The 55,216-nt window shown below is 72.3% G+C and carries 54 protein-coding genes and 1 pseudogene (2 of these 55 only partly in view); 35 read left to right on the top strand and 20 right to left on the bottom strand.

Annotation, left to right across the window (positions count from 1 at the left end):
• From FPV26_RS06225 to FPV26_RS06215, 3 genes are all read right to left on the bottom strand, one after another.
• Positions 1-2,324: the 5' portion of a sensor domain-containing diguanylate cyclase gene (locus FPV26_RS06225; protein ID WP_147652848.1), read on the bottom strand. Its footprint begins 577 nt before the window's first position; only the first 2,324 of its 2,901 coding nucleotides appear in the window; the start codon lies at positions 2,322-2,324; its stop codon lies off the left edge, out of view.
• A gap of 80 nt (positions 2,325-2,404) precedes the next feature.
• Positions 2,405-4,204, bottom strand: a complete 1,800-nt coding sequence (locus FPV26_RS06220) for a DUF885 domain-containing protein (RefSeq protein WP_147652847.1) — start codon at positions 4,202-4,204, stop codon at positions 2,405-2,407.
• A gap of 98 nt (positions 4,205-4,302) precedes the next feature.
• Complete coding sequence (locus FPV26_RS06215) at positions 4,303-4,596, bottom strand: hypothetical protein (RefSeq protein ID WP_147652846.1); 294 nt, start codon at positions 4,594-4,596, stop codon at positions 4,303-4,305.
• A 245-nt stretch (positions 4,597-4,841) separates the two neighbouring features.
• On the opposite strand from FPV26_RS06215, the gene FPV26_RS06210 reads away from it, so the two are divergent.
• The 3 genes from FPV26_RS06210 (at position 4,842) to FPV26_RS06200 (ending at position 10,177) form a co-directional block, all read left to right on the top strand.
• A complete protein-coding gene (locus FPV26_RS06210) occupies positions 4,842-6,872 on the top strand; it encodes a tetratricopeptide repeat-containing sulfotransferase family protein (RefSeq protein ID WP_147652845.1) in 2,031 nt (676 codons plus the stop codon).
• Positions 6,873-6,888: 16 nt separating this feature from the next.
• Positions 6,889-9,351 (top strand): TonB-dependent receptor, encoded by a 2,463-nt coding sequence (locus FPV26_RS06205; protein WP_246109224.1) that lies wholly within the window; start codon positions 6,889-6,891, stop codon positions 9,349-9,351.
• 118 nt (positions 9,352-9,469) lie between these two features.
• The gene (locus FPV26_RS06200) at positions 9,470-10,177 is read left to right on the top strand and encodes a VTT domain-containing protein (RefSeq protein WP_220429072.1); all 708 of its coding nucleotides are present in this window, start codon (positions 9,470-9,472) and stop codon (positions 10,175-10,177) included.
• A gap of 81 nt (positions 10,178-10,258) precedes the next feature.
• On the opposite strand, the gene FPV26_RS06195 is transcribed toward FPV26_RS06200, so the two are convergent.
• Together FPV26_RS06195 and FPV26_RS12910 are read right to left on the bottom strand one after the other, a co-directional pair.
• On the bottom strand, positions 10,259-10,669 hold the full coding sequence (locus FPV26_RS06195) for a type II toxin-antitoxin system HicB family antitoxin (RefSeq protein ID WP_147652844.1): 411 nt from the start codon (positions 10,667-10,669) through the stop codon (positions 10,259-10,261).
• A 53-nt stretch (positions 10,670-10,722) separates the two neighbouring features.
• Positions 10,723-10,860: pseudogene (locus FPV26_RS12910) on the bottom strand (type II toxin-antitoxin system HicA family toxin); the annotation flags it as partial.
• A 219-nt stretch (positions 10,861-11,079) separates the two neighbouring features.
• On the opposite strand from FPV26_RS12910, the gene FPV26_RS06185 reads away from it, so the two are divergent.
• Positions 11,080-11,538 (top strand): GNAT family N-acetyltransferase, encoded by a 459-nt coding sequence (locus FPV26_RS06185; protein WP_147652843.1) that lies wholly within the window; start codon positions 11,080-11,082, stop codon positions 11,536-11,538.
• Positions 11,539-11,586: 48 nt separating this feature from the next.
• On the opposite strand, the gene FPV26_RS06180 is transcribed toward FPV26_RS06185, so the two are convergent.
• Positions 11,587-12,411, bottom strand: a complete 825-nt coding sequence (locus tag FPV26_RS06180; protein WP_246109228.1) for a peptidylprolyl isomerase — start codon at positions 12,409-12,411, stop codon at positions 11,587-11,589.
• A gap of 151 nt (positions 12,412-12,562) precedes the next feature.
• Positions 12,563-13,165 carry a class I SAM-dependent DNA methyltransferase gene (locus tag FPV26_RS06175; protein WP_147652841.1) on the bottom strand — a complete coding sequence of 201 codons (603 nt, stop codon included), beginning with the start codon at positions 13,163-13,165 and terminating at the stop codon, positions 12,563-12,565.
• Positions 13,166-13,204: 39 nt separating this feature from the next.
• Here FPV26_RS06175 and FPV26_RS06170 point away from each other — a divergent pair, with 39 nt between their 5' ends.
• A complete protein-coding gene (locus tag FPV26_RS06170; protein WP_147652840.1) occupies positions 13,205-13,657 on the top strand; it encodes a CopD family protein in 453 nt (150 codons plus the stop codon).
• On the opposite strand, the gene FPV26_RS06165 is transcribed toward FPV26_RS06170, so the two are convergent.
• The gene (locus tag FPV26_RS06165; protein ID WP_147652839.1) at positions 13,658-15,286 is read right to left on the bottom strand and encodes an alkaline phosphatase; all 1,629 of its coding nucleotides are present in this window, start codon (positions 15,284-15,286) and stop codon (positions 13,658-13,660) included.
• Between the two features lie 132 nt (positions 15,287-15,418).
• On the opposite strand from FPV26_RS06165, the gene FPV26_RS06160 reads away from it, so the two are divergent.
• Positions 15,419-16,765 (top strand): dicarboxylate/amino acid:cation symporter, encoded by a 1,347-nt coding sequence (locus FPV26_RS06160; RefSeq protein WP_147652838.1) that lies wholly within the window; start codon positions 15,419-15,421, stop codon positions 16,763-16,765.
• Positions 16,766-16,778: 13 nt separating this feature from the next.
• On the opposite strand, the gene FPV26_RS06155 is transcribed toward FPV26_RS06160, so the two are convergent.
• The 3 genes from FPV26_RS06155 to FPV26_RS06145 form a co-directional block, all read right to left on the bottom strand.
• Positions 16,779-17,177 (bottom strand): hypothetical protein, encoded by a 399-nt coding sequence (locus FPV26_RS06155; protein WP_147652837.1) that lies wholly within the window; start codon positions 17,175-17,177, stop codon positions 16,779-16,781.
• Positions 17,178-17,316: 139 nt separating this feature from the next.
• Positions 17,317-17,916 carry a C40 family peptidase gene (locus tag FPV26_RS12825; RefSeq protein WP_425473063.1) on the bottom strand — a complete coding sequence of 200 codons (600 nt, stop codon included), beginning with the start codon at positions 17,914-17,916 and terminating at the stop codon, positions 17,317-17,319.
• Positions 17,917-18,194: 278 nt separating this feature from the next.
• The gene (locus tag FPV26_RS06145; protein ID WP_181952569.1) at positions 18,195-18,731 is read right to left on the bottom strand and encodes a C40 family peptidase; all 537 of its coding nucleotides are present in this window, start codon (positions 18,729-18,731) and stop codon (positions 18,195-18,197) included.
• 82 nt (positions 18,732-18,813) lie between these two features.
• Here FPV26_RS06145 and FPV26_RS06140 point away from each other — a divergent pair, with 82 nt between their 5' ends.
• The 4 genes from FPV26_RS06140 to hutG all read left to right on the top strand — a co-directional run bounded on the left by FPV26_RS06140 (position 18,814) and on the right by hutG (position 22,953).
• Positions 18,814-19,293 carry an FKBP-type peptidyl-prolyl cis-trans isomerase gene (locus FPV26_RS06140; protein ID WP_147652835.1) on the top strand — a complete coding sequence of 160 codons (480 nt, stop codon included), beginning with the start codon at positions 18,814-18,816 and terminating at the stop codon, positions 19,291-19,293.
• Positions 19,294-19,378: 85 nt separating this feature from the next.
• On the top strand, positions 19,379-20,659 hold the full coding sequence (locus FPV26_RS06135; protein WP_147652872.1) for a DUF418 domain-containing protein: 1,281 nt from the start codon (positions 19,379-19,381) through the stop codon (positions 20,657-20,659).
• A gap of 60 nt (positions 20,660-20,719) precedes the next feature.
• Positions 20,720-21,979 (top strand): NAD(P)/FAD-dependent oxidoreductase, encoded by a 1,260-nt coding sequence (locus FPV26_RS06130; protein WP_147652834.1) that lies wholly within the window; start codon positions 20,720-20,722, stop codon positions 21,977-21,979.
• Positions 21,980-22,170: 191 nt separating this feature from the next.
• Positions 22,171-22,953, top strand: a complete 783-nt coding sequence (gene hutG / locus FPV26_RS06125) for an N-formylglutamate deformylase (RefSeq protein ID WP_147652833.1) — start codon at positions 22,171-22,173, stop codon at positions 22,951-22,953.
• A 19-nt stretch (positions 22,954-22,972) separates the two neighbouring features.
• Here hutG and parE read toward each other — a convergent pair whose 3' ends face one another.
• Positions 22,973-24,862, bottom strand: coding sequence for a DNA topoisomerase IV subunit B (gene parE / locus FPV26_RS06120; protein ID WP_147652832.1), 1,890 nt, complete (start codon positions 24,860-24,862; stop codon positions 22,973-22,975).
• A 10-nt stretch (positions 24,863-24,872) separates the two neighbouring features.
• A complete protein-coding gene (locus FPV26_RS06115; protein ID WP_181952568.1) occupies positions 24,873-25,559 on the bottom strand; it encodes a hypothetical protein in 687 nt (228 codons plus the stop codon).
• A gap of 265 nt (positions 25,560-25,824) precedes the next feature.
• On the opposite strand from FPV26_RS06115, the gene FPV26_RS06110 reads away from it, so the two are divergent.
• The 9 genes from FPV26_RS06110 to FPV26_RS06070 all read left to right on the top strand — a co-directional run bounded on the left by FPV26_RS06110 (position 25,825) and on the right by FPV26_RS06070 (position 33,700).
• On the top strand, positions 25,825-26,478 hold the full coding sequence (locus tag FPV26_RS06110) for a hypothetical protein (RefSeq protein ID WP_147652830.1): 654 nt from the start codon (positions 25,825-25,827) through the stop codon (positions 26,476-26,478).
• 140 nt (positions 26,479-26,618) lie between these two features.
• Positions 26,619-28,304 carry a CTP synthase gene (locus FPV26_RS06105; RefSeq protein WP_147652829.1) on the top strand — a complete coding sequence of 562 codons (1,686 nt, stop codon included), beginning with the start codon at positions 26,619-26,621 and terminating at the stop codon, positions 28,302-28,304.
• Complete coding sequence (gene kdsA, locus FPV26_RS06100) at positions 28,301-29,134, top strand: 3-deoxy-8-phosphooctulonate synthase (protein ID WP_147652828.1); 834 nt, start codon at positions 28,301-28,303, stop codon at positions 29,132-29,134. The genes FPV26_RS06105 and kdsA overlap by 4 nt, the downstream gene beginning before the upstream one ends.
• A gap of 215 nt (positions 29,135-29,349) precedes the next feature.
• The gene (gene eno / locus FPV26_RS06095) at positions 29,350-30,636 is read left to right on the top strand and encodes a phosphopyruvate hydratase (protein WP_147652827.1); all 1,287 of its coding nucleotides are present in this window, start codon (positions 29,350-29,352) and stop codon (positions 30,634-30,636) included.
• A gap of 12 nt (positions 30,637-30,648) precedes the next feature.
• On the top strand, positions 30,649-30,972 hold the full coding sequence (gene ftsB / locus FPV26_RS06090) for a cell division protein FtsB (RefSeq protein ID WP_147652826.1): 324 nt from the start codon (positions 30,649-30,651) through the stop codon (positions 30,970-30,972).
• Entirely contained in the window at positions 30,969-31,697 is a 729-nt protein-coding gene (gene ispD, locus FPV26_RS06085) for a 2-C-methyl-D-erythritol 4-phosphate cytidylyltransferase (protein ID WP_147652825.1), read from the top strand. Before ftsB ends, ispD begins: the two co-directional genes overlap by 4 nt.
• Positions 31,698-31,819: 122 nt before the next feature.
• On the top strand, positions 31,820-32,299 hold the full coding sequence (gene ispF, locus FPV26_RS06080) for a 2-C-methyl-D-erythritol 2,4-cyclodiphosphate synthase (protein ID WP_147652824.1): 480 nt from the start codon (positions 31,820-31,822) through the stop codon (positions 32,297-32,299).
• Between the two features lie 4 nt (positions 32,300-32,303).
• Positions 32,304-33,344: a tRNA pseudouridine(13) synthase TruD gene (gene truD, locus FPV26_RS06075; protein ID WP_147652823.1), complete on the top strand. Its 1,041-nt coding sequence runs from the start codon at positions 32,304-32,306 to the stop codon at positions 33,342-33,344.
• Positions 33,345-33,463: 119 nt separating this feature from the next.
• Positions 33,464-33,700: a hypothetical protein gene (locus FPV26_RS06070; protein ID WP_147652822.1), complete on the top strand. Its 237-nt coding sequence runs from the start codon at positions 33,464-33,466 to the stop codon at positions 33,698-33,700.
• Here the strand turns inward: FPV26_RS06070 and FPV26_RS06065 are convergent, their stop codons facing one another.
• Entirely contained in the window at positions 33,701-34,264 is a 564-nt protein-coding gene (locus tag FPV26_RS06065) for a Smr/MutS family protein (protein WP_147652821.1), read from the bottom strand. It lies immediately after the preceding gene.
• Positions 34,265-34,388: 124 nt separating this feature from the next.
• Between FPV26_RS06065 and surE the strand changes: the two genes are divergently transcribed.
• Genes surE through FPV26_RS06045 form a run of 4 tightly spaced genes read left to right on the top strand, consistent with a single transcriptional unit; the run spans position 34,389 to position 37,226 of the window.
• Complete coding sequence (gene surE, locus FPV26_RS06060) at positions 34,389-35,177, top strand: 5'/3'-nucleotidase SurE (protein WP_147652820.1); 789 nt, start codon at positions 34,389-34,391, stop codon at positions 35,175-35,177.
• Positions 35,174-35,875: a protein-L-isoaspartate(D-aspartate) O-methyltransferase gene (locus FPV26_RS06055; RefSeq protein ID WP_147652819.1), complete on the top strand. Its 702-nt coding sequence runs from the start codon at positions 35,174-35,176 to the stop codon at positions 35,873-35,875. Before surE ends, FPV26_RS06055 begins: the two co-directional genes overlap by 4 nt.
• A complete protein-coding gene (locus FPV26_RS06050; RefSeq protein WP_147652818.1) occupies positions 35,872-36,486 on the top strand; it encodes a YqaA family protein in 615 nt (204 codons plus the stop codon). The genes FPV26_RS06055 and FPV26_RS06050 overlap by 4 nt, the downstream gene beginning before the upstream one ends.
• 8 nt (positions 36,487-36,494) lie before the next feature.
• Complete coding sequence (locus tag FPV26_RS06045; RefSeq protein WP_246109222.1) at positions 36,495-37,226, top strand: peptidoglycan DD-metalloendopeptidase family protein; 732 nt, start codon at positions 36,495-36,497, stop codon at positions 37,224-37,226.
• A gap of 7 nt (positions 37,227-37,233) precedes the next feature.
• On the opposite strand, the gene FPV26_RS06040 is transcribed toward FPV26_RS06045, so the two are convergent.
• Both FPV26_RS06040 and yhbY read right to left on the bottom strand, forming a co-directional pair.
• Positions 37,234-37,614, bottom strand: coding sequence for an MTH938/NDUFAF3 family protein (locus FPV26_RS06040; RefSeq protein WP_147652816.1), 381 nt, complete (start codon positions 37,612-37,614; stop codon positions 37,234-37,236).
• A 15-nt stretch (positions 37,615-37,629) separates the two neighbouring features.
• On the bottom strand, positions 37,630-37,935 hold the full coding sequence (gene yhbY / locus FPV26_RS06035; RefSeq protein WP_147652815.1) for a ribosome assembly RNA-binding protein YhbY: 306 nt from the start codon (positions 37,933-37,935) through the stop codon (positions 37,630-37,632).
• Between the two features lie 63 nt (positions 37,936-37,998).
• On the opposite strand from yhbY, the gene rlmE reads away from it, so the two are divergent.
• The 11 genes from rlmE to FPV26_RS05980 all read left to right on the top strand — a co-directional run bounded on the left by rlmE (position 37,999) and on the right by FPV26_RS05980 (position 49,761).
• Positions 37,999-38,631: a 23S rRNA (uridine(2552)-2'-O)-methyltransferase RlmE gene (gene rlmE, locus FPV26_RS06030; RefSeq protein WP_147652871.1), complete on the top strand. Its 633-nt coding sequence runs from the start codon at positions 37,999-38,001 to the stop codon at positions 38,629-38,631.
• Positions 38,632-38,642: 11 nt separating this feature from the next.
• Positions 38,643-40,550: an ATP-dependent zinc metalloprotease FtsH gene (gene ftsH, locus FPV26_RS06025; protein WP_147652814.1), complete on the top strand. Its 1,908-nt coding sequence runs from the start codon at positions 38,643-38,645 to the stop codon at positions 40,548-40,550.
• A 3-nt stretch (positions 40,551-40,553) separates the two neighbouring features.
• Positions 40,554-41,453, top strand: a complete 900-nt coding sequence (folP, locus tag FPV26_RS06020) for a dihydropteroate synthase (RefSeq protein ID WP_147652813.1) — start codon at positions 40,554-40,556, stop codon at positions 41,451-41,453.
• Positions 41,454-41,649: 196 nt separating this feature from the next.
• Positions 41,650-43,143 carry a sodium/proline symporter PutP gene (putP, locus tag FPV26_RS06015; protein ID WP_147652812.1) on the top strand — a complete coding sequence of 498 codons (1,494 nt, stop codon included), beginning with the start codon at positions 41,650-41,652 and terminating at the stop codon, positions 43,141-43,143.
• Positions 43,140-44,141, top strand: coding sequence for a tRNA (adenosine(37)-N6)-dimethylallyltransferase MiaA (gene miaA, locus FPV26_RS06010; RefSeq protein ID WP_147652811.1), 1,002 nt, complete (start codon positions 43,140-43,142; stop codon positions 44,139-44,141). The genes putP and miaA overlap by 4 nt, the downstream gene beginning before the upstream one ends.
• Positions 44,142-44,275: 134 nt before the next feature.
• Entirely contained in the window at positions 44,276-44,569 is a 294-nt protein-coding gene (hfq, locus tag FPV26_RS06005; RefSeq protein ID WP_147652810.1) for an RNA chaperone Hfq, read from the top strand.
• A 174-nt stretch (positions 44,570-44,743) separates the two neighbouring features.
• Positions 44,744-46,051 carry a ribosome rescue GTPase HflX gene (gene hflX / locus FPV26_RS06000; protein WP_147652809.1) on the top strand — a complete coding sequence of 436 codons (1,308 nt, stop codon included), beginning with the start codon at positions 44,744-44,746 and terminating at the stop codon, positions 46,049-46,051.
• Between the two features lie 50 nt (positions 46,052-46,101).
• Entirely contained in the window at positions 46,102-47,184 is a 1,083-nt protein-coding gene (hflK, locus tag FPV26_RS05995) for an FtsH protease activity modulator HflK (protein WP_147652808.1), read from the top strand.
• Positions 47,181-48,044: a protease modulator HflC gene (gene hflC, locus FPV26_RS05990; protein ID WP_147652807.1), complete on the top strand. Its 864-nt coding sequence runs from the start codon at positions 47,181-47,183 to the stop codon at positions 48,042-48,044. Before hflK ends, hflC begins: the two co-directional genes overlap by 4 nt.
• A gap of 94 nt (positions 48,045-48,138) precedes the next feature.
• On the top strand, positions 48,139-48,327 hold the full coding sequence (locus FPV26_RS05985; RefSeq protein WP_147652806.1) for a DUF2065 domain-containing protein: 189 nt from the start codon (positions 48,139-48,141) through the stop codon (positions 48,325-48,327).
• 141 nt (positions 48,328-48,468) lie between these two features.
• Positions 48,469-49,761 carry an adenylosuccinate synthase gene (locus tag FPV26_RS05980; RefSeq protein ID WP_147652805.1) on the top strand — a complete coding sequence of 431 codons (1,293 nt, stop codon included), beginning with the start codon at positions 48,469-48,471 and terminating at the stop codon, positions 49,759-49,761.
• 35 nt (positions 49,762-49,796) lie between these two features.
• Here the strand turns inward: FPV26_RS05980 and FPV26_RS05975 are convergent, their stop codons facing one another.
• The 3 genes from FPV26_RS05975 to FPV26_RS05965 form a co-directional block, all read right to left on the bottom strand.
• Positions 49,797-50,735, bottom strand: a complete 939-nt coding sequence (locus tag FPV26_RS05975) for a GGDEF domain-containing protein (RefSeq protein ID WP_147652804.1) — start codon at positions 50,733-50,735, stop codon at positions 49,797-49,799.
• 159 nt (positions 50,736-50,894) lie between these two features.
• Positions 50,895-53,432: an ABC transporter permease gene (locus FPV26_RS05970; RefSeq protein ID WP_147652803.1), complete on the bottom strand. Its 2,538-nt coding sequence runs from the start codon at positions 53,430-53,432 to the stop codon at positions 50,895-50,897.
• A complete protein-coding gene (locus FPV26_RS05965; protein ID WP_147652802.1) occupies positions 53,429-54,166 on the bottom strand; it encodes an ABC transporter ATP-binding protein in 738 nt (245 codons plus the stop codon). Before FPV26_RS05965 ends, FPV26_RS05970 begins: the two co-directional genes overlap by 4 nt.
• An 84-nt stretch (positions 54,167-54,250) precedes the next feature.
• Here FPV26_RS05965 and FPV26_RS05960 point away from each other — a divergent pair, with 84 nt between their 5' ends.
• Positions 54,251-54,955 (top strand): arylesterase, encoded by a 705-nt coding sequence (locus FPV26_RS05960; protein WP_147652801.1) that lies wholly within the window; start codon positions 54,251-54,253, stop codon positions 54,953-54,955.
• Here the strand turns inward: FPV26_RS05960 and FPV26_RS05955 are convergent.
• On the bottom strand, positions 54,883-55,216 hold the 3' end of the coding sequence (locus FPV26_RS05955) for a dioxygenase family protein (RefSeq protein ID WP_147652800.1). 497 nt of this gene lie beyond the right edge of the window; only the last 334 of its 831 coding nucleotides appear in the window; the start codon falls outside the window, past its right edge; it ends in the stop codon at positions 54,883-54,885. The genes FPV26_RS05960 and FPV26_RS05955 overlap by 73 nt on opposite strands.

The following is a 55,216-nucleotide window of genomic DNA, read 5'->3' as shown; positions in this document are numbered from 1 at the left end:
GCGGTGGCCAGGAACTCGCCCGGCGCCAGCAGCCCGCGCCGCGGGTGCCGCCAGCGCAGCAGCGCCTCGTAGCCGACCACGGCGCCGTCCTCCAGCCGCACCAGCGGCTGGAAGTAGGGCAGGAATTCGTCGTGCGTGATCGCCCTGCGCAGGTCCTGCTCCAGCTCGAGCACGTTCATCGCCGCCTGGTGCAGCTGCTCGTCGAACAGCACCAGCCGGTTGCGGCCGGTGGTCTTGGCCCGGTACAGGGCGGTGTCGGCATCGCGCAGCACGTCGTCCACGGTCGCGTAGCGATGGTCGCCCATCGCCATGCCGATGCTGGCCCCCACCTGGATGGTCTGCCCGACCACTTCCATGGGCTTGGCCATGGCCTGGATCACGCGCTGCGCGACCTTGGTGGCCGTCTCCGGGATCTGCACGTGCTCGAGCAGGATCGCGAACTCGTCGCCGGACAGCCGCGCGACCACGTCGGGTTCGCGCACGGAACGGCTGAGCCGGCGTGCGACCTCCTGCAGCACCTGGTCGCCGGCCAGGTGGCCGAGGGTGTCGTTGACCAGCTTGAACCGGTCCACGTCGAGGTACAGCACACCGAAACGATAGTTGCGGTCGCGGCGCACCGCGGCCAGCGCGCGCTCGATCCGTTCGCGCATGTACACCCGGTTGGGCAGGCCGGTGAGCGGGTCGTGCAGGACCTGGTGCTTGAGCATGGCCTCGACCTGCTGCCGCACCTCGATCTCGGCGCGCAGCTCGCGGGTGCGCTCCTCGACCCGCCGCTCCAGCTCCGCGTTCGCCCGGACCAGCAGTTCGGCCGCGCGGCGGCGCTGCAGGCTGCTGGCGATCTGGTAGGAGACGAAGCGCAGCAGCTCGGCGTCGCGCTCGTCGTAGCGCACGTCCGGCGAATATGTCTGCACGGCGACCACGCCGATCACCTCGTCCTCGCCGAACAGCGGGGCACCGAGCCACATCAGCGACGGCTCGCCGACGATGTAGTCGTCGATCTCGCCGGCCTGGGCCAGCTGCGCGGCGCGGGCCATGTCCACCAGTTGCGGGGTGCCGCAGCGGACCACGTACTCGGTCAGGCCGCGGCCGAACGGGCGCGATTCCCACTGCGCCCCGTGTTCGTCCACCACGTAGGGGAAATGAACCTGGGAGCGGTCGTCCGAGAGCAGGGCGATGTAGAAGTTGCGGGCGTTGATCAGCTCGCCGACGATCGAGTGCACGTGGCGGTAGAAGCGTTCGGTGCTCTCGTCGGTGCTGGCCAGGGCCGCGATCCGGTACAGCGCCGCCTGCAGCTGTTCGCCGCGCTCGCGCTCGGCCACCTCGCGGCGCAGCTCGGTGATGGCCAGGTCGAGCTGGGCGGTGCGCTCGCGCACGCGCTGTTCCAGATCGGCGTGGCGCTGCTTGCGTTCCAGCGCGGTGAGCACGTGCTCGGCGACGAAGGACAGCAGGGCCATCTCAGCGCGGGTGTAGCGCATGCCCGGGATGTAGGTCTGCACCACCATCACGCCGTGCACCCGCCCGTTGCGCATCAGCGGCACGCCCAGCCAGTCGTAGCTGTCCGCGCCGTGCAGTTGCAGCGGACCTGAGACCTGCCGCCGCAGTTCCTCGGTGGTGCCCATCAGCGGCTTGGCGTCGCGGATCACGTACCAGGACAGGGAATGCTCGAACCGCGACAGCGGGAACTCCTCGTCCTGCGCCGGCGGCTCGGGGTCCACGGTGTCCACGAAGTACAGGAAACGCACGCTGTCGCGTTCGCGGTCGTACAGCGCCAGGAAGAAGTTCTCCGCATACATCAGGTCCGAGACGATGCGGTGCAGCTCGCGCAGCATCGCCGGCATGTCGAGGTCGGAGCCGGCCAGGTCGGCGATCGCGTAGAGCGCGCGCTGCAGCTTCTCGGACTGCTCCAGGCGCGCCACGGTGTCGTGCAGTTGCTGCATGGCCAGGGTCTCGGCCATGCGCATGCCGGCCGCGGCGATCGTCGCCGGGTCGGGCTGCCCGCCGGCGCAATGCAGCAGGGCGGCCACGTGCTCGCCGTCGTCGCTCAGCACGTGCAGGTCGGCGGGAGGGGCGTGGCGCGTGCGGTGCGCGGCGATGGCGCCGCAGGCGGCGTCGAACAGGGCCGATGTGGCGCGGGCGGGGGGATGGGCGCGGATGTCCCCGGGCCAGGCCGCGGACCACAGGACCGTGCCCTCGATGCCCTGCTCGGCCAGGCGGGCGCACAGCACCTCGGCCACGGCCTCCGGGGTGGCAGCCTGGAGCAGGCGGACGGCCAGCGCCTCGGGCGCCGTCGTGCGCGAGCCAGCCTCCGCTCCGGACTGCTGCATGGACGCCTCCCTCGGCGTTCCCCCCCCCTGACTTTAGCCTGCCGCCGCTCCGGCGGTCGAGCCGGGAGCGGCGTCGCAGTTCATTCGATCGGCTGGTCGAGCATGAGCTGGCGCACGAACCGCACCGGCGGCGCGCCGTAGGACAGCACCGCGTCGTGGAAGCGCTTCTCGTCGAAGTCCTTGCCGAGCTTCTGCTCCATCGCCCGGCGCAGGTCGTAGTGCTCCTGGACGCCGACGAAGTAGGTCGGCAGCTGCGCCGAGGTCAGCTGGGCGCGGACCCACTTGCCGGCGGCCTCGCGCTCCTGCTGGAAGGTCTGCCGGGTCATCAGGTCCATCGCCTGCTCGCGGGTCCAGCCGTCCACGTGCACGCCCTGGTCGAGGATCGCGTTGGCCACCGCGCGCAGGTAGAACTTGTAGCGGACCAGGCGGAACAGCGGGTCGTTGTCCAGGTACCCAGCGTTCATCATCACGTCCTCGGTGTACACCGCCCAGCCCTCGGCGAACAGGCCCGAGCGCAGCACCGCGCGCAGGGTGGAGGGGTGCCGCGCCGAGTGCGCGCCCTCCAGGTAGTGGCCCGGCATCGCCTCGTGGATCGAGAGCAGGTGGATCATGCGCGTGTTGTATTCGCGCAGGAACGAGTCGGCCTGTTCGTCGGTCCAGTCGTCGGGGATCGGCGAGATCGCGTAGTAGGTCTCCAGGCCCTTGTCGAGCGGGCCGGGCGAGTCGCAGTAGGCGACCGCGACGCCACGCTGGAACTCCGGCATCAGGATGATCTTCACCGGGTCGTCGGGCACGCTGACCAGGTTCTTGGCGCGCACGAACTCGGTGGCCTGGGCCAGGGTCTGCCGGGCGGTCTCCACCACCGCGTCGCGCGTCGGCCGCTCGGCGTAGGCCAGCTCGAGTGCAGCCTCGATCGCGGCCTGCTGCTGTTCCGGCGTGGGCGCGTCGGGCAGCGGCGGGGCGTTCGGGCGGTCCTTCAGCACCTGCCGCGCGACCTTGTACATCTCGCCGCGCACGCGGCTCAGCTCGGCCTCGGCGCGGCGCCTGATCTCCTCGCGCGAGAGCGCCGAGTTGAGGGCGAAGCGCAGCTTCTGGTCGTACAGCGCGCGGCCGAGGCGGAAGTCGCCCTTCGCGTTCGGCACCAGGGTGCCGTCGAGCCAGGCCTGGTGCTCGGCCACCGCCTTGCGCACGGTCTCGATCGCCGCGTCCAGGCGCTTGCGGTCCTCGCCCTGCAACTGGTCGGCGTTCGGCAGCACCAGTTCGTCGATCAGGCTCAGCACGCCCGCGTTCTGCTTCGCCACGGTCTCGGCGTGGACCTTCGGCACCCGCGCCGGGTCGAGGTTCTCGCGCGCCTGCGCCAGCAGGGCCGGCAGCTTCTCCATGCGCGCGGTCGCGGCCTTCAGGCGCTCGGGCATGGGCGCGAACTCGCGCGCCATCAGGGTGTAGATCGCCCCGCCGGCGAGCTGGCTGTACACCTGCGGGTCCCAGGCCCAGGACTGCAGCGTCTCGATGTTCCAGATGTCGCTCTGCAGCTGGTTGCGCAGGATCAGCGCGTCCACCTGGTTCTCGCGCGAGAGCCTGCTGCGGTCGAGCGCGTCGAGCTCGGCCAGCAGCCGCTTGCTGAAGTCCACCAGCGCCTGCCGCCCGGCGGCGCCGAGGTCGTCCACCTCGGTGTCGAAGCGGTGGTCGCCGATCTGGGTCGCGGCGACCGGGTTGAGCCGCATCCAGCCGTCGAGCCACCGGCGCGAGATCCCGGCGAAGGCGGCGTCGGCCTGCGAGGCGGCGGCCGTGGCCTGGTGGGCGGCGGGGACGGCCGGCGCCTGCGCCTGGCAGGCGGTGAGGGCGGCGGTCAGGGCGGCAGCGAGGAGGGCGTAGCGCATGGGGGGCGAGGGCTGGGGGACGGGAGGGCAAGCATAGGCCGTCCCGCACCGGGCGGGCATGAGCCCCTACCGTTGCGATCCCCGGCAGCGCGCGCCCTTCACTCCTCGTCTTCCTCGAACTCGGCCAGCACGTCCAGATCGAAGGCCAGCATCTCGACTGCCTCGCGCACCTTGCGCGCGGTGGAGGGGTTGGGCGCCTCGATCTCGATCTCGTGCACGTCCGGTCCGCCGATGTCGCTCAGGCCCGCCGAGCTGGAATCCGCGTCGTCCAGGTGCGGCATCAGGTCGCCGACCTCCTCGACGTGCTCGATGCCGTCCAGGCTCTGCAGCAGGTTGGTGATCGCGCGCACGCGGTCGTCGCTGCCGGTGAGGCGGATGCGCAGCATGGGCATGGGGCACCTCCGGGACGGATCGGACGGGGGCGGCGGAGCCAGTCTACGCCGGTGCCGTGACGGCGTCGGCTGGCGTGGGCGCGCGGGCCCGGTTTAGATTGCAACGACGCCCGTGGGGGCGACCGGTCGGGGAGCGCCGTTGCGTTCGGCCGGTGGCGCGCGGAGGCGGTTGGGGTGACGGGGAGGCGCATGATCGGAATCGGGCCTGGCGGAGATGCTGGCGACTCCTGCGCGGGAGTGGCCGGGTGAGCGCGCCCGCGCCGACCGCCTCGCCCGAGGTCGCGCTCGCGCACGCCGCGCGTCTGCTCGGCACCGACCCGGCGCTGGCCGGCGAACAGGCGCAGGAAATCCTGCGCGTGCTGCCCGGCCACCCGCCCGCGCAGCTGATCCTGGCCGCGTCGCACACCGCCTGCGGCGCGCCGGAGCGTGCGCTGGCGCTGCTCGAACCGCTGGTTCACGCCCACCCGCACTGGCCGCAGGCGCAGTTCGAGCTGGGCCTGGCCTTGGGCCGGGCCGGGCAGGGCGATGCCGCGGTGGCCGCGCTGCGGCGCGCGGTGGCGCTCAAGCCCGATCTGCCGCGCGCCTGGCTGGCGCTGGCCGACCACCTCGCCGCGATCGGCGACGAGGCCGGCGCCGACGCCGCGCGGACCCAATACGTCCGCCACTCGGTGCGCGACCCGCAGCTGCTGCGGGCCGCCGACGCCCTGGCCGGCAACCGACTGCCCGAGGCCGAGGCGCTGCTGCGCGCGCACCTGCGCCAGGCGCCCACCGACGTGGCCGCGATCCGGATGCTGGCCGAGGTGGCCGCACGCCTGGGCCGGGTGGAGGACGCCGAGGCACTGCTCGAGCGCTGCCTGGAGCTGGCCCCCGGCTTCCACGCCGCGCGCCAGAACTATGCCCAGGTGCTGCACCGGGCCAACAAGCCGCAGGAGGCCCTGGCCCAGGTCGAGCGGCTGCTCGCGCACGACCCGGCCAACGCCAGCTACCGCAACCTCAAGGCGGTGATCCTGTGCCGCACCGGCGACTACGCGCCGGCGCTGGCGCTGTACGACGGCATCCTGGCCGAGTATCCGGGCCATCCGCGCATCTGGCTCAGCTACGGCCACGCGCTCAAGACCGCCGGCGAGACCGCGCGCGCGATCGCCGCCTACCGCCGCGCGATCGCGCTCGATCCGGCCTTCGGCGAGGCCTGGTGGAGCCTGGCCAACCTCAAGACCTTCCGCTTCGAGCCCGCCGACCTGGAGGCGATGCGCGCGGCGCTGGCACGCGGCGACCTGCCCGACGAGCACCGCCTGCACCTGGAGTTCGCGCTCGGCAAGGCGCTGGAGGACGCGGCCGAATACGCCGCCTCGTTCGAGCACTACGCGCGCGGCAACGCCCTGCGCCGCCGGCGGGTGCCCTACGACGCCGACGAGACCGCCGCGCGCGTGCAGCGGGCACGCACGCTGTACACGCGCGAATTCTTCGCCGCGCGCGCCGGCTGGGGTGCGCCGGATCCGGACCCGATCTTCGTGGTCGGCCTGCCGCGCGCGGGTTCGACCCTGGTCGAGCAGATCCTGTCCAGCCACCCGCAGGTCGAGGGCACGATGGAGCTGCCCGAGGTGATCTCGATCACCCGCGAGCTGCGCCGCCGCGCCGCGCCGGGGCAGACCTACCACGACGTGCTGGCCACGCTCGGCGCCGACGCGCTGCGCGCGCTCGGCGAGCGCTACCTGGCCCGCACCCGCGTGCACCGCAAGCGCGGCGCGCCGCTGTTCGTGGACAAGATGCCGAACAACTTCGCCCACGTCGGCCTGATCCGGCTGATGCTGCCGAACGCCAAGATCGTGGACGCGCGCCGGCATCCGCTCGCCTGCTGCTTCTCGGCGTTCAAGCAGCACTTCGCCCGTGGCCAGGACTTCAGCTACTCGCTCGAGGATCTCGGCCGCTACTACCGCGACTACGTGGCGCTGATGGCGCACTTCGACGCGGTGCTGCCCGGGCACGTGCACCGGGTGATCTACGAGCGCATGGTCGAGGACACCGAGGCCGAGGTGCGGCGCCTGCTCGACTACTGCGGGCTGCCGTTCGACCCGCGCTGCCTGCGCTTCTTCGAGAACGACCGCCCGGTGCGCACCGCCAGCTCCGAGCAGGTGCGGCGGCCGATCTACCGCGAGGGGCTGGACCACTGGCGGCATTACGAACCCTGGCTCGGCCCGCTGAAGGCGGCGCTGGGCCGCGTGCTGGACACCTATCCCGACGTGCCGGACGAGTCGTCCGGGACGTCACCTGCCTGATGCACCCAACGGGGAGATGAAGACGATGCAACGCAGCAAGTCGGGAGTTCCCAGGCGCGCCCGGTTCAGGCGCCTGCCGCTGTCGGTGGCGGTCTGCCTGGCGATGGGCCAGGCGGCCTTCGCCCAGGAGGCCGAGCAGCCGGCCGCTCCGCAGGAGCAGGAGGCGCGCACCCTGGAGACGGTGGTGGTGACCGCGCAGAAGCGCGCGGAGAACCTGCAGAAGGTGCCGATCAGCATCCAGGCGATCGGCACCGAGCAGCTCGAGCAGCAGTTCGTCGCCGACTTCGACGACTACGCCAAGATGATCCCGAGCCTGTCCTACGGCACCGCCGGCGGCGGCGTGTTCTCGGGCCCCGGCTTCGTCCAGGTGTACATGCGCGGCGTCGCCAGCGGCGGCGACGGCAACCACTCCGGCTCGCAGCCGAGCGTGGGCATGTACCTCGACGAGCAGCCGATCACCACCATCCAGGGCTCGCTCGACATCCACATGTACGACATCGAGCGGGTCGAGGCCCTGGCCGGCCCGCAGGGCACGCTGTACGGCGCCAGCTCCCAGGCCGGCACGGTGCGCATCATCACCCGCAAGCCGGATCCGTCCGGGTTCTCCTCGGCCTACAGCATCGAGGCCAGCGCGATCGACGGCGGCGACATCGGCCATGTGGCCGAGGCCTTCGTCAACGCCCCGATCCGCGACAACATGGCGGTCCGCCTGGTCGGCTGGGAGAAGCGCGAGGCCGGCTACGTGGACAACGTCGCCGGCAGCCGCACCTTCCCGACCTCGGGCATCACGGTGGACAACAGCCCGGGTTGCGTGGCCTCGCCCACCCGCGTGTGCGCCGGCCGCGCCGAGGACGACTACAACGAGGCCGACGTCTACGGCGCGCGCGCCGCGCTGCGCATCGACCTCAACGAAAACTGGACGGTGACGCCGCAGGTGATGGGGCAGAAGATGCGCGCCTACGGCAGCCGCGGCTACGACCCGAGCGTGGGCGACCTCGCGGTGACGCACTTCTACCCGGAATCGTCCGACGACCGCTGGGTGCAGGCCGCGCTCACGGTGGAAGGCCGGATCGGCAACTTCGACCTCACCTACGCCTTCTCGCACCTCAAGCGCGACGTGGACTCGGAGTCGGACTACAACGACTACGCGTTCTGGTACGACACCCTGGCCGGGTACGGCGCGTACTTCTACGACAACGACGGCGCGCTGATCAATCCGTCGCAGTACATCCAGGCGGTGGACGGCTACAGGAAGCGCAGCCACGAACTGCGCATCGCCTCGCCCGCGGACCGGCGCGTGCGCTTCGTCGCCGGCCTGTTCTGGCAGCAGCAGGAGCACGACATCCTGCAGCGCTACCGCATCGACAACCTGGCCGACAGCCTGGAGGTCGGCGGCTGGCCCGACACCATCTGGCTGACCGCGCAGGAACGGCGCGACCGCGACCAGGCGATCTTCGGCGAGGTCTCGTTCGACCTGACCGACCGGCTCACCCTGACCGCCGGCATGCGCTGGTTCGAGGCCGACAACAGCCTCAAGGGCTTCTTCGGCTTCGGCTCGGGCTTCAGCGGCTCCACCGGCGAGGCGGCGTGCTTCTCGCCCGAGCGCTTCCACGGCGCGCCCTGCACCAACCTCGACAAGCGGGTGGAGGAGGACGACTCGATCGGGCGCCTGAACCTGACCTGGAACATCAGCGACACCAAGCTGGTGTACGCCACCTGGTCGGAGGGCTACCGCCCCGGCGGCATCAACCGCCGCGGCACGATCCCGCCGTACAGCTCCGACTTCCTCACCAACTACGAGCTCGGCTGGAAGACCACCTGGGCCGACAACCGGCTCTCGCTCAACGGCGCCGTGTTCCGCCAGGACTGGGAGGACTTCCAGTTCTCCTACCTCGGCCAGCAGGGCCTGACCGAGATCCGCAACGCGGCGCAGGCGCAGATCGACGGCCTGGAGCTGGAGCTGAACTGGGCCGCGACGTACAACTTCACCTTGACCGGCGGCTTCGCCTGGTACGACGCGCGCCTGACCGAGAACTACTGCGGCACGCTCGACGCCAACAACCGGCCGGTGACCGAATGCTCGGACCCCGACTGGGAGTTCGACCGCGCCTTCGCCGGCTCGCGGCTGCCGATCACGCCGCGGTTCAAGGGCGCGCTGACCGGGCGTTACGTCTGGGACGTGGCCGACGGCGAGGCGTACTTCCAGACCTCGCTGTTCCACCAGGGCGACCGCACCACCGACCTGCGTGAGGTCGAACGCCAGCTGCTCGGCGACCTCGATGCGTACACGCTGGTGGACCTCTCGGCGGGCTTCCGGCGCAACAACTGGAAGGTGGACGTGTTCCTCAACAACGCCTTCGACGAACGCGCCGAGCTGGCCCGCTTCTCGCAATGCGCGGCGGCGACCTGCGGCTTCCAGCCGTACACCGTGGTGGCGCAGCCGCGCACGTTGGGGGTGCGCTTCTCGCAGGAGTTCTGACCGCTTGCGGTTCCCGTCCGGCACCGTCCCGTCTCCGCGTCGCGGAGGCGGGCGGTGCCGGCGGCGTTCCTGGACGGCGCGGGCGGGCTGGCCGCCGGCGGCGGCGCATGCCACCCTGATGCCGTCTCCCCTCGCTTCCCACGGCATGCGCCTGCTCGCCGCGCTCGATTCCCGCCTGACCCACGGCTGGCGCCGTGCGGCCGCAGTGGCGCTGGTGTTCGTGGCGGTGGCGCTGCTGTTGGCCTCGGACACCGCCTTCGGGCTGCTGCAGCACGCGCTGGACGCGGCCGAGCCGGTGATCGCGGCGCGGCCGGTCGCGGGCGCGGTGCTGTTCGTGCTGCTGGCGGCGGCCTCGGCGTTGCTGGCGTTCTTCTCCAGCGCGCTGCTGGTGCCGGTGGGCGTGCACGCCTGGGGCGTGCCGGTCACCATCGCCCTGCTCTGGCTCGGCTGGCTGCTCGGCGGCATGTGCACGTTCGCGATCGGGCGCTGGCTGCGCAAGCCGCTGCTGCGCGGGCACGGGGTGATGCAGCGGATCGCCTTCTACGCCGAGCGCATGCCGCGCGGGGCGCGCTTTCCGCTCGTGCTGCTGCTGCAGCTGGCGCTGCCGTCGGAGATCCCGGGCTATCTGTGCGGGCTGGTGGGCGTGCGCTTCTCCACCTATGCCGCGGCGCTGGCGCTGGCCGAACTGCCGTACGCCGTGGGCGCGGTGCTGGCCGGCGAGAGCGTGGTCCAGCGCCAGGGCGGCTGGCTGATCGCGCTCGGCGTGGCCGGCGCCGTGCTCAGCCTCGGCGCCGCCTGGGCCCTGCGCCGGCGGTTGCGGAGTTGAGCGTGGGCGCTGCCCGGCTTCCTCGTGCAAGCGGAGGCTTGCCTTGGCGGGGCGCTCGCCGCCGATGGTGGCGGTTCCGGTTCACGCCGCACGATTTTCGCCGGCCATGGCGCGTTGGGCGGCTTCGACCAGGAATCCGGATCGGCTCAGGCCGTGACGCTGCGCGTAGTCGTCTATGCGTCGCAGGGTGGCGGCCGGAACGGTGATGTTGATCTTCTGCGCGGGGCCGAAGTAGCGCTCGATCGGCACGTCCACGATCGCCCAGATGGCGCCTGCCAGATCCGGGTTGGCTTGATGCTCAGCCAGTGGACGCGGTGCCGGGAGGTCGCCGCCGCGTTCGGCCAGCAGCTCGCAGTGACCATCAATCGCTTCGGTCGCCTGCTCGATCGCTTCGTCAATGGAATCACCGGCGGAGAAGCACCCGGGCAGATCGGGCACGGTGACGCCGTAATGGCGGCCATCGTCAGTGTGCAGGGCGAGGGCGAATCGCATGGGTTACCTCCAGGGCCAGCCGGCCTGCCGATAGATGCTGCGCAGGTGGGCAGCGGGATCTCGCGTTTGGGATGCGGGACGGTGACCAGGCCGGGCTTCTGCGGGTGGTCGAAGTGGTGATGGGATCCCTTCACGCGCTTCAGCCGCCAGCCGTCGGCTTCCAGCATCCGTATCACATCCGCGCTCCTCATGGTGGTTGCGATACCCACCAACATCTGCCAGTGTCAACACCATACCTACCGATGAGGTCGTGGATCGGATCGGCTGCGCGTGGGGGCTAGAGGGTTGTCTTGCACCCGGGCAGCAGCGCCTTGGAAGGGAATGCTCCGGGGGGGGGGGGGCCGGAAACGTGTCGTAGTGCGATGATTCCAGCGCGATTCCTCTTCGTCCTTTCCGTGCTGCTGGTCTGCATGCCGATCCGTCCCGCCGACGTCGCCGATCACGCCTTCATCTTCGACCTGGTGTCTCGTTTCACCGAATTTCCCCTGCCGGCAACCCGCACCCGGGGGATGGTCGATGCCGGGATCCGGCGCGACCTCGAGCGGTTGCTGCGCGAGCGGCCGCCGACCTCGTTCCCGTACGTGCTCGAGGAGGAGGACGGCGGCCGCGCGGGCTTCCTGCATCTGCAATTGCTGGAGGACTTCTTTACCGGCGGCCGCAACTGCCACGTGTCCGACCTGGCGGTGGCGCCCGGCCACGAAGGCCGCGGACATGGGCGAGGCATGCTCGCCTTCGCCGAGGCTTTCGCGAGGGAGCGGGGGTGCGAACGGCTCACGCTGTCGGTGTTTCCCGGCAACGCGCGGGCGCGCGCGCTGTACGAGTCCGAGGGCTGGGAGTACGAATTGCTGCGCATGGCCAAGGCGCTGTGACTGGCAGCCGCGGAACCGGCGTGCCGCGCGCGTCCGGCGAATGGCCGGCTACCGCGCGGGCGCCTCGCGTGCGGGCAGCGGCACGTTGCACAGGTCGATGTGGCCGGCGGGCACCTTGTACCAGTCGTCGCGGCGGTTGCGGCGCGCTTCGACGAGTTCGTCGAACAGCGGCGTGTCGGTGCGCAGCAGCTCGAGCCGGCTGCGTTCGGCCTCGGGCACCTCGCTGGCCAGGCGGATCGCGCGGATCGGCACGCGCTGCTCCGGCTTCTCGTAGAACCCGAGCGGGCCGGTGCCGCGCGGCAGCGCGCTGAGCCGCTCGATGCCGTGGATCACGCGGCCGACCACGGTGATGTTGCGGTCGAGCTGGCGCGGGGACTGGCCGATGACCACGTACAGCTCGCTGCCGTTGCTGGAATCGGCGGCGACGTCGCGGCCGGCGCCGACCATGCCGTAGCAGTGCGCCAGCCACGCGGTCTTGGTCGCCGGGTCGCGCGCGGCGGGAAAGCCGTGGCTGAAGCCGACCTCGGGCGCCCAGCCGTCGGCGTCGGGCAGGCGGTGGAAGGGCAGGCCCTCGCTGCCGCGGGTGAATTCGGCCGGCAGCTTCGCCTGCGCCGCGCCGAGCGGTTTGCGCGTGACTGCCTCCTCGGCCGGGTCGCCCCACTGCACGACGAAGTTGTCCTGCACCCGGTTGATGCTCAGGCCGTTCCAGTAGCCTGCCTTCGCCAGCGCGCGGATGTTGGCCACGTGCGCGGGCGCGAAGTCCGGGGCGAGTTCGATCACCACGCGGCCGGCGTCCAGTTCCAGGTACAGCGTGTTCTCGGGATCCGGCGTGCGCCAGTGCGCGGGCGTGGAGGCGTCCAGGATCTCCTGCATCGTGCGCGGCCTGGGCGGCGGCTCGGCGGCGAACGCGACGGCGGCGCAGGCGGACAGCAGCGCGAGGGCGAGCGGACGGGGCAGGGACATGGACGGGCTCCTGGAAGGCGTGGGCCGATTGTGGTGAAGCGGCGCCGGCGCCGCCACCGGCTCAGGCCGGGGTGGGCGCGATCTCCAGTGCGGTCGCGGTGCCGCGCAGCGCGGGCGAGAGCCAGCAGTGCGAACCGAGCTGGGCGAAGCCGAGCGCCTCCAGGCGCCGGCGGTAGAACGCGGCCGGGCGCTGGCGGAAGTCGTGTTCGTCGCCCTCGGTCTCGTCCTCGCGGGTGAAGGTTTCGAGGAAGGCCACCCCGCCGCACAGCGCCGCCAGGCCCGGCAGGCCGCGGTCGAGTTCGCGCGCGTCGAGGTAGTGCAGCACGTCGGCGCACACCAGCAGGTCCGCGGGCGGGCAGGGGCGCAGGTGGGCGAAGTCGCCGAAGCGGGCGTGATGCAGGTTGCGGCGGCGGCCGTAGCGGGCGACCGCGTATTCGCTGCCATCGAAGCCGAGATAGCGCAGCTTCGGCCGCAACCGCAGCAGCGGCGCGCGCCAGGCGCCCTCGCCGCAGCCGATGTCGAGCACGCTGCGGATCGGGCGTTCGAGGTGGTATTCGGCGACCGCCACGGCCAGGGCGACCTTGCGCGCGAGCCGGCGCGCGTCGCCGAGGCCGCGCCGGCGGTACCAGGTGTCGAAGTAGTCGCGGTCGTAGCGCTTGCCCATCGTGGCATCCTAACGCGAGCCTTGTCCGGAGCCGATGCGATGCAAGCCTATCTGTGGATCAAGACCGCGCACCTGGTGTTCGTGATGGCCTGGGTGGCCGGCGCGTTCTACCTGCCGCGGATCCTGATCAACCTGGTCGAGGCGGGCGACGTCCCCGCGGTGCGCGAGCGGCTGCTGCTGATGGGGCGGCGGCTGTACCGCTTCGGGCACACGATGTTCGGCCTGGCGGTCGTGCTCGGGCTGGTGCTATGGCTCGGCTACCGGGCGCTGCCGGCGTTCCCGACCATGGTCGCGGCCGGCAGCGGCTGGCTGCACGCCAAGCTGGCGCTGGTGGCGCTGCTGCTGGCGCATTACGTGGTCGCCGGGCGCTGGCTGAAGGGCGCCGCCGCCGGACGCGCGCTGCCGTCGGCGCGCACGCTGCGCTGGTTCAACGAGGTGCCGGTGCTGCTGCTGGTCGGCGTGGTGTACCTGGTGCTGGCCAAGCCGTTCTGATCAGCGCCCGAAGTCCTGCGGCCGGGGCAGCGTCACCGGCACGCCGTCGCGGTTGCAGGTGCGGGCGGCGCACAGGCGCGCGCGCAGCTTCGGCGTGGCCTGCACCAGGAGGTGGTACAGCACGTTCTGCTCGAGCGTGCCGCGCACCGCCGCGGCGCCGGGGCCGCGTGCCCACACGCCGACGTCGTCGCCGCCGTGGGTTTCGGCAGCGAGCGGCACCAACGCCTCTTGGCGGTAGTCGAGCGCCTCGGTGTCCACCTCGCTCAGGTCCGGCCGGCCGGCGCGCGTGCGTGCGGGCGGCACGAAGCCGGGGCCATTGGCGTAGCCGAGCGTGGTATAGGGCAGGCCGAGCGCGTCGCGGGCATAGTCGCCGTCGCCGCCGCCCTCGCCGCTCAGGCCGCGCACCTTGCCCAGGATCGGGTTGCCGCGCTGCGGGTAGCCGGCGATGTGCAGGGTGTGCGAGTGGTCGGCGGTGACCAGGATCAGGGTGTCGTCCTCCGAGGTCAGTTCGGCCGCCGCGCGCACCGCGTCGGAGAAGGCGATGGTGTCCTCGAGCGCGCGGCGGGCATTGCCGTCGTGGTGGGCGTGGTCGATGCGGCCGCCTTCGACCAGCAGCACATAGCCCGTGCCCCGGCGCTGCAGGGTGCGGATCGCGGCGGCGGTCATCTCGGCAAGGCTCGGTTCGCCGGCCTGGTCGCGCGCGCGGTCGGCCTCGTACTGCATGTGCGAGGGCTCGAACAGGCCGAGCAGGCGCGGGGCGCCGCGCGCCTCGGCCAGCTGCCGCGCGTTCCAGACGTAGCGGCCGTCGGGATGGCGGGCCTGCCATTCGGCGATCAGGTTGCGGCCGTCGCGGCGGCGCCCGGCGCGGTTCGGGTACTCGGGGTCGGCCGCGGTCGCCGGCAGGAACCGCTCGCGGCCGCCGCCGAGCACCACTTCCGGACCGTCGCCATGGGCTTGGTCGAGCAGCTGTGCGGCGATGTCGCGGCAGCCGTGCACGCGCGCCTCCTGCGGCAGGTCGGCGTCGGCCTCCCAGTTGCGGTCCGGCACGTGCGCGTACACCGCCGCCGGGGTGGCGTGGGTGATGCGCGCGGTGGTGACGATGCCGGTGGCCAGGCCGGCGCTCTCGGCCAGGTGCAGGAAGGACAGCAGCCTGTGCCCGGCGGCGCCGGCGCAGCGCTTCGGCGTCGCGCCGGGGCCCAGGCCGATCACGCCCAGCCGGGTCTTCACCCCGCTGGCGATCGCGGTCATGGTCCCGGCCGAATCCGGGGTCTGGTAGTCGGTGTTGTAGGTCTTGCTCAGCGCCGTGTGCGGGAAGCGCTCGAACGCGAGCAGGTTCTCCTCGCCCGGGGCGCCGCGGCGCTGGCCTTCCAGGATGCGTGCGGCGGTCACCGTCGGCAGGCTCATGCCGTCGCCGAGGAACACGATCACGTTGCGTGCCCGGCCCGCCATCGCGCCGTTGGCGGCGGCGCGGGCGGCGCCGGCGCGGTACCACCAGGCGGCGTCCTCCCCTTGCGGATGCGCGATGACGGGCACCGCGATCCGGCCCGGCGTGCGGTCCGTGCGCGCGATCGGCGCGGCGGCACAGCCGGCGGCGAAGGCCAGGATGAGGCAGAGCGCGAGGCGAGGCATGGCGGTTTCGACGAAGGAAGGGCCCGGATTATGCCGGCAATGCCATGACGGCATACGAGTGTTCCATCCGCGTGCTCGCACACCGGCGGAGGCTCGGCTATCGTCCCGGCTTCGCTCCCGCGAGGTGCCCCGATGACGCTCGCCGCCGCCTGGTTCCGGATCCCGTTCTGGCAGCGCGTGCTGGCCGGCTTCGTGCTCGGCGCGCTGGCCGGATGGCTGCTCGGGCCGACGGCCGAGACCTGGTTCAAGCCGCTCGGCGACCTGTACGTCACCCTGATCAAGATGATCGCGGTGCCGCTGGTGTTCTTCGCCGTGATCAACGCGGTGGCCTCGCTGCACGGCCAGCGCTCGATCGCCGCGCTCGGCGGGCGCACCTTCCTGTGGTTCGCGATCACCGCGGTGCTGGCAGTGTGCGTGGGGCTCGCGGTGGGTACGGTGCTGCAGCCGGGCACCGGCGTGACCTCGCTGCAGGTGGATCCGAACTTCGTCCCGCGCCAGGTGCCCAGCCCGGTGCAGGTGCTGCTGGACGTGGTGCCGGCCAATCCCTTCCACGCCCTGACCGGCATCGGCACGACGAAGAACGCGGCCGGCGAGACCGTGCTCGCCGCGGGCAAGGGCTCGATCCTGCCGGTGATCTTCTTCGCCGCGCTGGTCGGCTTCGCCATGGTCAAGCTCGGCGAGAAGGTGGCGCTGGCGCGCAAGCTCGCCGGCGAGGCCAGCGAGATCGCGATCCAGATCACCCGTTTCGTGCTCGAGGTGACCCCGCTCGGCACCTTCGGCCTGATCGCGGCCCTGGTCGGCGCCTACGGCTTCGAGAAACTGCTGCCGCTGGGCAGTTTCGTGCTGGCGCTGTACGTGGCGTGCGCGCTGCACATCGTGGTGGTGTACGGCGGCCTGCTGCTCGCGCACGGGCTCAACCCGCTGAAGTTCTTCCGCGGCGCCGCGCCGGGCATGGAGGTGGCGTTCGTGGCCTCCTCCAGCTTCGCCGCGCTGCCGGCCTCGCTGCGCTCGGTCACCCACAACCTGGGCGTGAACCGCGACTACGCCGCGTTCGCGGTGCCGCTCGGGGCCAGCATCAAGATGGACGGCTGCGGCGCGATCTACCCGGCGCTGTGCGCGGTGTTCATCTCCCAGTACACCGGCGTGCCGCTCACCCCGGAGCAGTACCTGGTGGTGCTGGTCGCCTCGGTGCTGGGCAGCTTCGGCACCGCCGGCGTGCCGGGCACGGCGGTGGTGATGGCGACCGTGGTGCTGAGCGCGGCCGGGTTGCCGCTGGAGACCATCGGCTACCTGTACGCGATCGACCGCGTGCTCGACATGATGCGCACGATGACCAACGTCACCGGGCAGATGCTGGTGCCGGTGCTGGTGGCGCGCGAGACCGGGTTGCTCGACAAGGCCACCTACGACGCGGCCTCGAGCAACGTCGGCGTGGCCGCCGGCGAGGCGGCCGAGATCAAGCTCGACCGCCCCTCCTGAGGCCGGCGCGGCCTCAGGCGCCGCGCGGCCGGGTGGTGGCGAGCAGGGCGGCGGGCACCGGCAGCAGCACGCCCAGCACCACCATCCAGGTCGGGTGCGGGATCATCATCGTGTTGGCGACCACGCCCGCCAGCACCAGCAGGCCGACCGCGATCGCGGCGGGCCGGGGGTGCTTTTCGGAGATCCACGCTGCAGTCCAGCCCCCGGCGAACGCCCCGAGCGCCCAGCTCGCCAGCACCAGCGCCATCGCCGCCTTCGGCGCCGAGGCCACGTAGGCCGCGAGTTGCTGCGTGTCGCCCAGGTCCAGCCCGGGCGGAAGCGGGTACAGCCGCGCACTGGCGAACTGGCACAGCATGATCACCAGCCAGGCCACCACGGCCCCGGCCAGCACTCCCAGGATCGTGCGTCCCATGTCGTCCCCTCCTCCCGGATCGGGGAGGGAGCATCGCCCGCGCCGCCCGTCCTGGCAAATCCGGCGGTCGGCCCGCGCCGCATGCACGAAAAAGCCGCCCGGAGGCGGCGTTGGCGGCGGCGTGTATTCGGGGCGGGCGCTACATCGCCACCCGGCGGGCAAGGGTGAAGTGCCGGCTCCAGTAGCCGTCGTCCAGGCTCGAGACGGTCACGTCGCGGCCACGGCGCGGCGCGTGCAGGAACCGGCCCCCGCCGACGTAGATGCCGACGTGGTCGATGCGCTGGCCGCGCAGCTTGAAGAACACCAGGTCGCCGGGGATCAGCGCGGCGCGATCCACCGGCATGCCGGCCCGGGCCATCTCGCGCGAGACGCGCGGCAGCTCGATGCCGAGCGCGGTGCGGAACACGTAGCCGACCAGCCCGCTGCAGTCGAAGCCGCGCTCGGGCGAGGTGCCGCCCCAGCGGTACGGCGTGCCGAGCAGGGTCATGGCCTGGGACAAGATCCCCTGGATCCGGCCGTTCAGGTCGGACGCCTCGTCGGGCACGGCGGCGAACAGGCCGGCCAGGCCGCCGCCAAACAGGCCTTTGCGCTCGGGCAGCGGCGAGGGATCGGTGGCCGGGGTGGCCAGGGCGGTCGTGGTGGCCGGGGTGGTCGTGGCGGCAGGGGCCTCGACGACGGCGTCCGGGGCGGCCAGCGCCGGCTGCGCGGCGGCGGCCAGCACCAGGCTGGCGAACAGCAGACGGAAGGACGGGCGACGGGTGCGGGTGGCGGCGGGCAGGCCGGAGGGCAGCTGTGCGGACGTCACTCGGGGCTCACCGGTCGGATCGGAGGCGCCGATGATGCCCGGGCTGGGGGGCGCAATGGTTCAGATTTCGTTAGGGAGCCGCTGGCCAGCGGCGTGTCCGCCATTCCGGCGCGAGCCGGAATCCATCGAAAACAGCAACTTGGATCCCGGCTTGCGCCGGGATGATGGCAGTCCGCCCCCGGGAGCGCCCACCCCGGCCGGGGTGGACGGGCTCAGCGCAGCACCCGCCGGGCTCCGCTGTAATGCTCGCGCCAGTACGGGCCGTCCAGCCGGTCCAGCCGCACCGTGCCGCCGGTGCTGGGGGCATGCACGAACCGGCCCTCGCCGACGTAGATGCCGACGTGGGTGACCTCCCCGCCGCGGCCGAAGAACACCAGGTCGCCGGCCGCCAGGCGCGCGGGTTCGATCCGGGGGCCCTGGTAGGCGGCCAGCTCGCGCGAGGTGCGCGGCAGGCGCAGGTCGAGCATGTCGCGGAACACGTAGGCGACCAGGCCGCTGCAGTCGAACCCGCCCTCGGGGGTGTTGCCGCCGTAGCGGTAGGGAGTGCCGACCAGGCTGATCGCGCGCAGCACCACCGCGTTCGCGGCCGCGGGGTCGGCCGGGGCCACCACCGGCCAGTCGCGTGCGGCCGGCGGAGCGCGCCGCAGCGGTTCCGGACCGCCGCAGGCGGCGAGCTGCACGGCCAGCGCGAGCACGGCCAGGCATGGCGCCGCCGGGGCCGAGCCGGGATAATGCGTGCCCTTCCTCATCGCGGCGCAGTGTGGCCGCAGCGCCCCGGCGCGACAAGCGCCTTCGTCCCTCCGGCCCCGTGCCGTCTCCGCTGGATTCCCCATGAAGATCGAGAAAGACCGCGTCGTCCGCTTCCACTACACCGTCAGCGAGGTCGGCCAGCCGCCGCTGGAGTCCTCGAAGGAGAGCGAGCCGCTCGCGATCCTGATCGGCCACGGCAACATCATCCCGGGGCTGGAGAAGGCGATGGAAGGCCGCGGTGCCGGCGAGAGCTTCTCGGTGGACGTGCCGGCGGCCGAGGCCTACGGCGAGCGTCGCGAGGGCCTGATCCAGCGCGTGCCCAAGAAGCACTTCGGCGACCGGCGCCTGGTGCCCGGCATGCAGGTCGTGCTCAACACCAACTTCGGCCCGCGCGCGGTGACCATCGAGAAGGTGGGCATGAGCGTGGTGGACGTGGACCTGAACCACCCGATGGCCGGCAAGGACCTGCACTTCGACATCGAGATCGTGGACGTGCGCGAGGCCAGCCCCGAGGAGATCGAGCACGGCCACGTGCACGGCGAGGGCGGTCACCACCACTGACCGCCGCCGCGGCCGCGGGCATTGCCCCGCGGCCCGGGCCGCGGCACCCTGCAGGGATCCTGGGGAGGAGACCTGCATGCAGACCATGACCGATCCGGCGCCGCTCGCGCCGGTGTCCGCGCGCGAGCGGATCGAGGCGCTCGACGTCGTGCGCGGCTTCGCCCTGCTCGGCATCCTGCTGATGAACATCGAGGCCTTCGCCGGCCCGATGATGGAAGCGCTCAGCGGCGTGAACCCGCGCTTCTCCGGCGCGGACCGCTGGGCGGACGCGGCGGTCTACGTGCTGGTGCAGGGCAAGTTCTTCACCCTGTTCTCGCTGCTGTTCGGCATGGGCTTCGCGATCATGCTGCAGCGGGCCGAGGCTGCCGGCCGCAGCGGGGCACGGCTGTATGCGCGGCGGCTGCTGGCGCTGCTCGGGATCGGCCTGGCGCACGCGCTGCTGGTGTGGTCGGGCGACATCCTGCTGACCTACGCGCTGCTGGGCTTCGTGCTGCTGGCGGGCTTCCGCCGCACGCCGGTGTCGCGGCTGCCGAAATGGACCGTGGTGCTGTACCTGCTGCCGCTGCTGCTGACCTGGCTGTGGGCGCTCGGGGTCGAGGCGGCGAAATTCGATCCGCAGGCCGCGGCCGCGATGCAGCGCGACATGGCCGGACAGGCGCGCGAGTTCGAGGCCCTGGCCCAGGCCCAGCGCGAGGCCTACGGTGCGGGCGGCTATCTGGACGCGGTCGCCCAGCGGGCGCAGGACACCGCACTGATGCTCGGCTTCCTGGCCTTCGGCGGGCCGATCGTGCTGGCGATGTTCGTGCTCGGCAGCTGGTTCGTGCGCAGCGGGGTGATGGCCGACCCGGGCGCGCACCTGCCGCTGCTGCGCCGGCTGCGCAATGCCGGCTTCGCGCTCGGCCTGCCGCTGATGCTGTGGTCGGTCTGGCGCATGCCGACGATGGACCTTGCGCGCATGGACTTCGGCATCGCCCTGGCGCAGAGCGCCGCGCTCGTGGCCAACCTGCTGCTGTGCCTGGCCTACTTCGCGAGCCTGGTGCTGGCGCTGCAGTCGCCGGCGTGGCGGGTGCGGCTGGCGTGGCTGGCGCCGGCCGGGCGCATGGCGCTGAGCAACTACCTGCTGCAGTCGGTGGTGTGCACGCTGGTGTTCTACGGCTACGGCCTCGGCCTGTTCGAGCGCCTGCCGCGGCTGTGGCAGGTGCCGTTCGCGCTGGCGCTGTTCGGCGCGCAGGTGCTGCTCAGCCGCTGGTGGCTGTCGCGCTACCGCTTCGGGCCGGCGGAATGGCTGTGGCGCTGGCTCACCTACGGCCGGCGGCCGCCGATGCGGGCCGCGCCGGGCGCGGCGTTCGCGCTGCAGGCCGACTGAAGCGCGGGATCGAAGCGGATTACACTCTGGCGCCCGTTCGCGAGCGCGCCCCGAGCCACCGTGTCTGCCCAGTCCGATGACGTGCTGATCGTGGGGGGCGGCGTGATCGGCCTGGCCTGCGCGCTGGCGCTGCTGGAAAGCGGGCGCGGGGTGCGCGTGCTCGAGGCCGGCCGCGTCGGCGGCGGGGCCTCGCACGGCAACTGCGGCACCATCACGCCCAGCCACGCGCCGCCGCTGGCCGCGCCGGGCACGGTGCTGCGCGCGCTGCGCTGGATGCTCACGCCCGACGCGCCGCTGTACATCCGGCCGCGCTTGGATCCGCTGCTGTGGCAGTGGCTGCTGCGCTTCGCGCTGCGCTGCAACCGGCGCGACTGGGCCGCGAGCGCGCGCGCCAAGGGGGCGCTGCTCAACGATTCGCGCGCGCGCCTGGCGGAGTGGATCGGCCGCCACGGCCTGGAGTGCGAGTTCGTGGAATCGGGCGAGGACTACGTGTTCCGCGATCGGCAGGCGTTCGCGCACGGACAGCGGGAGATCCCGCTGCTGCGCGAGCTGGGCGTGGCGGTGGAGGTGATCGCCGGGCCCGAGTACGAGGGGCAGGAGCCGGCGGTGAAGCCGGGCGTGGCGGGGGCGCTGCGCTTTGCCGGCGATGCGGCGCTGCGGCCGGACCGCTACGTGGCCGAGCTGGCGCGGGTGGTGCGGGCGCGGGGCGGGGAGATCGTCGAGGACTGCGCGCTGACGGCGCTGGCGGAGGAGTCCGGCGGGATGCGCGCGGCGTCGGCGCGGGGGACGTGGCGGGCGCGCGAGGTCGTGGTCGCGGCCGGGGCCTGGTCGCCGCGGCTGGCGCGGGCGCTGGATCTGCCGTGGTTGCGGCGGGCGATCCAGCCGGGCAAGGGCTACTCGATCACCTATGCGCCGCCGGCGCTGGTGCCGCGGCGGCCGTTGGTGCTGCGGGAGCGGTCGGTGTGCGTGACGGCGTGGGGCAGCGGGTTCCGGCTCGGCAGCACGATGGAGTTCTCGGGGTTCGACGATGCGCTCAATGCGCGGCGGCTGGGGGCGCTGGAGCGGGGGGCGCGGGAGTATCTGCGCGCGCCGGTGGGGCGTGAGGTGCGGGAGCGTTGGTGCGGGTGGCGGCCGATGTGCGTGGACGATGTGCCGTTGATCGGGCGGGTGCCGGGGCGGGCGCGGCTGTGGCTGGCGACGGGGCACGGGATGATGGGGGTGGGCATGAGCGCGGGCACGGGGCAGTTGCTCGCGGACCTGATGACGGGACGCGCGCCGGCGCTGGATCCCGCGCCGTATGCGCCGGCGCGGTTCGGGTGAGCCTGGCGCGTGCCGCCTGATGCCTCCCTTCTGCTTCGTGGTTTCTCCGATGGCTTCCGGACAGCCGGCGGGGCTTGCCGGGACACGCCGTGAATACATCCCTGTAGTCTTGTCGGCGGCATCCATGCCGCCGACAGTCCCGGCAAGCCCCGCCGGCTGTCCGGAAGCCTTCCGCCTGCCTGCATGACTTCATGAACGACGTCTTCACCCTCCATCGCGGCACCGCGCCGTTGCTGGTGAGCCTGCCGCACGACGGCAGCGCCATTCCGGATGCGATCGCCGCGCGCATGACCGGGAGTGCGCGGCATGCGCCGGACACCGACTGGCATGTGTCGCGGCTGTACGGGTTCGCGCGCGAGCTGGGGGCGTCGGTGCTCGTGCCGCGCTGGTCGCGTTACGTGGTGGATCTGAACCGGCCGCCGGACGATGCCTCGCTGTATCCGGGGCAGAACACGACGGGGCTGTGCCCGGTGGTGCAGTTCTCCGGCGAGCCGGTGTACCGCGACGGGCAGGAGCCGGACGCGGACGAGATCGCGGCGCGGGTGGAGCGTTACTGGCGGCCGTACCACGCGGCGCTGGAGGAGGAGCTGGCGCGGTTGCGCGCGGCGCACGGGCGGGTGGTGCTGTGGGAGGGCCATTCGATCCGCGGCGAGCTGCCGTTCCTGTTCGACGGCCGCCTGCCCGACCTCAACCTGGGCACCGCCGGCGGGGCGAGCTGCGAGCCGGCGCTGCAGGGGCGGCTGGAGCGGGTGCTGGAAGGGCAACGGCACTACGACTACGTGATCAACGGCCGTTTCAAGGGCGGCTACATCACGCGGCACTACGGCCAGCCCGCGCGCGGGGTCAGCGCGGTGCAGCTCGAGATCAGTCAGCGCATCTACATGGACGAGGCCACGTTCGCCTACGACGAGGCGCGCGCCGCCGGGGCGCAGGCGGTCATCCGCGCCCTGCTGGAGGCGGCGCTGGCGGTCTAGCGGCGGCCGAGCCGCGCTTTCAGACCTCCAGCGTCGCCAGGTCGCCCTTGGCTTCGAGCCAGCTCTTGCGGTCGGCGGCGCGTTTCTTGGCCAGCAGCATGTCCATCAGCGCCTCGGTCTCGCGGGCGTCGTCCACGGTGAGCTGGACCAGGCGGCGGGTGTCGGGGTGGATGGTGGACTCGCGCAGCTGCTGCGGGTTCATCTCGCCCAGGCCCTTGAAGCGGGTGACGTGCACCGCGCCCTTGATCCTCTCGCGCTCGATGCGCTCGAGCAGCAGGCGCTTCTCCTCCTCGTCGAGGGCGTAGAACACCTGCTTGCCCACGTCCACGCGGAACAGCGGCGGCATCGCCACGAACACGTGGCCGGCGCGCACCAGCGCGGGGAAGTGCCTGAGGAACAGCGCCGAGAGCAGGGTGGCGATGTGCAGGCCGTCGGAGTCGGCGTCGGCGAGGATGATGATCTTGCCGTAGCGCAGGCCGGACAGGTCGTCCTTGCCGGGGTCGCAACCGATCGCCACGGCGAGGTCGTGCACCTCCTGCGAGGCGAGCACGCTGCCGGGCGAGACTTCCCAGGTGTTCAGGATCTTGCCGCGCAGCGGCAGGATCGCCTGGAATTCCTTGTCGCGCGCCTGCTTGGCGCTGCCGCCCGCGGAGTCGCCCTCGACCAGGAACAGCTCGGTGCGGGAGAGGTCCTGCGAGATGCAATCGGCGAGCTTGCCGGGCAGCGCCGGGCCCTGGGTCACCTTCTTGCGGACGATCTGCTTCTCGGTCTTCAGCCGCGCCGCGGCGCGCTCGATGGCGAGCTGTGCGATCTTCTCGCCCAGCTCCACGTGCTGGTTGAGCCACAGCGAGAACGCGTCGTGCGCGGCGCCCTCGACGAAGCCCGCAGCCTGGCGCGAGGACAGCCGCTCCTTGGTCTGGCCGGAGAACTGCGGGTCGGTCATCTTCAGCGACAGCACGAACGAGACCCGGTCCCACACGTCCTCGGGCGCGAGCTTGACCCCGCGCGGCAGCAGGTTGCGGAAGTCGCAGAACTCGCGCAGGGCGTCGGTGAAGCCGGTGCGCAGGCCGTTGACGTGGGTGCCGTGCTGCGAGGTCGGGATCAGGTTGACGTAGCTCTCCTGCACCAGTTCGCCCTCCGGCACCCAGGCCGCGGCCCAGTCCGCCACCTCGGTCTCCTTGGCCAGGTGGCCGACGAACAGCTCGGGCGGCAGCAGCTCGCGCCCGGCCAGTTCGCCACGCAGGTAGTCGCGCAGGCCGTCCTGGTAGTGCCAGGTGTCGCGCTCGCCGGTGGCGGCGTCGTGCAGGGTGACGGTCAGGCCCGGGCACAGCACCGCCTTGGCGCGCAGCAGGTGCCTGAGCGCGCGCACGTTGAACTTCGGGCTGTCGAAGTACTTCGGGTCGGGCCAGAAGCGCAGCCGGGTGCCGGTGTTCTTGCGGCCGACGCTGCCGACGACCTCCAGCTTCGAGGCGGGCGCGCCGTCGCGGAACTCCATCCGGTACTCGTTGCCGTCGCGCCGGATGAACACCTCGACCTTGCGCGAGAGCGCGTTGACCACGCTCACGCCGACGCCGTGCAGGCCGCCGCTGAAGGTGTAGTTGCGGTTGCTGAACTTCCCGCCCGCGTGCAGGCGGGTCAGGATCAGCTCGACGCCCGGGATCTTCTCCTCGGGGTGGATGTCCACCGGCATGCCGCGGCCGTCGTCGGCGACCTCGCACGAGCCGTCCGCGTGCAGCGTGACCTCGATCGTGCGCGCGTGCCCGGCCAGCGCCTCGTCCACCGAGTTGTCGATCACCTCCTGCGCCAGGTGGTTCGGGCGCGCGGTGTCGGTGTACATGCCCGGCCGGCGCTTGACCGGGTCCAGGCCGGAGAGGACTTCGATGTCGGCGGCGTTGTAGCGGGAACTCATGGATGCGGGGTCAGCGGGGCGTGGCGGGCTCGGCTTCGAGCGCGGTGCCGGTGTAGGGGTTGAAACGGTAGCTGCCAGGGAAGACCTCGCCGGTCTGCGGATCGTGGCGCGGCGGAAGCAGGCTGCCCAGCGGCAGGCGGAAGGCGTATTCGTTGCCCATCATGTGCACGGTCAGGCGCCCCTGGCCAAGCGGATCGGCGACCGGCCGGCCGTCCTTGCGCCTGGCCGGGAACGCATAGAAGTTCAGGTTGCTGCCCATCTGGCCGATCGCGTTGGCGAGCATCGGGCGCAGGATCTGGGTGACCACCTTCAGCCGCGGATCGAGCCGGTCCTCGGCCAGCGGCGCATGCTCGGTGCCCTCGGCATCCACCAGCCGCAGCGACTTGCGCACTTCCGCCTCGGAGGTGAAGCCGGACACGCCGAAGCTGCCGATCCTGCCGTGCACCGCGGCGACCACCGTGTACTTGTCGAACAGTTCGAGGATCTCGCGCCGGCTGGCTTCGGGCACGTCCTCGTCCTTGGCCAGCGCCGCGGCCCAGAACTGGGACGGGATCCACCACACCACGTCCACGATCTCGGTGGACGAACTGGTCTTCTGGGTTTCGCCGATCAACTGGTCGATCCGGATCCGGGCGGGCGGCAGCGCTTCCTCGGCGGCGGCGCCGGCAGCGGGCCACGCCAGCAGGAGCGCGGACATGAACAGCAAGGCACGGAACGGCATGGCGGATCCCCCCGGATGAAGTGGGCAGCGAGCATGCGGGGCGCACCGGGTGCGGTCAAGCGCGCGTGAATGCGCCGCGCGCGGTGTCGTGATCGCGGTGGGTGAACGATTCATGATCGTCGCGCGCGCTGGGTGAAATTCCCCATGCCCGAATTCAGTGCCGGGCAGGGTTGGGTTGACTACGGTCGGGCCGTCGCACAAGGGGAGCGGCACAGACCACAGAACTGATGGAGGGATGACGATGGACAAGCGCAATGCAGTGTTGACGATCCTCTTGGGTGCCGCGCTGGCGCCGTGCGCCTCGGCGCAGGTGCTGGGCGGCAACATCAATGTCGGCGGCGGCGTGAACGTCGGCGCCGGGGTCGGCGTGCGCACCGCGCCGGTGCAGGTGGACATGCGCACCGACGCGGCGACCCGCCTGCGCGGCGACGTCGGGATGGAAGCGCGCACCGACACGCTCCGCCAGGCGCGCGAGGCCGCGCGGCGCACGGCCGCCCAAGCCCGGGCGCAGGGTGAAGCGGCGGCCGAGGCCGGCCTGGGCACTGCGGCCGGAGCGGTGGCCGACGCCCAGGGTCAGGCCGACGCCGCGGCCGGCGCCGGTCTGGCCACCGCCGGCCAGGCGATCGGCCAGGCCGGCCAGGTCGTGTCCGGCGGCGCGGCGGTGGACGGCCGCGCGCACGGCGCGGCGCAGGCCCAGGCGCACGCCGACGACCGGGCGGTGACGGCCGTCTCCGGCAATGCCACCGCCGCGGCACACTCGGCGCTGACCGCGCAGACCGGCGGGCAGCAGGCCGGGTCGGCCGACGCGCCGGCCAAGGCGCAGGCCGAGGAGCGCGAGGACGCGCAGGCGCGCAACGACCGCACGCCGCGCGGCCGCGCCGGCAGCCGCCCGTAACGGCCCTGCCACGGCCGCAAGTCCACGCCCCGCCCCGCGCGGGGCGTGTTTTTTCCAGCCGGGACAGGCGGTTGCCGCCCCGCGGTCGCGGCCCGCGGGCGGGGCCGGTAAACTGTCGCTTTCCTGCAAGCCCCCGCTCCATGACGTCCTCCAGCTCCGTCACGCCGCTCGTCTTCGTCACCGGAGGCGTGGTCTCCTCGCTCGGCAAGGGCATCGCGGCGGCGTCGCTGGCGGCCATCCTCGAAGCGCGCGGCCTGCGCGTGACGATGATGAAGCTGGACCCGTACATCAACGTGGATCCGGGCACGATGAGCCCGTTCCAGCACGGCGAGGTGTACGTCACCGACGACGGCGCCGAAACCGACCTCGACCTCGGCCACTACGAGCGCTTCCTGCGCACCCGCCTGTCGGGCAAGAACTCGATCACCACCGGCAAGATCTACGAGTCGGTGATCCGCAAGGAGCGCCGCGGCGACTACCTCGGCGGGACCGTGCAGGTGATCCCGCACATCACCGACGAGATCAAGCGCCGCATCGACGAGGCCACCGCCGGCTTCGACGTGGCCCTGGTCGAGATCGGCGGCACCGTCGGCGACATCGAGTCGCTGCCGTTCCTGGAGGCGATCCGCCAGATCCGCACCGAGCGCGGCCCGGACAAGGCGCTGTTCCTGCACCTGACCCTGGTGCCGTTCATCGCCGCCGCCGGCGAGCTCAAGACCAAGCCGACCCAGCACTCGGTCAAGGAGCTGCGCTCGATCGGCATCCAGCCCGACATCCTGCTGTGCCGCAGCGAGCAGCCGCTGCCGGACGGCGAGCGGCGCAAGATCGCGCTGTTCACCAACGTGCCCGAGAAGGCGGTGATCTCGGCGGTGGACCTGGACAACATCTACAAGATCCCGATGTGGCTGCACGCCCAGGGGCTGGACCAGATCGTGGTCGAGCGCCTGCGCCTGGAGGACAAGGCCCGCCCGCAGGCCGACCTGTCGGAGTGGCAGGCGGTGGTGGACGCCGCCGAGCATCCGGTGGACGAGGTCACCATCGCCGTGGTCGGCAAGTACGTGGACCACCAGGACGCGTACAAGTCGCTGGCCGAGGCGCTCAAGCACGGCGGCCTGCGCCAGCGCACCCGCGTGCGCCTGAAGTGGATCGAGTCGCAGGACGTCGAGCGCGAGGGCCCGCACGTGCTCGAGGGCGTGGACGGCATCCTGGTGCCGGGCGGCTTCGGCGACCGCGGCTTCGAGGGCAAGGTGCTCACCGCGAAGCATGCGCGCGAGCACCAGGTGCCGTACTTCGGCATCTGCTACGGCATGCAGGCCGCGGTGGTGGACTACGCCCGCCACGTGCTCGGCTGGGCCGACGCCAACAGCACCGAGAACGACAAGCGCACCACCCACCCGGTGATCGGCCTGATCACAGAGTGGCGCACCTCCACCGGCGAGATCGAGCGCCGCAGCGAGGACTCCGACCTCGGCGGCACCATGCGCCTGGGCCTGCAGGAGCAGCGGATCAGGCCCGGCACCCTGGCGCACCGGCTGTACGGCAGGGACGTGGTCGGCGAGCGCCACCGCCACCGCTACGAATTCAACAACCGCTACCGCACCGAGCTCGAGGACGCCGGGCTGGTGATCTCGGCCAAGTCCATGGACGACACCCTGGTGGAGATGATCGAGCTGCCGCAGTCGCGGCACCCGTGGTTCCTGGCCTGCCAGGCGCACCCGGAGTTCCTGTCCACCCCGCGCGATGGCCATCCGCTGTTCGTCGGCTTCATCCGCGCCGCGCGCGAACACAAGGCCGGCGGCCGGCTGCTCAAGGAAGCCACGGCATGAAGCTTTGCGGATTCGAAGTCGGCCTGGACAAACCGTTCTTCCTGATCGCCGGCCCGTGCGTGATCGAGTCGCTGCAGTTGCAGCTCGACGCCGCCGGGCAGCTCAAGGAGATCACCTCCGCGCTCGGCATCCCCTTCATCTTCAAGTCCAGCTTCGACAAGGCCAACCGCACCTCCGGCACCAGCTTCCGCGGCCCGGGGCTGGAGGAGGGGCTGAAGGTGCTGGCCGAGGTCAAGCGCCAGATCGGCGTGCCGGTGCTCACCGACGTGCACGAGTACACCCCGATGCAGGAAGTGGCGGAGGTGGTGGACGTGCTGCAGACGCCGGCGTTCCTGTGCCGGCAGACCGACTTCATCCAGAACGTCGCCCGCGCCGGCCGGCCGGTGAACATCAAGAAGGGCCAGTTCCTCTCGCCCTGGGAGATGAAGCACGTCGCGGCCAAGGCCAAGGCCACCGGCAACGAGCAGATCATGGTCTGCGAGCGCGGGGCGAGCTTCGGCTACAACAACCTGGTCAGCGACATGCGCTCGCTGGCGGTGATGCGCGACACCGGCTGCCCGGTGGTCTACGACGCCACCCACTCGGTGCAGCTGCCGGGCGGGCAGGGCGGCGCCAGCGGCGGCCAGCGCGAGTTCGTGCCGGTGCTCGCGCGCGCCGCGGTCGCGGCCGGCATCAGCGGCCTGTTCATGGAGACCCACCCGGACCCGGACAAGGCGCTCTCCGACGGCCCCAACGCCTGGCCGCTGCCGAGGATGCGCGCGCTGCTGGAGGTGCTGCTCGAACTCGACCGCGTCGCCAAGCGCCACGGGTTCCTGGAGTCGGGGCTTTGATTTGGACGCGGATTCACGCGGAGCAACGCGGATAAAGCTTTTTTGCCACGGATGAACACGGATGGACACGGATAAAAGCCATTGGAAACAAACCTTTTGATGGCTTATCCGTGTCCATCCGTGTCAATCCGTGGCCAATGCCCGGATTCGTTCTATCCGCGTTGATCCGCGTGAATCCGCGTCAAAAGATCTTCCCACCTCACGACGAAACGACGATGACCACGATCGCCAAGATCCACGCCCGCGAGATTCTCGATAGTCGCGGAAACCCGACCCTCGAAGCCGAAGTCACGCTGAGCGACGGCAGCTTCGGCCGCGCCGCCGTGCCCTCCGGCGCCTCCACCGGCACCAAGGAAGCGGTGGAGCTGCGCGACGGCGACAAGACCCGCTACCTGGGCAAGGGCGTGCGCAAGGCGGTCGAGAACGTCAACACCACGATCGCGCAGGCGCTGCACGGCGCCGATGCCGCCGACCAGGCCGCGCTCGACAAGCGCCTGATCGACCTCGACGGCACCGAGAACAAGGGCCGGCTGGGCGCCAACGCGCTGCTCGGCGTGTCGCTGGCCAGCGCGCACGCCATGGCCGCCTCGCGCCGGATGCCGCTGTGGCAGCACCTGGCGAACGGCGCCGAGGTGGTGCTGCCGGTGCCGATGATGAACATCGTCAACGGCGGCGCGCACGCCGACAACAACGTGGACCTGCAGGAGTTCATGGTCCTGCCGGTCGGCTTCCCCTCGTTCTCCGAGGCGTTGCGTTGCGGCACCGAGATCTTCCACGCGCTCAAGTCGGTGCTGAAGGGCCGCGGCCTGTCCACCGCGGTCGGCGACGAGGGCGGCTTCGCCCCCGACCTGCGCTCCAACGAGGAGGCGCTGGAGACCATCCTCGAGGCGATCGGCAAGGCCGGCTACACCGCCGGCGAGGACGTGCTGCTCGGCCTCGACGTCGCCTCCAGCGAGTTCTTCGAGAACGGCAAGTACCACCTCACCGGCGAAGGCAAGCGCCTGACCTCGGAACAGTTCGTGGACTTCCTGGCCGGCTGGTGCGCGCAGTACCCGATCGTGACCATCGAGGACGGCATGGCCGAGCACGACTGGGCCGGCTGGAAGCTGCTCACCGAGCGCCTGGGCGGCACGGTGCAGCTGGTCGGCGACGACCTGTTCGTGACCAACCCGCGCATCTTCCGCGACGGCATCGAGCAGGGCGTGGCCAACGCGATCCTGATCAAGGTCAACCAGATCGGCACCCTGACCGAGACCCTGGAGGCGATCGCGATGGCAGACCGCGCCCGCTACGCCGCGATCGTCTCGCACCGCTCCGGCGAGACCGAGGACACCACCATCGCCGACATCGCCGTGGCCACCACCGCCACCCAGATCAAGACCGGCTCGCTGTGCCGCAGCGACCGCGTGGCCAAGTACAACCAGCTGCTGCGCATCGAGGAGCAGCTCGGCGCGGCCGCCCGCTACGCCGGGCGCGAGGCCTTCGTCTCGCTGCGGCGCTGATCCGTCGCCCGCATGCGCGCGCTCCGGGTGCTGGTGCTGCTGCTGGTCGCGCTGCTGGCGTGGCTGCAGTACCGGTTCTGGTTCGGCCCCGGCGGGCAGCGCGATGTGGCCGCGCTGCGCCAGCAGGTGGAGCGGCAGAAGCGCGACAACGCCGGACGGCAGCAGCGCAACGACGCGCTCGCGGCCGAGGTCGAGGACCTCAAGTCCGGCGAGGCGGCGGTGGAGGAGCGTGCGCGCAGCGAGCTGGGCATGATCAAGCCGGGCGAGACCTTCTACCGCGTGGTCGAACCCGCGCCGCCGGCCCCGCCCGCGGACGTGCCGGCGGAGGACGAATGAGCGGCGTCTGGGCCATCGTCCCCGCCGCCGGCCGCGGCACCCGCTTCGGCGGCGGCCTGCCGAAGCAGTACCTGCCCGTCGCCGGCCGGCCGCTGCTCGCGCACACCCTGCGCGCGCTGCTCGCGCACCCGGCGGTGCAGGGCGCGGTGGTGGTGCTGGCGGCGAAGGACCCGCACTGGCCGGGCTGGACCGCGTTCGACGGCAAGCCGCTGCGCACCTGCCTCGGCGGCGCCGAGCGCGCCGACTCGGTGCTCGCCGGCCTGGCGGCGCTGCCCGACGAGGTCCGCGCCGACGACTTCGTGCTGGTGCACGACGCGGCGCGGCCGAACCTGCATCCCGACGATCTCGACCGCCTGCTGCAGCGCGGCCGCACCGACCCGGTCGGCGCGATCCTGGCCGCGCCGGTGCGCGACACGCTCAAGCGCGCCGGCGACGACGGCGGCATCGACGCCACCGAGCCGCGCGAGCGCCTGTGGCGTGCGCTGACCCCGCAGTTGTTCCGCCGCCTGCAGCTGACCCAGGCGTTGCAGGCCGCGCGCGCGGCGGGCGCGGCGGTCACCGACGAGGCGATGGCGATGGAGCGGCTCGGCCACCGCCCGCTGCTGGTCGAAGGCCGCGAGGACAACCTCAAGATCACCACCCCCGCGGACCTGGCCTATTTCGAGTTCCTCCTCGCCGGGCGCGGGGAGAAGCTTCAACCACGGATCCGCACGGATGAACACTGATCAGGCTGGTGTGCAACCGTCTCGCCACTCCCCCGGCCATGCAGCCGAGGCCTGGGGGGAGTCGCCTTGTTCCTGCTCCATCCGCCTTCATCCGTGCTGATCCGTGGCTAAATAACCGAATCATGGACATCCGCATCGGCCACGGCTTCGACGTGCACGCCTTCGGCGAGGGCGACCATGTGATGCTCGGCGGCGTGCGCGTGCCGCACGAGCGCGGGGTGCTGGCGCACTCGGACGGCGACGTGGTGATCCACGCGCTGTGCGACGCGATCCTGGGCGCGCTCGCGCTGGGCGACATCGGCCGCCATTTTCCGCCTTCGGACCCGCGCTGGAAGGGCGCCGACAGCCGCGTGTTCCTGCGCCACTGCCGCGCGCTGGCCGCCGAGCGCGGCTGGGCGCCGGGCAACGCCGACGTCACCGTGATCTGCGAGCGGCCGAAGGTCGGCCCGCACGTGCCGGCGATGCAGGCGCTGCTGGCGCAGGAGCTCGGCGTCGCGCCGGACGCGGTGAGCGTGAAGGCCACCACCACCGAGAAGCTCGGCTTCACCGGCCGCGGCGAGGGCATCGCCGCGCACGCGGTGTGCCTGCTCGTGCGGGCGTGACCCGGTGACGACGGACGCGCCGCTGCCGCGCGCGCACGGCGGGGCCGTGCTGGCCGCGGACATCCGCACCGTGCCCGAGGATTTCCTCGTCGAGGAACTCCCGGGCTTCGAACCCTCCGGCGCGGGCGAACACCTGCTACTGACGGTCGAGAAGCGCGGCATGAACACCGCCTTCGCCGCGCAGCGGATCGCGCGCTGGGCCGGCATTCCCGAACACGGCGTCGGCTACGCGGGCCTGAAGGACCGGCATGCGGTCACCCGCCAGCGTTTCAGCGTGCACCTGCCGGGCAGGGCGGAGCCCGACCTCGCCGCGCTCGAGGCGGAAGGGCTGCGGGTGCTGGCGGCCGCGCGGCACGCACGCAAGCTGCCGCGCGGGGCGCTGGCCGGCAACCGCTTCGTGCTGGTGCTGCGCAACGTGCAGGGCGAACGTGCGGCGATCGAGGCGCGCCTGCGCGCGATCGCCGCACGTGGCGTGCCGAACTACTTCGGCGAACAGCGCTTCGGACGCGAAGGCGGCAACGTCGGCAAGGCGCTGGCGATGTTCGCCGGCCGCCGCGTGCGCCGCGAGGAGCGCGCGCTGCTGCTCTCGGCGGCGCGCTCGGCGCTGTTCAACCGGGTGCTGGCCGCACGCGTGGCCGATGGCTCGTGGGACCGGGGGCTGGACGGCGAGGTGTGGATGCTGGAAGGCAGCCACAGCGTGTTCGGGCCGGAGCCGTGGAGCGAAGCCCTGGCCGCGCGCCTGACGGCCTGGGACATCCATCCCACCGGGCCGCTGTGGGGGGCGGGGGAGTTGCGCACCGGTGGTGCCGCCCGGGCGGTGGAGGAGGCGACGCTCGCCGATGCCGACATGCTGGCCCTGCGTGCGGGGCTGGAAGCGGCGGGCTTGCGCCAGGAGCGCCGGGCACTGCGGGTGCGGCCGGCGGAGCTGCGGGCCGAATGGCCGCAAGACGGCATGCTGCGGCTGGCGTTCGCCCTGCCGGCGGGGTGCTATGCCACCGCCGTGCTGGCCGAGCTGGGCCCGATCCGCGACGTTCGCGCGGGTTGAGCGACCGTCCGTCGGAAAGCAAGCTGCGGGACTTTCCGTCCGTCGGCGGCGGCGTATAAGCGGGAATTGCACACCCCGGTGTGCGCCGTGGTGTGCGGCCCTCTCCAGGAGAAGCCGTCATGATCCCCACGCCCCTCATCATCCGCTTGCTCTCGGCGGCATTGGCGACCGCCGCCAGCGCCGGATGCGCCACCACCCGGGAAACCGCGCAGCGGCCGGTCGCCGAGTCCGGCAGCCGGATCGCGACCGATTCGGCCTACATCGAACAGGTCGAACGGATCGCCCGCATCCGTGGCGTGCAGGTGGTATGGATCAATCCGCCCGTGCGCCGGGTCGAATCCGGATCCGATGAGTGATCAGCCGCGCCTGCGCGGCGCCAGCAGCACCAGCACCGCGCCCGTCCCGCCCTGTGCGGGCGGCGCGGAGGCGTAGGCCAGCACGTCCGCGCGCTGGCGCAGCAGGCGGTCCACCAGGTTCTTGAGCACCGGCGCGCGCGCGTCGCCGTGCCGTCCCTTGCCGTGCACGATCCGCACGCAGCCGTGGCCGGCCTCGCGCGCCTGGCGCAGGAACTCGCGCAGCCAGGCCTCCGCCTGCGCCGCGTCGGCATGGTGCAGGTCGAGTTCGTCCTGGACCGCGAACTGGCCGCGGCGCAATTGCCGCAGGGTGCGCGGCGGCACCGATGCGCGGTGCCAGGACAGCGCGTCGCCGGCCTCGAGGGGCCCGCTTTCCAGCGTCCGCCGGAGCGCCTCGAGCGCGTCGGCCTCGTCCTGCGCGCCCATCCGTGCCGCAGGGCGCGGTTTCGGTGCGGCCGGGGGCTCGGGAGACGGGCGCAAGCGGCGCACCGGCCCCACCGCCTCGCGGAACAGCGCGGCATCGTCGTCCGCGTGCGGCTCCGTCGGTGGCTGCCTGCGCTGGCCCATCGCCACAGCGTAACGCGTGGCGGGCGTGTGTTCCCGAACGCGGCCGTGGCGAGGCATCGGCTATCATCCGCCTGCACAACGAGAATCGCCGCGCCGCTCGCGCGCGGCCCCTGGCAGGCCCCCCATGCGCGTACTGGTCAGCAACGACGACGGCGTCGACGCCCCCGGCATCAAGATCCTCGCCGCAGGCCTGCGCGCGGCCGGGCACGATGTACTGACCGTGGCCCCGGACCGCGACCGCAGCGGCGCCAGCAACTCGCTCACGCTGGATGCGCCGATCCGGGTGGTGCGCGTGGACGAGCACACCTGGAAGGTGTACGGCACGCCCACGGACGCGGTGCACGTGGCGATCACCGGCATGCTCGACGAGGAGCCGCACATCGTCGTCTCCGGGATCAATACCTGCGCCAACCTCGGCGACGACGTGATCTATTCCGGCACGGTGGCGGCGGCGATGGAGGGCCGGTTCCTCGGCCTGCCGGCGATCGCGGTCTCGCTGGCCACCCGCGAGGGCAGCGGCCGGCACTACAGCACCGCCGCGCGCGCCGCGGTCGAGATCGTGGCCCGGCTGATGACCGATCCGCTGCCGGCCGACACCATCCTCAACGTCAACGTGCCCGACCTGCCGTGGGAGGCGGTCGCGGGCTTCGAGGTCACCCGCCTGGGCAAGCGCCACCGCGCCGAGCCGTGCACCCCGCAGCAGGATCCGCGCGGCCGCACCTGGTGGTGGATCGGCGCCGCCGGCGCCGAGCACGATGCCGGCCCCGGCACCGATTTCCACGCGGTGCGCACCCGCAACATCTCGATCACCCCGATCCACGTGGACCTGACCCGCTACCAGGCGCTGGACCAGGTGGCGAGCTGGGTGGACGGCCTGGCGGCCTCGCTGCGGCGCACGGAGCCGGCGGCATGATCGCGCGCATCCGTCTGCAGCCGGAGGCGGTGGGCCTGGGCATGACCGGCCAGCGCGTGCGTGACCGCCTGATCGAGCGCCTGCGCGAGAACGGCATCCGCGACGAGCGCGTGCTGGCCGCGATCCGTGCGGTGCCGCGGCACCTGTTCGTGGACGAGGCCTTCGCCACCCGCGCCTACGAGGACACCGCGCTGCCGATCGGCCACGGCCAGACCATCTCCCAGCCGTGGGTGGTGGCGCGGATGACCGAGGCGGTGCTCGCCGCCCTGCCGGCGCACGGCGCGCAGGCGCCAGCGCCGAAGGTGCTCGAGATCGGCACCGGCTCGGGCTACCAGGCCGCGATCCTGGCCGCACTCGGCCTGCGCGTGTTCACCGTCGAGCGCATCGGCGAGCTGCTGCGGGTGGCGCGCAAGCGCTTCCGCACCCTCGGCCTGGACATCCGCAGCCGGCACGACGACGGCAACGTCGGCTGGCCGCAGGAGGCGCCCTTCGAAGGCATCGTGGTCACCGCCGCGGCCTCGGCGCTGGTGCCGGCGCTGGTCGAGCAGCTCGCCCCCGGCGGCGTGCTGGTCGCGCCGGTCGGCGGCGCGGGCGCGCAGTCGCTGCTGTGCGTGCGCAAGGACGCCGAGGGACGGATCGAGCAGTCCAACCTCGCCTCGGTGGTGTTCGTGCCCTTGCTGCCGGGGATGGTGGATTGAAGGTCTTCGGTCCGCTCTACGAGCGCGCACTCGCCTGGGCCCGGCATCCGCGCGCACCGAGCCTGCTCGGCGCGCTCAGCTTCGCCGAGGCGATCGTGTTCCCGGTGATGCCGGAGGTGATGCTGGCGCCGATGTGCCTGTCGCAGCCGCAGCGCGGCCTGCGTTTCGCCAGCATCAGCCTGGTGGGCTCGCTGCTCGGCGCGGTGGTGGGCTACGCGCTCGGCCATTTCGCCTACGAGCTGGTCAAGCCGCTGCTGGCGGCGCTGGGCTGGATCGAGCGGATTGACGCCCAGGTGGCGTGGCTGCGCGAAGTGGCGCAGCAGTCGCCCTGGCAGGCGTTCTGGGTGCTGGTGATCGCCGGCTTCACCCCAATCCCGCTGAAGATCTTCACCTGGGCCTCCGGCGTGGTCGGGGTGCCGATGCTGCCGTTCCTGGCCAGCATGCTGGTCGGGCGCGGCAAGCGCGTGTACCTGCTGGCGGCCGCGATCCGGCTCGGCGGCGCGCGCGCCGAGCGCCTGCTGCACCGCTGGATCGAGCCGCTCGGCTGGGGCGCGACCGCGGTGCTGGTGCTCGGCATCGGCTGGTTGGCATGGCGGGCGCACGCGGCATGATGCGCGGCATGCGAACCGTCCTCCTGGCCGCCCTCGCCCTGTTCCTGTCCGCCTGCGCCAGCAGCCGCGTCATTCCCGAGCGTGGCGCCGCGCGGCCGCCGCCGCGGGTCTCGGCGCCGAAGTACGGCGCGGTGCACGTGGTGCAGCGCGGCGAGACGCTGTACCGGATCGCGGTCAACCACGGCATCAGCCCGCTCGACCTGGCGATGTGGAACCGGATCCCGCCGCCGTACGTGATCTACCCCGGCCAGCGGCTGCGCCTGTATCCGGGCGCGCCGGGTCGCGCCGTCACGCCGCCGCCGGCCACTCCGTCCGCGCCTGCCCGCCCGCCCGCCGCCACGCCGCGCCCAACGCCGCCGCCGGTCAGCGCCATCGTCTGGCAATGGCCGGCGGACGGGCCGTTGCTCAACCGCTTCGTGCCCGGCGACGTCACCCGCCAGGGCATCGACATCGCCGGCAAGTCCGGCGATCCGGTGCGCGCCGCGGCCGACGGCGTGGTGGTCTATTCCGGCGCCGGACTGGTCGGCTACGGCGAGCTGATCATCGTCAAGCACAACGACGAATGGCTCTCGGCCTACGGCCACAACCGCGCACGCCTGGTGAACGAGGGCCAGGTGGTGAAGGCCGGCCAGCAGATCGCCGAGCTCGGCCGCACCGGCGCCGCGCGCGAGATGCTGCACTTCGAGATCCGCCACAACGGCAAGCCGGTGGACCCGCTGCGCTACCTGCCGTCGCGCTGAGGCCGCCTCAGGACGCGGCGGCGAAGATGAAGCCGACCACCACGCGCCGGCCCTCGCCGGCGAGCACGCTGTAGGTGCGCGCCGCGGCGGCGTTGCCCATCACCTCCACGCCGACGCCGCGGGTCAGGCAGGCGGCGAGCGCGGCGGCCGGGGGGAAGACCTGCGCCGCGCCGGTGCCGAGCACGATCACCTCCGGCTGCAGCGCCAGCAGCGGCTCGAGCAGGGCGGCGGTGAGGACGCGGGCATCGTGCACGGCCCAGTCCTCCACCAGCGTCTCCGGGGCGAGGAAGAAGCTGCGGGTCAGCACCCGGTCGTTGACCAGCGCCTGCGCGCCGTCGGCGCCGCGCAGGAACCAGGTGTAATCGGGGCGTTCGAGGTTGAGTTGCATGGGCGCGCGGCCCGTTCAGCTCCGCGGCAGCACGATCTGCCGCTTCTCGCGACTGGGCCGGTAGAGCACGGCAGTATGGCCGATCCGCTGCACCAGGGCGGCGCCGGTGCGGCGGGCCAGGTCCTCGATCATGGCCTCGCGCGCCTCGCGGTCCTCGGCCGCCACCTTCACCTTGATCAGCTCGTGCTGCTCCAGGGCGTTGCCGACCTCGGCCACCAGCGCGTCGGTGACGCCCTTGCCGCCCACCTGGAGCATCGCCTTCAGTCCATGGGCCTGGCCGCGCAGGAAACGGGTCTGGGCGGCGGTGAGGGCGATCGGCATGGGGGCGGGGCAGGGGATGGGGGCGCGCAGGGTATCATGCCCGTCTCCCCCGGCCCGTCCGTCATGGCCCCGCGCAGCAAGTCCAGCCACCGCTGGCTCAAGGAGCACTTCTCCGACCCGTACGTGAAGAAGGCGCAGGCCGAAGGCATGCGCTCGCGGGCGGCGTACAAGCTCGAGGAGCTGGTCGAGCGCGACCGCCTGCTGCACCCGGGCATGGTGGTGGTGGACCTGGGCGCCGCCCCGGGCGGCTGGTCGCAGTGGGTGCGGCAGGCGCTGGGCGACAGCGGCCGGGTGATCGCCCTGGACATCCTGGAGATGCCGCCGCTGGCCGGGGTCGAGTTCCTTCATGGGGATTTCAGGGACGGTGCGGTCCTATCCCGTCTGGAGGCCGTGCTCGGGGGGCAGCCGGTGGACCTTGTCCTGTCGGACATGGCCCCCAATAAAAGCGGCGTGGATGCGGTGGACCAGCCGCGGGCGATGCATCTGGCCGAGCTGGCGATGGACTTCGCCGACCGCCACCTCCGCCCCGGCGGGACGTTCCTGATCAAGCTGTTCCAGGGCGTCGGGTTCGACGAATATCTGCGGGAGCTGCGACGGCGCTATGCCAGAGTGGCGATCCGCAAGCCGGCGGCGTCGCGCAAGCGCTCGCCGGAGGTGTACGCCCTGGCCCAGGGCAAGCTTGCGCAGGTGAAGTAGCCCGAGGACCCATGAACGATCTTGCCAAGAATCTGCTGCTCTGGGTGGTGGTCGCCGTCGTGCTGATGGTGGTGTTCCAGAGTTTCAGCCCGAAGATGCCCGCCGGCAGCGAGGAGGTCGTGTACTCCCAGTTCATCGAGGACGTGCGCGACGACCGCATCCGCAAGGTCGAGATCGCCGCCGACGAGCGCACCGTGGTGTTCGAGCGCAAGGACGGCAGCACCGGCACCACCATCGCTCCGCGCCGCGACGAGCGCATGGTGGACGACCTGATCAACCACGGCGTGGAGATCAAGCAGGCGCCGCCGGAGTCGGGCGTGTCGTTCTGGGCGCTGGTGATCAACTTCCTGCCGGTGCTGCTGATCATCGGCTTCTGGCTGTTCATGATGCGGCAGATGCAGCAGGGCGGCAGCCGCGGGGCGATGAGCTTCGGCCGTTCGCGCGCCAAGCTGCTCACCGAGGACCAGACCAAGGTCACCTTCGCCGACGTCGCCGGCTGCGACGAGGCCAAGGACGAGGTCGCCGAGCTGGTCGAGTTCCTGCGCGACCCGGCCAAGTTCCAGAAGCTCGGCGGGCGCATCCCGCGCGGCGTGCTGATGGTCGGCCCGCCGGGCACCGGCAAGACCCTGCTCGCCAAGGCCATCGCCGGCGAAGCCAAGGTGCCGTTCTTCTCGATCTCCGGCTCCGACTTCGTCGAGATGTTCGTCGGCGTCGGCGCCAGCCGCGTGCGCGACATGTTCGAGCAGGCCAAGAAGCACGCGCCGTGCATCATCTTCATCGACGAGATCGACGCGGTCGGCCGCCATCGCGGCGCCGGCCTGGGCGGCGGCCACGACGAGCGCGAGCAGACCCTCAACCAGCTGCTGGTGGAGATGGACGGCTTCGAGGGCGGCGAGGGCGTGATCGTGATCGCCGCGACCAACCGGCCCGACGTGCTCGACCCGGCACTGCTGCGCCCGGGCCGCTTCGACCGCCAGGTGGTGGTGGGCCTGCCCGACGTGAAGGGCCGCGAGCAGATCCTCAAGGTGCACATGCGCAAGGTGCCGCTGGCCGACGACGTGGACGCGATGACCATCGCGCGCGGCACGCCGGGCTTTTCCGGCGCGGACCTGGCCAACCTGGTCAACGAGGCGGCGCTGTTCGCCGCGCGCGAGAATGCGAAGGAGGTCCGCATGGACCACTTCGACCGCGCCCGCGACAAGATCCTGATGGGCACCGAGCGCCGCTCGATGGTGATGAGCGAGCAGGAGAAGACGCTCACCGCCTACCACGAGGCCGGCCACGCCATCGTCGGCCGCCTGGTGCCGGAGCACGACCCGGTCTACAAGGTGACGATCATCCCGCGCGGCCGCGCGCTGGGCGTGACCCAGTTCCTGCCCGAGGGCGACAAGTACAGCTACAACCGCACCGCGATCGAGTCGCAGCTGTGCTCGCTGTACGGCGGCCGTGTGGCCGAGGAGCTGGTGTTCGGCGCCGACAAGGTCACCACCGGCGCGGCCAACGACATCGAGCGCGCGACCAAGATGGCGCGCAACATGGTCACCAAGTGGGGCCTGTCCGACGAGATGGGGCCGATCGCCTACGGCGAGGAGGAGGACGAGGTGTTCCTGGGCCGCAGCGTGACCCAGCACAAGAACGTCTCCGACGACACCGCGCGCCAGATCGACGAGGTGGTGCGGCGGATCCTCGACCAGGCCTATTCGCGGGCCAAGCGGATCCTCACCGAGAACATGGACAAGCTGCACGCGATGGCGCGCGCGCTGCTGCAGTACGAGACCATCGACGCCCCGCAGATCGACGCGATCATGGAGGGCCGCGAGCCGCCGCCGCCGGCCGGCTGGGGCCGCAACGGCAACGGCAAGGACAAGGGCGAGGCCACCCGGCTGCCCCCGATCGGCGGCCCGGCCGCGCAGACCTGAGGGATGTTCGACACCGTCCCCACGCTGGATTGCGCGGGCCGCGTCCTCAGGCTCGACCGCCCGCGGGTGATGGGCATCGTCAACGTCACCCCGGATTCGTTCTCCGACGGCGGCGAGCACGCCACGACCGAGGCTGCGGTCGCGCACGGCCTGCGCCTGGCGGAGGAGGGCGCCGACCTGCTCGACGTCGGCGGCGAGTCCACCCGCCCGGGCGCGCAGCCGGTGCCGCTCGAGGAGGAACTGCGGCGGGTGATCCCGGTGATCGAGGCGCTGGCCGCGCGCACCGCGCTGCCGATCAGCGTGGACACCTCCAAGCCGGAGGTGATGCGCGCGGCGGTGGCGGCCGGCGCCGGCATGATCAACGATGTGTACGCGCTGCGCCGCGAGAGCGCGCTCGACGCCGCGGCCGCGCTCGGCGTGCCGGTGGTGCTGATGCACATGCAGGGCGAGCCGCGCAGCATGCAGGACGCGCCGCGCTACGACGACGTGGTGGGCGAGGTGCGCAACTTCCTCGCCGAGCGGGTGTTCGCCGCGGAGATGGCCGGGATCCCGAAGAAGCGGATCGTGGTGGACCCGGGCTTCGGCTTCGGCAAGACCCTCGAACACAACCTGGTCCTGCTCGCCCAGCTCGAGCGCCTGGCCGACCTGGGCGTGCCGGTGCTGGCCGGCCTGTCGCGCAAGCGCAGCATCGGCGAGCTGACCGGGCGCGAGGACGCGCACGCGCGCGTGCACGGCTCGGTGGCCGCGCACCTGATCGCCGCCCAGCGCGGCGCGCGCCTGCTGCGCGTGCACGACGTGGCCGCCACGGTGGATGCGCTCAAGGTCTGGAACGCGGTCGCGGCGGTGCCGGCGCCGCGGGCCAGGGCGGCCGCGCCGGCAATCCGCTGGCCGGACGAGGACTGAGCGCCGTCCGGCGGCCGCTGGACAAAATTTCGCCAACCTGGCCGCGGGCCTTGCGGCGCCGGCCGTGGAACCACTTGTCCACAGCCTCGTCCCGACGCTTGTCCACAATCCTTGTGCACAAGCGCGGCCGGACGCGGGCGGGTAAGCTTCGGCGCTCGAGGGTCCGGTCCGCGGATCCGGAGGGGGAACGCGCCGCATGACCGCCAGCACGCCGCTGATCGTCACCTTCGCCATCTACCTGTTCCTGATGGTCGCCATCGGCTTTGCCGCCTGGCGCGCCACCCGCAGCTTCGACGACTACATCCTCGGCGGCCGCTCGCTGGGCGGCTTCGTCACCGCGATGTCGGCCGGCGCCTCGGACATGAGCGGCTGGCTGCTGATGGGCCTGCCCGGCGCGCTGTACCTGGGCGGGGTGTCGGAGGCCTGGATCGCGCTGGGGCTGGTCGTCGGCGCCTGGTTCAACTGGCGCTTCGTCGCCGGCCCGCTGCGGATCTACACCGAGCGCACCCGCAACGCGCTGACCCTGCCGGACTACTTCACCCACCGTTTCGCCGACCGCGACAGGCTGCTGCGGGTGCTCTCGGCGCTGGTGATCCTGGTGTTCTTCGCGGTGTACTGCGCCAGCGGCATCGTCGCCGGCGCGCGCCTGTTCGAGAGCGTGTTCGGCGTGCCCTACGCGCAGGCGCTGTGGTACGGCGCGGCGGTGACGATCCTGTACACCTTCATCGGCGGTTTCCTCGCGGTGAGCTGGACCGACACGGTGCAGGCCTCGCTGATGATCTTCGCCCTGCTGCTCACCCCGATCGTGGTGGTGCTGAGCAACGGCGGCATCGGGCCGAGCCTGGCGCTGGTGGAGCAGGTGGATCCGACGCGGCTGGACTGGTTCAAGGGCGGCGCACTGGGCCTGGTCGGCATCGTCTCGCTGCTGGCCTGGGGGCTGGGCTACATGGGCCAGCCGCACATCCTGGCGCGGTTCATGGCCGCCGATTCGCTGGCGACGATCCCGAAGGCGCGCCGGATCGGCATGACCTGGATGGTCCTGTGCCTGTTCGGGGCGATGGCGGTGGGCTTCTTCGGCATCGCCTACTTCGCCGCGCATCCGGAGCAGGGCGGGATGGTGCGCGAGAACCCCGAGCGGGTGTTCATCGCCCTGTCCACGCTGCTGTTCAACCCGTGGGTGGCCGGCGTGCTGCTGTCGGCGATCCTGGCCGCGATCATGAGCACGCTCTCGTGCCAGCTGCTGGTGTGCTCGAGCGCGCTGACCGAGGACTTCTACAAGGGCTTCGTGCGCCCGCACGCAGGGCAGCGCGAGCTGGTCTGGTTCGGGCGGGCGATGGTGCTGCTGGTGGCGCTGGCGGCGATCTGGATCGCGCGCGATCCGGAGAGCCGGGTGCTGGGCCTGGTGGCCTATGCCTGGGCGGGCTTCGGCGCCGCGTTCGGGCCGGTGGTGCTGTTCTCGCTGTACTGGCAGCGGATGACCCGCAACGGCGCGCTTGCCGGCATGGTCGTCGGCGCGCTGACCGTGATCCTGTGGAAGCAGACCGGCAGCGCACTGTACGAGATGGTGCCGGGCTTCCTGGCCGCGTCGGTGGCGATCGTGGTCGTGAGCCTGCTCGACCGGGTGCCGGATGACGACGTCCAGGCCACCCACCAGCAGGTGCATGCGGCCTTGCAGGAAAACGGGTATTGACCGCCGACGCGCGTCCCCCCGCCATCGCCCTGATGGGCCCGACCGCGTCGGGCAAGACCGCGCTCGCACTGGAATGGGCCGGGCGGCTCGGCGGCGAGATCGTGAGCGTGGATTCGGCGCTGGTGTACCGCGGCCTGGACATCGGCGCGGCCAAGCCCGACGCGGCCGAGCGCGCGCGCGTACCGCACCATCTGCTCGACCTGCGCGAACCGTGGCAGACCTATTCCGCGGCCGAGTTCGCCGCCGACGCGCGGCGCGCGATCGCGGACATCCTCGCGCGCGGGCGGGTGCCGATCCTGGCCGGCGGCACCGGGCTGTATTTCCACGCGCTGCTGCATGGCCTGGCGCCAATGCCGGAGGCCGACCCCGCGCTGCGCGCGCAGATCGCCGCCGAGGCCGCCGCGCGCGGCTGGCCGGCGCTGCACGCCGAGCTGGCGCGGGTGGATCCGGAGGCCGCCGCGCGCATCCATCCCACCGATCCGCAGCGCATCCAGCGCGCGCTGGAGGTGTTCCGCGCCAGCGGCCGGCCGATCAGCGCCTGGCAGCGCGGACACGGCGCGTCGCGGCTGCCGGTGCGGGTGCTGAAGCTGGTGCTGGCGCCGCGCGAGCGGTCCGTGCTGCACGCGCGCATCGCGCGCCGTTTCGACGCGATGCTCGAGGCCGGCTTCCTCGACGAGGTGCGGCGCCTGCGCGCGCTGCCGGCGCTGGCCACGCACCCGACGCCGCTGGATCTGCCGGCGCTGCGCGCGGTCGGCTACCGCCAGGCGTGGGAGTACCTGGACCGGCTCGAGGCCGCGCCCGCCCTGCCGGCGCCGGAACGCGAGGCGGCGTTCGCCGCCTTCCGCGAGCGCGCGATCTTCGCCACCCGCCAGCTCGCCAAGCGCCAGCTCACCTGGCTGCGCGGCGAGCTCGACGCGCGCTGGTTCGACCCGCAGGCGCAGCGGGCGGAGCTGGAGCGCGCGCTGGCCCGGTTCCTTCCCCGCAGCGCCGGGGCTTGAGCGCGCCCCGCGACCCGGTTCCCACCCCGCGCCGGCCGGGTTGTGTACCATCGGCCGGTCGCCGCCGGGGGAGCGCATCGGGTCGGGCGACGCGGCGCGTGCCGCCACAACAAGAACCAAGCTGGGGAAACCACATGTCCAAGGGACAGTCCTTGCAGGATCCTTTCCTGAACGCGCTGCGCCGCGAACGGGTGCCGGTCTCGATCTACCTGGTCAACGGCATCAAGCTGCAGGGCACGATCGAGTCCTTCGACCAGTTCGTGGTCCTGCTGCGCAATACCGTCAGCCAGATGGTGTACAAGCACGCGATCTCGACCGTGGTCCCGGCGCGCAACGTGCGGGTGGGGCCGGGCGGCGGCTACGTGCAGCCGGCGGCCGATGCCTCCGGCGGCGAGGCCCCGGACGAAGGCGGCGACGATCCGGACTGACAGGAAAAGGCAGGAAAAGGGGTCAGAGTCATTTTTCGCGCGCGAAGCGATGAGTGAGCTTGGCCTTCCCGCTGCGAAAAATGACTCTGACCCCTTTTCCCCCCTTTTCCTCGGGCCGCCGCGCCCCCATTCCATCCTTCCCCCGCCCGCGGGAGAAGGAGTAGAAGTCCCCGCATGTTCGAACGCTCCCGCAAGGGCGAGTACGCGCTGCTGATCCAGCCCCATGCCGGCGGTCCGCCGGAGCAGGACCTGGTCGAGGAGTTCGCCGATCTCGCCCGTTCCGCCGGCGCCACCGTCGCCGCGCTGGTCACCGCGCGCATCGACCGCCCCAATCCGGCCACCCTGATCGGCAGCGGCAAGCTCGAGGAGATCAAGGCCGCCTGCGAGGCCAGCGGCGCCGACCTGGTGCTGGTCAACCATGCCCTGACCCCGGTGCAGGAACGCAACCTGGAGAAGGCGCTGCAGCGCCGGGTGGTGGACCGCACCGGCCTGATCCTGGACATCTTCGCCCTGCGCGCGCATTCGCACGAAGGCAAGCTGCAGGTCGAGCTGGCCCAGCTCCGGCACATGGCCACGCGCCTGGTGCGCGGCTGGACCCACCTGGAGCGCCAGCGCGGCGGCGCGATCGGCCTGCGCGGCCCCGGCGAGACCCAGCTCGAGACCGACCGCCGGCTGCTGCAGAAGCGGGTCGAGCAGTTGCAGAAGCGGCTGGAGAAGGTGGAGGTGCAGCGCACCCAGATGCGCCGTGCGCGGGTGCGCAGCGAACTGCCGCGCGTGGCCCTGGTCGGCTACACCAACGCCGGCAAGTCCACGCTGTTCAATGCGCTGACCGGTGCCGACGCCTACGCCGCCGACCAGCTGTTCGCCACCCTGGACCCCACCGTGCGCCGGGTCGCGCTGCCGGGCGGCCAGATCGTGCTCGCCGACACCGTCGGGTTCGTGCGCGACCTGCCGCACGAGCTGGTGGCCGCGTTCCGCTCCACCCTCTCCGAGGCGCGCGAGGCCGACCTGCTGCTGCACGTGGTGGACGCGGCCGATCCGCACCGCGACGAGCGCATCGCGCAGGTGGACGCGGTGCTGGCCGAAATCGGCGCGGGCGAGCTGCCGCAGCTGCTGGTGTACAACAAGATCGACCGGCTCGACGCCGCGACGCCGCGCCACGACGTGCCAGGCAACGGCCGCGAGCGGGTCTGGATCTCGGCCCGCGACCGGCTCGGCCTGGCGCAACTGCGCGAGGCGCTGGGCGCGCGCCTGGGGCTGCGCCGGATCCGCGCCGAGCTCGCGCTGCCGCCCGACGCCGGGCGCCTGCGCGCGCATCTGTACCGGCTCGATGCGGTGCGCGGCGAGCGCCACGACGCCGACGGCTGGATCCTGCACCTCGACATCGCCGAGGCCGATGCGGTGCGCCTGGCCGCGCAGGCCCACGGCGCGCCGCTGCGGGCGCTGCTGCCCGCGGCGCAGAACCAGGCGGCGACCGGCTAGAATCCCCCGACGCGCGCGGCACGCGCGCTCCCCCTTGCTACGGAGCAGGCATGGCCTGGAACACTCCTGGCGGTTCGCCCAACCGGGGCGGCCGCAAACCCTGGACACCCTCGGGCGGCGGGATCGGCCGCCTGCTGGACAATCTCCGCAACTTCGCCGGCGGCGGCGGCGCCGGCCGCTGGGTCGCGCTGATCCTCGGCCTGTGGCTGGTGTTCGACACCTTCGTGCTGGTCGCCGAGCAGCAGCGCGGCGTGGTGCTGCGCTTCGGCCAGTTCGCGCGGGTGATGCAGCCCGGCCCGAACTTCAAGCTGCCCTGGCCGATCGAGCGCGTGATCAAGGTCAACGCCACCCAGATCAAGACCTTCAGCGACAACGTGCCGGTGCTGACCGCGGACGAGAACATCGTCCAGGTCGAGATCAACGTGCAGTACCGGGTCGCCGATCCGCAGCGCTACCTGTTCGGCACCCGCGACGCCGACGAGGTGCTGCGCCAGGCCGCGCTCAGCACCGTGCGCGAGCAGGTCGGCCGCTCCAGCCTGGACACCGTGCTCGGCGCGCGCAACGCGCTGGCGGTGGCGGCGCGCACCAACCTGCAGAAATCGCTCGAGGCCTACCGCACCGGCCTGGTGGTGACCGAGCTCAACCTGCCCAATGCCCGTCCGCCGGAGGAGGTCAAGCCGGCCTTCGACGACGTCAACAGCGCGCAGCAGGACAAGGACCGCCTGATCAGCGAGGCGCGCGCCTACGCGGCCAAGGTGGTGCCCGAGGCGCGCGGCGAGGCGGCGCGGGTGCGCACCGTCGCCGACGGCTACAAGACCGCGGCGATCGCGCGCGCCAGCGGCGACGCGCAGCGCTTCAGCCTGCTGGTGGACCAGTACCGCCTCGCGCCGGAGGTCACGCGCAAGCGCCTGTGGCTGGAGACGGTGCAGCAGGTGCTGGCGGAGAACCGCAAGGTGGTCGGCGGCGACGGCCGCCAGTTGATCTACGTGCCGATGCGCGAGGCCGGCGGCTCGGCCGCGGCGCCGCAGCCGCCGCTGGTGCCGGCCGAACTGGTCGCGCCGACGGTGGGCGCGGGCGAGGGCGAGCGTCGCCCGGGCCGCAATCCGCGTGACGGCGGGGAGGCAAGCCGATGAAGTTCCGGATCTGGATGGCGGGCGTGGCGGTCGCCCTGCTGGCGCTGCTGGGCTCGGTGTACGTGGTCGCCGAGGGTCACACCGCGATCGTGCTCAACCTGGGCCGGGTGTCGCGCACCGACATCGGGCCGGGGCTGCACTTCAAGCTGCCGTTGATCGAGAGCGCGCGGGTCTTCGACCGCCGCCTGCAGGTGCTGCCGGCCGAGCCGGAGCGTTACCTGACCTCGGAGCGCAAGGACGTCAGCGTGGATTTCTTCGCGGTCGGCCGGATCGAGGACGCGCGCGCGTTCTACCGCGCCACCGGCGGCAACGAGGACGTCGCGGTCGAGCGCCTGGCGCCGATCATCAAGGACGCGCTGCGCAACGAGATCAACGGGCGCACGCTGTCGCAGGTGGTGTCGGGCGACCGCACCGAGATCGTCAAGAGCCAGCTCGACGCGATCAACAAGGGTGCGCAGACGCTGGGGGTGCGGATCGTGGATCTGCGCATCAAGCAGATAGACCTGCCCACCGACAGCCAGGTGATCCGTGACGTGTACCGGCGGATGAGCGCGCAGCGCCAGCAGGTGGCCAGCCGGCTGCGGGCCGAGGGCGAGGAGCAGGCGCAGCAGATCCGGGCCCAGGCGGACCGCGACCGGGCGGTGATCCTGGCCGAGGCCGAGCGCGACGCGCAGAAGCTGCGCGGCGAGGGCGACGCGCAGGCGGCGCGGATCTACGCGCAGGCCTACGGCAGCGATCCGGGCTTCTACGCGTTCCACCGCAGCCTGGAGGCCTACCGCAAGGCGTTCGCCGACGGCGAGGCGGTGATCGTGCTCGAGCGCAACGACCCGTTCCTGCAGTACCTGCGCGACGAGCGTTGAGGCGGATCGGGACGTACGCTGCTTCGTTGCGGAACGGCCGGCCGGACAGGGGCCGGCCGCGCTGGCACTTCGCTTCGGTTGACCGACGATCGAGATGACCACCGAACTGCTCTCCGCCCTGTGCCTGGTCGCCGTGCTCGAGGGGCTGTTCCTGTTCGCCGCTCCGGGCGGGTGGAAGCGCGCCGCCGAGCAGATGCTGGCGATGAGCAACCGCCAGTTGCGGGTGGTCGGCGGGGCGGTGATGCTGCTCGGCGTGGCGGCCCTGCTGCTGGTCCGCTCCTGAGCCGCCCCGGCCGTCGGCCGCGGGCCGCATGGGGTGGCCCCGGCGGGGCAAAACCCGGATAATTCCCGAAAGCCGGACGGGGCCATCGCCCCTCCGGCTTTTCCGTGTCCGCGCCTGCGGCGCCGCTTCCGGAGTTTGGCAATGGGTCAGTCAGTGGTGGTCCTCGGTGCCCAGTGGGGCGACGAGGGCAAGGGCAAGATCGTGGACCTGCTCACGCAGGACATCGGCGCCGTGGTCCGCTTCCAGGGCGGGCACAACGCGGGCCATACCCTGGTCATCGGCGGCAAGAAGACGGTGCTGCACCTGATCCCGTCGGGCATCCTGCGCGAAGGCGCGCTGTGCCTGATCGGCAACGGCGTGGTGCTGAGCCCGGCCGCGCTGCGCAAGGAGATCGAGGAGCTGGAGGCCAGCGGCGTCGAGGTGCGTTCGCGGCTGAAGATCAGCCCGGCCACGCCGCTGATCATGCCGTACCACATCGCGCTGGACCAGGCGCGGGAGAAGGCCGCCGGCGGCAAGGCGATCGGCACCACCGGGCGCGGCATCGGCCCGGCCTACGAGGACAAGGTGGCGCGCCGCGGCGTGCGCGTGGCCGACCTGAGCTATCCGGACGAGCTGGCCGAGAAGCTGCGCGCGGTGCTCGACTACCACAACTTCGTGCTGACCAAGTACCTGGGCGTGGAGGCGGTGGACTTCCAGCGCACGCTGGACGAGGCGCTGGCCTTCGGCGCGTACGTCGAGCCGATGAAGTCCGACGTCGCCGGCATCCTCCACGACCTGCGCAAGGCCGGCAAGCGGGTGCTGTTCGAGGGCGCGCAGGGCTCGCTGCTCGACATCGACCACGGCACCTATCCGTACGTCACCTCGTCCAACACCACCATCGGCGGCGCGCTCGCCGGCGCCGGCGTGGGCGCGGACGCGATCGACTACGTGCTCGGCATCGCCAAGGCCTACGCCACGCGCGTGGGCGGCGGCCCGTTCCCGACCGAACTCGACGACGCGATCGGCCAGGTGCTGCGCGACCGCGGCCAGGAATACGGCGCCACTACCGGCCGTCCGCGCCGCTGCGGCTGGATCGACATCGTCGCGCTCAAGCGCGCGGTGGCGATCAACGGCATCACCGGCCTGTGCATCACCAAGCTCGACGTGCTCGACGGCATGGACAAGCTCAAGGTGTGCATCGCCTACGAATACCGCGGCAAGCGCACCGAGTACGCGCCGCTGGACGCCGCCGGCTGGGAGGAGTGCACCCCGGTGTACCTGGAGTTCCCGGGCTGGCAGGAGCGCACCCACGGCATCACCGAGTGGGAGAAGCTGCCGGCCGCGGCACGCGCCTACCTGCGCGCGCTGGAGGAGCTGGCCGGCTGCCCGCTGGCGATCGTCAGCACCGGCCCGGACCGCGACGCCAACATCGTCCTGCGCGATCCGTTCGCCTGAGCGGCAGCTGATCCAGGCTGGGCGCTGCGGCGCCTTCAGCCGGTGGCCGTGGCCGCCGGCGCCGGTTCCGCGGCGGCGAACTCGACCCGGTTGCGGCCGGCGTGCTTGGCCCGGTACAGCGCCGCGTCGGCGCGGGCCAGCCACGGCCCGGCCTCGGTGTCGGTCTCGAGCATTGCCGCGCCGATCGAGACGGTGATCGCCTCGCCGTTGCAGTGCAGCTGTTCGGCGACACAGGCGCGCAGCTTCTCGCAGAAGACGAGCAGCCCCTCGCGCGTGGCGCCGGGCACGAGCAGCAGGAATTCCTCGCCGCCGGAGCGGAAGAAGCGGTCGCCGGCACGGATCTGGCGCTGGATCAGGCGGGCGAAGTCCATCAGCACCGAATCGCCGGCCTCGTGCCCGTAGCGGTCGTTGATCTGCTTGAAATGGTCGATGTCGAGGATCGCCAGGCCGCACGGCGTGCCGTAGCGGCGGTGGCCTTCGAGCGCGATGCGCAGTTCGCGCTCGAGCGCGCGCCGGTTGTAGGTGCCGGTGAGCGGGTCGTGGCAGGCCAGGTCCTCGAGCTGCGCGCGCTGGGTGTCGGTGCGGTAGGCGAAGATGAAAGAGAAGGCGCAGGTGATGCCCCCGGTGACCAGGAAGGCGATCACATCCATCGAATGCTCGAGCGCGCCCGTCAGGGGCAGTGCTGCCAGGGCGAACAAGGATGCCGTCATCGCCAGCAGCCGCCTCACCAGCAGGAAGTTGGTGAGCAGCACCGGATACATCCACATGATCCCCGGGGGACCGATCTGGCTGGCCACGAACAGCCCGCCGAGGGTGTAGACGAAGACGACGGCGACGCAGGCCCGCTTGGTTTGCCCGCTCCACCAGGCATAGGTCGTGAGCGTGGCGATGCCGAGGATGATGAAGGTATCGGCGACCCCGACCGCCCAGTTGCCCTGGGCGAAACGGAGCACGGCGAACGGCAGGATCCCCACGCATGCGACCAGCCCGAACGGGTCAGGATCGCGAGCCGGAAATCGCCGCGCAGGCGGCGCAGGACGGGGTCGAGACGAGGGAACCGCAGGCGCATTCCCCGATGTTCGGGGCCGCGCGGAGGGCTTGCAAGCTGCGGTGCACCGTACGCGGCCGCAGGGTCACTCCTGCAGCGCGCGCAGGGTCACGCTGGGCGGGGTGTCCAGCACGCGGCGGGTCGCGAACAGGCCGGCGGCGAGCGCGGCGAGCATGCCCAGCGCCCCGCCGGCGGCGGCCAGGCGCCAGTTCGGTTGCCAGGGCAGGTCGAACACGCGTTCGGCGACCACGCCCGACAGCACCGAGGCGGCGATCGCCGCGACCAGGCCGGAGAGCAGGCCGATCGCGGCGAATTCCGAGGCCTGCGCCAGCCGCAGCTGGCGGCGGCTGCCGCCGAGCACGCGCATCACCCCGCCCTCGAGCAGGCGCTCGTCCTGGCTGGCGCTGACCGCGGCCAGCAGCACCAGCACCCCGGCGGCGAGCGCGAACCAGAACACCACCTGCACCACCCGCGAGACCTGGTCGCCGGTGGCGCGCACCTGCGCCAGCACCGCGTCCACGTCAATCACCGACAGGTTGGGGAAGCGCTCGACCAGCGCCGCGGTGAAGCGCGCCTCGCCCTGCGGCACGCGCACCGCGGTGATGTAACTGGCCGGGTAGGGGTCGAGCGCGCCCGGCGAGACCAGGACGAAGAAGTTGGGCCGGAAGCTCTCCCACTCGACCCGGCGCAGGCTGGTGATCGTCGCTTCCAGGCGCCGGCCGCCGATGTCGAAGGCGACGCGGTCGCCGAGCGCCCAGCCGAGCGAGGCGGCGAAGTCCTCTTCCACCGACAGCTCCGGCGTGCGCGGCACGGTGGCGTGCCAGTAGCGGCCGGCCACGACCGTGTTGTCCTCGCGCAGCCCGGTCGCGGTGGAAAGGTTGAACTCGCGCTCGCTCCAGCGCCGCCGCCGGCGTTCGGCGTCGTCCGCGGGGGCGGTGTCGTCGCGGCGCTGGTGCGCCACCGGGGTGCCGTTGCGGGCCACGTAGCGCGCCCGCACCATCGGGTGCAGCTCGGGCGCGGGCAGGCCGCGCGCGGCGATGAACGCACGCACCGGCTGCACCTGGTCGGACTGGACGTTGACGATGAAGCGGTTCGGCGCGTCCTCGGCGAGCTGCCGCTGCCAGCGGTCGAGCAGGTCGGTGCGGACGAAGGTGAGCAGCAGCAGCGCCATCAGGCCCAGGCCGAGGGCGGAGACCTGGGCCACGCTGCTGGCGGCGCGGCGGCTGACGTTGGCCAGCCCGTAGCGCAGGCTGCCGCGCAGGCGCGGCCGCAGCCGGCGCACCGCGACGATCAGCAGCCACGCCAGCAGCGCGAGCACGGCGAAGGTGGCGCCGATGCCGAGCAGCATTGCGCCGCCGAGCGCGGCCGAGCCGGCCTTCCACCACAGCAGCGCCGCCAGGCCGGCCAGGCCGGCGAGGGCCACCGCCCACGCCCTCGGTTCGGTGGCGTCCAGGTCGCGGCGCAGCACGCGCAGCGCCGACACCCGCCGCAGCGCCAGCACCGGCGGCGCGCCGAAGGCGAGCAGCACCACCAGGCCCACGCCCAGGCCGTGCAGCGCCGGCAGCCAGCCGGCGGGCGGGATGGACAGTTCGAGCGTGCGCGCGAGCCAGGCGACCACCGCCTGCTGGCCCGCGAACGCGAGCAGCACGCCGAGCGCGCTCGCGCCCAGGCCGAGCAGCAGCAGTTCGCCGACGTGGATCGCCACCAGGGTGCGCTGGCTGGCGCCCAGGCAGCGCATCACCGCCGCGCCGGACAGGTGGCGCGCGCTGTGCCGGCGCGCGGCCATGGCCACCGCGACCGCGGCCAGCACCACCGACACCAGCGCGGCCAGGCCGAGGAAGCGTCCGGCGCGATCCAGCGCCGAGCGCAGCTCGGGGCGCGACTGGCCGATGGTGACCAGCCGCTGCCCGCGCGCCAGGGCCGGGCGCACGCGCGCGACGAAGCGTTCGACCGCCGCCGGTTCGCCGGCCACGACCAGCCGGTACGCGACGCGGCTGCCTTCCTGCACCAGCCCGGTGCGCGGCAGGTCGGCGAGCGCGATGAACACCTTCGGCGCGACGGCGAAATAGTCGAACGAGGCGTCCGGTTCCTGCGTCACCAGCGCGTCCAGGCGCAGCGTGGCGGTGCCCAGGCGCACCTCGTCGCCGATCCGCGCGCCGAGCGCCTCGGCGCCGGCCCGGCTCATCCACAGCGTGCCGGGCCGCGGAATGCCGTCGGCCGGCCGTTCCACGCCGTCGTCGGCCGCGATCACCCGGAACGTACCGCGCAGCGGATAGCCCGGCCCGAGCGCGCGCAGTTCGCCCAGGCGCAGGCGCGCCGTTTCGCCGCTGCCGACCCGGATCATGGTGTCGAGCTCGACCGTCTCGGCGCGCCGCAGCGCCGGCGTTTGCGCCGCCGCGCGCACCGCGCCGCCGATCGGCGCATCGGCGCGCACCACCGCGTCGCCGCCCATCAGCCGGTTGGCCTCCAGCAGCAGCGCGCGCTCGGCGCGGTCGGTGACGAAGCCGACCGCGGTCACCGCGAACACCGCGAGCGTCAGCGCCGCGAGCAGGATGCGCACGTCGCCGGACTTGAGGTCGCGGCGCAGCTGGCGCCAGGCGAGGACGAGCGCGGGCCGGTTCATGCGGCCACCAGGCGCCCGCCGTCCAGCCGCAGCAGGCGCCGGCAGCGCCGTGCCAGGTGTTCGTCGTGGGTCACCAGCACCAGGGTGGTGCCGGCGGCGGCGTTGAGTTCGAACAGCAGCTCGATGATCGCCTGCCCGGTGCGGGTGTCGAGGTTGCCGGTGGGTTCGTCGGCGAACAGCAGCGCCGGCCGGGTCACGAACGCGCGCGCCAGCGCCACGCGCTGCTGCTCGCCGCCGGAGAGCTGGCGCGGGTAGTGGTGCAGGCGCTGGCCGAGGCCGACCCGGTCGAGGATCGCGCGTGCCGGCGTGGCGGCGTCGGCATCGCCGCGCAGCTCCAGCGGCAGCATCACGTTCTCCAGCGCGGTGAGCGAGGGCAGCAGCTGGAAGCTCTGGAACACGAACCCGACCTTCTCGCCGCGCACGCGCGCGCGGCCGTCCTCGTCGAGCGCGGACATCGGTGCGCCCTCCAGCGTCACCTGGCCGCTGCTGGGCAGGTCGAGCCCGGCCATCAGCGCAAGCAGGGTGCTCTTGCCGGAACCGGAGGCGCCGACGATCGCCACCGCCTCGCCGCGGGCGATGCTGAAACTCAGCCCGTCGAGGATGGTGAGCTCGCCGGAGGGCAGCGTCACCCGCTTGCCCAGATTGGTGACTTCCAGCGCGGGCGCGGTTGCGACCGCTGCCTGGTCGTCGAGTGCGGCTTCGGCTTGCGGCACGGTCGGTTCGGCCTTATTCATTCGGAGCATCCATCGTGGGCCGGCGGGCCGGCCATCGGCAAATCGCGGCACGGCCAAGGGCCGCGCCGACGGGAGAACGCGTGCATGAACCTGCCAAATGGGGCATTCCGGCGCTTCGGGCAATGGGCCATTGGTTGGGGGCTGGCGCTGGCGGCGTGGACGGCGCTGGCGCAGGCCATCCCGGCCCGGGTCCAGCCGCTGCCGCCGCCGACCGTGCTGGTGATCGGCGACTCGCTCTCGGCCGCCTACGGGATGAATGCGGCGCAGGGCTGGGTGGCGCTGACCGCCGAACGCATGGCCCGCACCCACCCCGGCTGGCGCGTGGTCAACGCCAGCATCAGCGGCGAGACCAGCGCCGGCGGCGCGGCGCGCATCGTGCAGGAGGTGGCGCGGCATCGGCCGGCGGTGGTGGTGATCGCGCTCGGTTCCAATGACGCCCTGCGCGGGCTGCCGCTGCGCGAGATGCGGCGCAACCTGGCGCGCATGATCGGCGCGGCGCAGGGCGTGGGGGCGCGCGTGCTGCTGGTCGGCATGCGCATGCCGCCGAACTACGGGCCGGAGTACACCGCCGAGTTCGAGCGCAGCTTCCGCGACCTGGCCGCGCGCTTCGACACCGCGCTGGTGCCGTTCCTGCTCGAACCGGTCGCGCTCGAGCGCGACGCCTACCAGGCCGACAACCTGCACCCGGTCGCCGCCGCGCAGCCCAGGCTGCGCGATCACGTGTGGCGTGCGCTGGCGCCGCTGCTGCGCGGGAGCGCCGCAGCGGCAGGCGGGTCTTCCCAGAGGTAGGAGTCCATGCACAGCGTGCCGTAGGCCATGCCGCCCTCGAGCCGCTGCGGCGGCGGATCGCCTTCGGCCGCGCCGGCGGCGACCAGCAGCGGCAGGTAATGCTCCTCGGTCGGGTGCGCGCGCCCGGCGAACGGCGCGCGGCTGCGGTAGTGGACGAGGGCCTCGGTGTCGCCGCGCGCGGCCGCGTCGGCCACCCAGTCGGCGAAGGCGCGGGCGTAGTCGGCGTCGCGCACCTGCCGGCGGAACTCGTCCAGGTTGTGG

This window comes from Vulcaniibacterium gelatinicum, from assembly GCF_008033445.1.
GTDB classification, from domain to species: Bacteria; Pseudomonadota; Gammaproteobacteria; order Xanthomonadales; family Xanthomonadaceae; genus Vulcaniibacterium_B; species Vulcaniibacterium_B gelatinicum.
The sequence above is the reverse complement of the archived record's forward strand: the minus strand, read 5'-3'. Positions and strand labels throughout refer to the sequence as shown.

Coding starts and splice junctions, on each gene's coding strand:
- FPV26_RS06115 (WP_181952568.1), bottom strand. CDS start 25,559: ATGTCCGCGCTCCTGCTGGCGTGGCCCGCTGCCGGCGCCGCCGCCGAG.
- FPV26_RS06205 (WP_246109224.1), top strand. CDS start 6,889: ATGAAGACGATGCAACGCAGCAAGTCGGGAGTTCCCAGGCGCGCCCGG.
- eno (WP_147652827.1), top strand. CDS start 29,350: ATGACCACGATCGCCAAGATCCACGCCCGCGAGATTCTCGATAGTCGC.
- ftsB (WP_147652826.1), top strand. CDS start 30,649: ATGCGCGCGCTCCGGGTGCTGGTGCTGCTGCTGGTCGCGCTGCTGGCG.
- FPV26_RS05960 (WP_147652801.1), top strand. CDS start 54,251: ATGAACCTGCCAAATGGGGCATTCCGGCGCTTCGGGCAATGGGCCATT.
- FPV26_RS05985 (WP_147652806.1), top strand. CDS start 48,139: ATGACCACCGAACTGCTCTCCGCCCTGTGCCTGGTCGCCGTGCTCGAG.
- FPV26_RS06070 (WP_147652822.1), top strand. CDS start 33,464: ATGATCCCCACGCCCCTCATCATCCGCTTGCTCTCGGCGGCATTGGCG.
- ftsH (WP_147652814.1), top strand. CDS start 38,643: ATGAACGATCTTGCCAAGAATCTGCTGCTCTGGGTGGTGGTCGCCGTC.
- FPV26_RS06155 (WP_147652837.1), bottom strand. CDS start 17,177: ATGGGACGCACGATCCTGGGAGTGCTGGCCGGGGCCGTGGTGGCCTGG.
- FPV26_RS06045 (WP_246109222.1), top strand. CDS start 36,495: ATGCGAACCGTCCTCCTGGCCGCCCTCGCCCTGTTCCTGTCCGCCTGC.
- FPV26_RS06175 (WP_147652841.1), bottom strand. CDS start 13,165: ATGGGCAAGCGCTACGACCGCGACTACTTCGACACCTGGTACCGCCGG.
- folP (WP_147652813.1), top strand. CDS start 40,554: ATGTTCGACACCGTCCCCACGCTGGATTGCGCGGGCCGCGTCCTCAGG.
- FPV26_RS06180 (WP_246109228.1), bottom strand. CDS start 12,411: ATGCAGGAGATCCTGGACGCCTCCACGCCCGCGCACTGGCGCACGCCG.
- FPV26_RS06105 (WP_147652829.1), top strand. CDS start 26,619: ATGACGTCCTCCAGCTCCGTCACGCCGCTCGTCTTCGTCACCGGAGGC.
- FPV26_RS05980 (WP_147652805.1), top strand. CDS start 48,469: ATGGGTCAGTCAGTGGTGGTCCTCGGTGCCCAGTGGGGCGACGAGGGC.
- ispF (WP_147652824.1), top strand. CDS start 31,820: ATGGACATCCGCATCGGCCACGGCTTCGACGTGCACGCCTTCGGCGAG.
- hflC (WP_147652807.1), top strand. CDS start 47,181: ATGAAGTTCCGGATCTGGATGGCGGGCGTGGCGGTCGCCCTGCTGGCG.
- hutG (WP_147652833.1), top strand. CDS start 22,171: ATGAACGACGTCTTCACCCTCCATCGCGGCACCGCGCCGTTGCTGGTG.
- putP (WP_147652812.1), top strand. CDS start 41,650: ATGACCGCCAGCACGCCGCTGATCGTCACCTTCGCCATCTACCTGTTC.
- FPV26_RS06040 (WP_147652816.1), bottom strand. CDS start 37,614: ATGCAACTCAACCTCGAACGCCCCGATTACACCTGGTTCCTGCGCGGC.
- ispD (WP_147652825.1), top strand. CDS start 30,969: ATGAGCGGCGTCTGGGCCATCGTCCCCGCCGCCGGCCGCGGCACCCGC.
- FPV26_RS06165 (WP_147652839.1), bottom strand. CDS start 15,286: ATGCCTCGCCTCGCGCTCTGCCTCATCCTGGCCTTCGCCGCCGGCTGT.
- kdsA (WP_147652828.1), top strand. CDS start 28,301: ATGAAGCTTTGCGGATTCGAAGTCGGCCTGGACAAACCGTTCTTCCTG.
- FPV26_RS06110 (WP_147652830.1), top strand. CDS start 25,825: ATGGACAAGCGCAATGCAGTGTTGACGATCCTCTTGGGTGCCGCGCTG.
- FPV26_RS06195 (WP_147652844.1), bottom strand. CDS start 10,669: ATGCGATTCGCCCTCGCCCTGCACACTGACGATGGCCGCCATTACGGC.
- hfq (WP_147652810.1), top strand. CDS start 44,276: ATGTCCAAGGGACAGTCCTTGCAGGATCCTTTCCTGAACGCGCTGCGC.
- FPV26_RS06200 (WP_220429072.1), top strand. CDS start 9,470: ATGCCGTCTCCCCTCGCTTCCCACGGCATGCGCCTGCTCGCCGCGCTC.
- surE (WP_147652820.1), top strand. CDS start 34,389: ATGCGCGTACTGGTCAGCAACGACGACGGCGTCGACGCCCCCGGCATC.
- FPV26_RS06160 (WP_147652838.1), top strand. CDS start 15,419: ATGACGCTCGCCGCCGCCTGGTTCCGGATCCCGTTCTGGCAGCGCGTG.
- yhbY (WP_147652815.1), bottom strand. CDS start 37,935: ATGCCGATCGCCCTCACCGCCGCCCAGACCCGTTTCCTGCGCGGCCAG.
- FPV26_RS06145 (WP_181952569.1), bottom strand. CDS start 18,731: ATGAGGAAGGGCACGCATTATCCCGGCTCGGCCCCGGCGGCGCCATGC.
- FPV26_RS06220 (WP_147652847.1), bottom strand. CDS start 4,204: ATGCGCTACGCCCTCCTCGCTGCCGCCCTGACCGCCGCCCTCACCGCC.
- parE (WP_147652832.1), bottom strand. CDS start 24,862: ATGAGTTCCCGCTACAACGCCGCCGACATCGAAGTCCTCTCCGGCCTG.
- hflK (WP_147652808.1), top strand. CDS start 46,102: ATGGCCTGGAACACTCCTGGCGGTTCGCCCAACCGGGGCGGCCGCAAA.
- FPV26_RS06170 (WP_147652840.1), top strand. CDS start 13,205: ATGCAAGCCTATCTGTGGATCAAGACCGCGCACCTGGTGTTCGTGATG.
- FPV26_RS06185 (WP_147652843.1), top strand. CDS start 11,080: ATGCCGATCCGTCCCGCCGACGTCGCCGATCACGCCTTCATCTTCGAC.
- rlmE (WP_147652871.1), top strand. CDS start 37,999: ATGGCCCCGCGCAGCAAGTCCAGCCACCGCTGGCTCAAGGAGCACTTC.
- FPV26_RS06140 (WP_147652835.1), top strand. CDS start 18,814: ATGAAGATCGAGAAAGACCGCGTCGTCCGCTTCCACTACACCGTCAGC.
- FPV26_RS06055 (WP_147652819.1), top strand. CDS start 35,174: ATGATCGCGCGCATCCGTCTGCAGCCGGAGGCGGTGGGCCTGGGCATG.
- FPV26_RS05970 (WP_147652803.1), bottom strand. CDS start 53,432: ATGAACCGGCCCGCGCTCGTCCTCGCCTGGCGCCAGCTGCGCCGCGAC.
- FPV26_RS06065 (WP_147652821.1), bottom strand. CDS start 34,264: ATGGGCCAGCGCAGGCAGCCACCGACGGAGCCGCACGCGGACGACGAT.
- FPV26_RS05965 (WP_147652802.1), bottom strand. CDS start 54,166: ATGAATAAGGCCGAACCGACCGTGCCGCAAGCCGAAGCCGCACTCGAC.
- hflX (WP_147652809.1), top strand. CDS start 44,744: ATGTTCGAACGCTCCCGCAAGGGCGAGTACGCGCTGCTGATCCAGCCC.
- FPV26_RS06215 (WP_147652846.1), bottom strand. CDS start 4,596: ATGCCCATGCTGCGCATCCGCCTCACCGGCAGCGACGACCGCGTGCGC.
- FPV26_RS06135 (WP_147652872.1), top strand. CDS start 19,379: ATGACCGATCCGGCGCCGCTCGCGCCGGTGTCCGCGCGCGAGCGGATC.